Origin of the sequence: Streptococcus sp. Marseille-Q6488 (assembly GCF_946902925.1) — a bacterium.
Classification (GTDB): Bacteria; Bacillota; Bacilli; order Lactobacillales; family Streptococcaceae; genus Streptococcus.
The window spans coordinates 1-42,591 of sequence record NZ_CAMPPZ010000002.1 but is presented as its reverse complement, the minus strand read 5'-3'; the positions used below and the strand labels follow the sequence as shown (position 1 = coordinate 42,591).

Below are 42,591 nucleotides of genomic sequence, written 5' to 3'. Positions count from 1 at the left end.
CGAAGGAAGTTCAACGAGACGGCAGCGCTTCTGAATCAGATGTTAGTGCGGCAGAAAAAGCCTTAACTAAAGCCAAGACTGACCTTGAAAATGCCAAGACTGGCTTGAGAAATGTTGATAAGAGCGACAGTCAAACACCAACTTCTCCTTCGGATACAGCTCAGTCTGGGACAAGTCCTGTGACTCCGCCATCTGCTACAAGAAATCGCAGAACTCCTCCGCGCCGTGCTCGTAGAAGTGTAGGATTTGTAGGGAATTCCCAAACAGGTACAAACCCAACGACTGTGGACAAGTCAGAACTTCGTACTCTAGTAGAGGATCTGGAACGTCGCTTGCAAGACTTGGCAGGTCTATCTCCTGAAGTACTTGAAGAAGCACAGCGTATTTTGGGAGAGGCGCAAGCAGCTCTTGATAATGAAAACTTAACAGCTCAAGAATTGGCAGACCTCCTTGCTAAAGTTAGACAGGTTCTCAATTCTCTACAAACTGGCACATCAGCTGATAAGAGTCAGTCTGCGTCAAACTTAAATAAAGAAGCAGAAAGTACCAAGGGAGCTAAAAATGAGACAGAAGTCCCTCTATATGGTGTCTTAGGAGCTGCAGTTCTTTCTCTTCTAGGAGCTCTCCTCTTTGCAGTAGCTCGTAAAAAATCCTCTCAACTAGATAAGCTTTCAAGAGAATTGCACCAGCTTGTAGTTGAGCTAGAGGCTAGCGACAAGGATAAAAAAGTTCTAAACAAGGCTAAGAAATTAGCTGATGAAGCACGACTCTTTGTAGATAGCCATCAAAAAGATTCTCAAAAAGAAGCAGAACTAATTTCTGAAATCAAGACTGTTCTCAGTCAACTCAAAGAAGAATTCTAGTTTTGAAGAAAACACTACTTTCAGGAACTGAGTGAGTAGCTTTGTAGCTATGATGAGGAAATAATAAAATCTCCAGATTAGGAACCGTCAATGAGTTCTCTAGTCTGGAGATTTTTCAATATACTTCATTATTGGGGGATTACAAATAGTCGGATGTTTTTTTGATTTTTTACGAATAAATAGATGAGTAGAAAAAGAAATGGAGTTATTTATGAAAATTACAAACTATGAAATCTATAAGTTAAAAAAATCAGGTTTGACCAATCAACAGATTTTGAAAGTCCTAGAATACGGTGAAAATGTTGATCAAGAATTGTTGTTGGGTGATATTGCAGATATATCAGGTTGCCGTAATCCAGCCGTTTTTATGGAACGTTATTTTCAGATAGACGATGCGCATTTGGAGAAGGAGTTTCAAAAATTTCCATCTTTCTCTATTTTAGATGACTGTTACCCTTGGGATTTAAGTGAAATATACGATGCTCCTGTACTTTTATTTTACAAGGGAAATCTTGACCTCTTGAAATTTCCAAAAGTAGCTGTCGTGGGGAGTCGTGCTTGTAGCAAACAGGGAGCTAAGTCAGTTGAAAAAGTCATTCAGGGCTTGGAAAATGAACTGGTTATTGTCAGTGGATTAGCCAAGGGCATTGACACAGCAGCTCATATGGCAGCTCTTCAGAATGGCGGAAAAACCATTGCAGTGATTGGAACAGGACTAGATGTGTTTTATCCTAAAGCCAATAAACGCTTGCAAGACTATATTGGCAATGATCATCTGATTCTCAGTGAGTATGGACCTGGCGAACAACCTCTGAAATTTCATTTTCCTGCCCGTAATCGCATCATTGCTGGACTTTGTCGTGGTGTGATTGTAGCAGAGGCTAAGATGCGTTCAGGTAGTCTCATTACCTGTGAGCGAGCAATGGAGGAAGGGCGCGATGTTTTTGCTATACCTGGTAGCATTTTAGATGGACTATCAGACGGTTGCCATCATTTGATTCAAGAAGGGGCAAAATTGGTTACAAGTGGGAAGGATGTTCTTGCGGAATTTGAATTTTAAAAATGACCTAAGCTAGAATTCTGAGAAAAAATCAATTTTTAATAGAAAATGAAGTAAATATCCCCACAATAAAACGCATAGTATCAGGTTTTTCATCACTTGATCTTATGCGTTTTTTCTAAGTGAATAAGTAGAGTGGAGGACTTTTCCCATAGGAAGGAAAGCAATTTAGTGTAATTGAGAAAGGAGAGTTGCTTGTGACTAATCTTGGTCGGCTTACTGTTAGGGGGGCTTATCATCTAAAATCTTGTCGCTAAGGAAAAATAAAGCCTTCAAGAGTAGAGGTTATAAGCGGTTTGTTAAGAAAGAATTCAAAGACCTTGACAGATAAAAATAAAATGGTTATTATAAAAAATGGTCTGAAATTGATGATGATACTTTTCGAAAATCTTTTTCAATCAGCTCAGCTTTGCCTTGCTGTGTTTCGAGCAAGCTACGGTGAGCTTCCGAGTTTGATTTTCATTTACTAGAAATGAAGTTGATGAGAGATAGCAGTAGATATTTGCGTCAGGATGTGATGGAAAATGATAAAAAGACCTCATGAGATTGGCATATTAGGCTACTAAAGCATTGAGTTTGTTAGGATTTTATACTCAATGAAAATCAAAGAGCAAACTAGGAAGCTAGCCGCAGGTTGCTTAAAGCACTGCTTTGAGGTTGTAGATAAGACTGACGAAGTCAGCTCAAAACACTGTTTTGAGGTTGCAGATAGAACTGACGAAGTCAGTAACATCTATACGGCAAGGTGAAGCTGACGTGGTTTGAAGAGATTTTCGAAGAGTATTAGCGACTAGTTAGCTAGGAAAGGAAGATATTTGTGACAAATAATAAACTGTATTCGTTGGTAGAATTTAGAAATAAAATATACGAAGAATTAGAACTCTCCAGAAGTGATTTAGCGATTTTACTATGTGCCATGCTTATCGCCTCTATCGGATTAAATATGGATTCGACTCCCGTGATTATTGGAGCCATGTTAATCTCTCCTTTGATGACACCTATTCTGGGGGTGGGGCTCTCTCTAGCTATATTTGATTTTAAATTGTTAAGAAAATCTTTTAAAATATTAGCTATTCAAATTCTTGCCAGTTTAATAGCTTCAACACTTTATTTTTATCTTTCTCCTATTTCGTATGCTAGTTCGGAGATTGTTGCTAGAACCTCTCCGACTATTTGGGATGTTCTCATTGCTTTTGTAGGAGGGATAGCAGGTATTATTGGTGCTAGGAAAAAAGAGACCAATAATATTGTCCCTGGTGTCGCGATTGCAACCGCCTTGATGCCTCCTCTTTGTACGGTAGGTTACGCTATTGCTTCTGCTAATCTAAAATTTATCATAGGCTCTTCTTACCTATTCCTCATCAATTGTAGCTTCATTGTCATTGCGACTTATATAGGTGTCAGGTTGATGATGGTTAAGAAGCACTATTTTAGAGATAATGAAGAAGACTCTAAAATGCGCAGGATTTTGCTTCTAGTTGCTGTTTTGCTGATGATTCCGAGTTTCATCTCTGCAACGACTTTAGTCAGAGAAACGTTGAAAAAAGAGTCCCTTAAGAAATTTATATCAGAGCAGTTTCAGGGGCATAATATTTTGAAAAAAACCTATTCTAAAAAGAATCATACCCTAAAGCTAACCATTTCAGGAAATTATTTGACAGAAGAAGAGCTTGATATGATTTCCAGTAAGAGGGGGGACTATGGTTTAAGTGATGTTTCTGTTCAAGTTTCCCAATTGTCTGATTCAGAACAACTTAGCAAGGAAGAACTGGTAGAGTATTTCTTCCAGTATATCAAGGATAAGGAAGCAAAAGAAAAGGAAAAGGCCAATAAATTTGATACAGAGTCTGAGGAACAATAATTTCTTGAGAATAGCTGGTTTTTCTCGTAAGTCTTCTATGTATCTCAAAGGAAGACTGAGGTCTTAAGCATAAAACTTTTCTTCTATTATAGTAGCTAAGTCTTGACAGGGTTCAAAAAATGGTTTACACTTTATAAAGTTTATTACTTTGAAAAGGTGTGATACTGTGGCTACGGCAACAAAAAAGAAAAAATCAACAGTTAAAAAAAATCTAGTAATCGTGGAGTCACCTGCTAAGGCCAAGACGATTGAAAAATACCTAGGCAGAAACTACAAGGTTTTAGCCAGTGTCGGGCATATCCGTGATTTGAAGAAATCCAGTATGTCAGTCGATATTGAAAATAATTACGAACCACAATATATCAATATCCGAGGAAAAGGTCCTCTTATCAATGACTTGAAAAAAGAAGCCAAAAAAGCTAATAAAGTCTTTCTGGCGAGTGACCCGGACCGTGAAGGAGAAGCGATTTCTTGGCATTTGGCCCACATTCTCAACTTGGATGAAAATGATGCCAACCGTGTGGTCTTCAATGAAATCACCAAGGATGCGGTCAAAAATGCTTTTAAAGAACCTCGCAAGATTGATATGGACTTGGTCGATGCTCAACAGGCACGCCGTGTTTTGGACCGCTTGGTAGGCTATTCGATTTCGCCTATTTTGTGGAAAAAGGTCAAGAAGGGCTTGTCAGCAGGTCGCGTACAGTCCATTGCCCTTAAACTCATCATTGACCGTGAAAATGAAATCAATGCTTTTCAGCCAGAGGAATACTGGACAATTGATGGCGTCTTTAAAAAGGGAACCAAGCAATTTCAGGCTTCCTTCTATGGAGTAGATGGCAAAAAGTTGAAACTGACTAGCAATGATGAGGTTAAGGAAGTTCTGTCTCGTCTGACTAGCAAAGATTTTTCAGTGGATCAGGTGGATAAGAAAGAGCGCAAACGCAATGCTCCATTACCCTATACCACTTCATCTATGCAGATGGATGCGGCCAATAAAATCAATTTCCGTACTCGAAAGACCATGATGGTTGCCCAACAGCTCTATGAGGGGATCAATATCGGTTCTGGTGTGCAAGGTTTGATTACCTATATGCGTACCGATTCGACTCGTATCAGTCCAGTGGCACAGAACGAAGCAGCAAGTTTCATTACGGACCGTTTTGGTAGCAAGTATTCTAAGCATGGTAGCAAGGTAAAAAATGCATCAGGTGCTCAGGATGCCCACGAGGCTATTCGCCCGTCTAGTGTCTTTAACACACCGGAAAGCATCGCTAAGTATCTGGACAAGGATCAGCTCAAGCTTTATACTCTTATTTGGAATCGTTTTGTAGCGAGCCAGATGACAGCTGCTGTCTTTGATACCATGGCTGTTAAATTATCTCAAAATGGGGTTCAATTTGCTGCCAATGGTAGTCAGGTTAAGTTTGATGGTTATCTTGCCATTTATAATGATTCTGATAAGAATAAGATGTTACCAGATATGGCTGTTGGAGATGTGGTTAAGCAGGTTAATAGCAAACCAGAGCAACATTTCACTCAACCGCCTGCTCGCTATTCTGAAGCGACCCTTATCAAGACCTTGGAGGAAAATGGGGTTGGACGTCCATCCACCTACGCACCAACCATTGAAACTATTCAGAAACGTTACTATGTTCGCCTTGTAGCCAAACGTTTTGAACCGACAGAGTTGGGAGAAATTGTTAACAAGCTCATCGTTGAATATTTCCCAGATATCGTAAACGTGACCTTCACAGCTGAAATGGAAGGCAAATTGGATGATGTCGAAGTCGGAAAAGAGCAGTGGCAACGTGTCATTGATGCCTTTTACAAACCATTCTCTAAAGAAGTCGCCAAGGCTGAAGAAGAGATGGAGAAAATCCAAATCAAGGATGAACCAGCTGGATTTGACTGTGAAGTGTGTGGCAGTCCAATGGTTATTAAACTTGGTCGATTTGGTAAGTTCTACGCTTGTAGTAATTTCCCAGATTGCCGTCATACCCAAGCAATCGTGAAAGAGATTGGTGTTGAGTGTCCAAGTTGTCATCAGGGACAAATCATTGAGCGTAAAACAAAACGTAACCGTCTCTTCTATGGTTGCAATCGCTATCCAGAATGTGAATTTACCTCTTGGGATAAGCCTGTTGGTCGTGACTGTCCAAAATGTGGCAACTTCCTCATGGAGAAAAAAGTCCGTGGTGGTGGCAAGCAGGTTGTTTGTAGTAATGGCGACTACGAAGAAGAAAAGATTAAATAAGAAGAGAGTCCTGAAAGTGAATTTCAGGCTCTTTTGGTTGGAACTTGACAAAATTCATCATTGTGTGCGAAACTAGAAGAAGATTATTTTATACTCTTCGAAAATCAAATTCAAACCACGTCAGCTTCGCCTTGCCGTACTCCAGTACAACCTGCGGCTAGCTTCCTAATTTGCTCTTCGATTTTCATTGAGTATTAACTAGGAGAAGTTATGCGTCTTATCTATCTAATTATTGGTTTTTTATCACTGGCCTTGGCCATTGTTGGGGTTGTTTTACCCTTGTTGCCGACAACGCCTTTCCTTTTGTTGTCTATTGCTTGTTTCTCCAGAAGTTCCAAGCGCTTCGAAGATTGGCTTTATCATACCAAGCTCTATCAGAGCTATGTAGCTGATTTTCGAGAAACAAAGTCTATTGCGCGTGAACGTAAGAAAAAAATCATCGTATCCATCTACATCTTGATGGGAATTTCCATTTATTTTGCCCCTCTTTTACCGGTCAAAATCGGTCTAGGAGCCTTGACCATCTTTATCACCTATTATCTCTTCAAGGTCATTCCAGACAAAGAATAGTTAAAATAGTAGTTATTTGCCTTGATAAAAATGAAAGCATATTCACAACAATATGATATAATGAATTTAAAGTAATCTTCAAGGAGAATAAAATGATTTACGAATTTTGTGCTGAAAATGTGACCTTGCTTGAAAAAGCGATGCAGGCTGGAGCTCGTCGAATCGAACTCTGTGATAATCTTGCAGTTGGTGGGACAACACCCAGCTATGGAGTGACTAAGGCAGCAGTTGAACTGGCATCTAACTACGATACGACCATCATGACCATGATTCGTCCACGTGGTGGCGACTTTGTTTATAATGATATGGAAATTGCTATTATGCTAGAGGACATTCGGTTAACTGCTCAGGCTGGAAGTCAAGGGGTTGTATTTGGGGCTTTAACTGGTGAGAAGAAGTTGGATAAGCCTAATCTGGAGAAGCTAATTGAGGCTTCAAAAGGAATGGAAATTGTCTTCCACATGGCCTTTGATGAACTAGGTGATGAAGACCAGTTAGAAGCTATTGACTGGCTCAGCCAAGCCGGTGTCACTCGTATCTTAACTCGTGCCGGTGTGTCTGGAGACTCGCTAGAAGAACGTTTTGCTCACTATCACAGAATTTTAGAGCACGCTAAAGGTAAAATTGAAATTCTACCAGGTGGAGGGATTGACCTTGACAACCGTCAAACCTTTATCGATCAGCTAGCTGTGACACAATTGCATGGAACCAAGGTTGTCTTTTAAAAAATAGAAAGGAACTGCTAGCTTTTGATAGCAGTTTTCACTTATGTTTGAAATTTTTAAATCCTATCAATTTAATAAAGAAAAGGCTCATGCTTTTGGTTTTGTAGAAAATAGTGGAGTCTGGACCTATAGTTGCCAGATTTTGCAGGGTGACTTTGTCATGACTGTGTCCATTACTGCTGATAATGTGAACTTTCAGGTCTTTGACCAGGAAACCGGTGACCTCTATCCTCAAGTTCATATGGAAAGTATGAGGGGAAGTTTTGTAGGAAGTGTCCGTGAGGCTTGTCTGGAGATTCTCTACCAGATTCGGAAGGCTTGTTTTGAGGTACAGGATTTTATCTGTCCTCAGACTAAGCGTATCATGGCTCAGATTCAGGAAAAGTATGGTAATCAGTTGGAGTATCTGTGGGAAAAATCACCTGATACGGCAGTGTTAAGACATGAAGGCAATAAAAAATGGTATGCTGTTTTGATGAAAATCTCTTGGGATAGGCTAGATAAGGGGAGAGAAGGTCTAGTCGAAGCAGTCAACCTCAAACATGATCAAGTAGTGGACCTGCTTTTACAAAAGGGCATTTATCCAGCCTTTCATATGAATAAACGCTACTGGATTAGTGTGGCTTTTGATGATACTTTGTCAGATGAAATGGTACTGGAATTGATAGAAAAAAGTTGGAACTTAACTTCTAAAAAATGAAATATTTCAAGGATTTTCAAGAACTTTCAATTAGCTAAATATTCTCTACTGAAGAAATTTTCAGAAAATATTTGATTTTTTCTTGACAAGAGCTTTTGCCTATGCTAAAATACTAAACAAGATATCAAACGAAGGAGAAAGTCAAGCATGAAAACAGCTAAGTTTAATCAATTTGCTTTGTTGTTGAGGTACTCGGGCTAGTGCAAAAAGCATTAGTCCTGTTTGGCTTACCAAGCGGGAGTAAATCAACATCTCGCTTGGGTTTCTGAGCGAGATGTTTTTTTAAAATCACATTTGGAAAAGGGGAAATCTTATGAGAACAGTTGAATTTCTAGATACCAGCCTTCGGGATGGAGAGCAGACACCCGGTGTTAACTTTTCAATCAAAGAAAAAATTGCCATAGCAAGACAGCTGGAGAAATGGGGTATTTCAGCCATTGAAGCTGGTTTTCCGGCGGCGAGTCCTGATTCATTCACAGCAGTGCAGGAGATTGCTAAGGTCTTGAAGAAAACAGCAGTGACTGGTTTGGCTCGCTCTGTCAAGTCTGATATTGATGCTTGTTACGAGGCACTCAAGGACGCCAAGTATCCACAGGTTCACGTCTTTATCGCTACCAGTCCCATTCACCGAAAGTATAAGCTAAATAAGAGCAAGGAAGAGATTTTGGAAGCTATTAAGGAACATGTTTCTTATGCACGTTCTAAGTTTGAAGTGGTCGAATTCTCTCCTGAGGATGCGACTAGAACGGAGTTGGACTTTCTCCTACAAGTCGTTCAAACAGCGGTAGACGCAGGTGCATCTTATATCAATATCCCTGATACGGTTGGATTCACCACTCCAGAAGAGTACGGAGCTATCTTCAAACACTTGATTGAGAATGTCAAGACAGATCGTCAGATTATCTATTCGCCTCACTGCCACGATGACCTCGGAATGGCAGTAGCTAATAGCCTTGCTGCTGTTAAGAATGGTGCAGGACGTGTTGAAGGAACTATCAACGGTATTGGTGAGAGAGCTGGAAATGCTGCTTTGGAAGAAATAGCAGTTGCTCTCAATATTCGCCAAGATTACTACCAAGCAGAAACCAGTATTGTCCTAAATGAGACCATCAATACGTCAGAAATGATTTCTCGCTTCTCAGGTATTCCAGTTCCTAAAAACAAGGCTGTGGTTGGTGGCAATGCCTTCTCTCACGAATCTGGTATTCACCAAGATGGAGTTCTTAAAAATCCTCTTACTTATGAGATTATCACCCCTGAATTGGTTGGTGTTAAGAGTAATAGTCTTCCGCTTGGAAAATTGTCAGGTCGCCATGCCTTTGTCGAGAAACTAAGAGAATTGGCCCTAGACTTTACAGAAGAGGACATCAAACCACTCTTCGCTAAGTTCAAGGCACTGGCCGACAAGAAACAAGAAATCACTGATGCAGATATTCGTGCTCTGGTAGCTGGAACCATGGTTGAAAATCCAGAAGGATTCCACTTTGATGATTTACAACTGCAAACCCATGCGAATAATGACATCGAAGCGCTCGTAAGCCTGGCTAATATGGATGGTGAGAAAGTTGAATTTAATGCAACAGGACAAGGTTCTGTTGAGGCTATTTTCAACGCTATTGACAAGTTCTTCAATCAATCTGTTCGCTTGGTGTCCTATACCATTGATGCGGTGACAGATGGAATTGATGCCCAAGCTAGGGTCTTGGTAACTGTTGAAAACAGAGATACAGAAACTATCTTTAATGCAGCAGGGCTTGATTTCGATGTGTTGAAGGCTTCAGCTATTGCCTATATAAACGCTAATACCTTTGTTCAAAAAGAGAATGCTGGTGAGATGGGACGCAGTGTTTCTTATCGCGACATGCCGAGTGTGTAAAGGAGAATGCTATGACAAAGAAAATAGTAGCTCTAGCAGGGGACGGAATTGGCCCAGAAATCATGGAGGCTGGTTTAGAAGTTCTGGAGGCTCTAGCTGAAAAAACAGATTTTGACTATGAGGTTGACAGACGACCCTTCGGAGGTGCAGGTATTGATGCAGCAGGGCATCCCTTACCTGATGAAACCCTCAAGGCATGTAGAGAAGCAGATGCCATTCTCCTAGCGGCTATCGGTAGTCCTCAGTATGATGGGGCAGCGATTCGGCCTGAACAAGGCTTGCTGGCTCTCCGTAAGAAACTCAATCTCTATGCTAATATTCGCCCTGTAAAAATCTTTGACAGTCTTAAGCATTTGTCACCACTCAAACCGGAACGAATTGCTGGTGTAGACTTTGTCGTGGTACGTGAGTTGACAGGTGGGATTTACTTTGGGAATCATATCCTTGAAGAAAGAAAAGCGCGTGATATCAACGACTATAGTTATGAGGAAGTGGAGCGGATTATTCGTAAGGCCTTTGAAATTGCAAGAAATCGCAGAAAAATCGTTACTAGCATCGATAAGCAAAATGTATTAGCTACATCAAAACTCTGGCGTAGAGTGGCTGAGGAGGTCGCACAGGATTTTCCAGATGTAACATTGGAACACCAATTGGTCGACTCAGCTGCTATGCTTATGATTACCAATCCTGCCAAGTTTGATGTTATCGTGACAGAGAATCTTTTCGGAGATATTCTCTCTGATGAATCAAGCGTTCTATCTGGCACACTTGGGGTTATGCCATCAGCCAGTCATTCTGAAAATGGACCAAGTCTATATGAGCCCATTCACGGTTCAGCTCCTGATATTGCAGGTCAAGGAATTGCTAATCCTATCTCCATGATTTTATCAGTGGCCATGATGTTGAGAGATAGTTTTGGTCGTTATGAGGATGCAGAGCGTATTGAGCGTGCTGTTGAAGCTAGTTTAGCGGCTGGCATTTTAACAAGAGATATAGGTGGACAGGCTTCGACTAAGGAAATGACAGAAGCTATTATTGCAAGGTTATGAAGTTAGACGAAAAAATTACTCTAGTCCTTTTGATTTGGAATGTCATTGTTTTCTTGATTTATGGTATTGACAAATCTAAGGCAAGGAGAAGAGCTTGGCGCATCCCAGAGAAAATCTTACTCATTTTAGCCTTTGCTTGTGGTGGTTTTGGTGCCTGGCTAGCAGGAATCATTTTTCACCACAAGACTCGAAAATGGCACTTTAAAACGGTTTGGTTTCTTGGGATGGTGACTACACTAGTAGCTTTATATGTTATTTGGAGGTAATGGATGGCAGGAAAATCGATTTTTGATAAATTATGGGACCGTCATGTCATCACAGGAGAAGAGGGGCAGCCCCAACTCATGTATGTGGATCAGCACTATATTCATGAAGTGACCAGTCCTCAAGCCTTTCAAGGTTTGCGAGATGCAGGTCGCAGATTGAGACGACCAGACTTGACATTTGGAACTTTTGACCACAATGTCCCGACGGTCAATATCTACGATATTCGAGATGTGATTTCTAAGGCTCAAATTGATAAGCTGGCTGAAAATGTTGAGGAGTTTGGGATTGAACATGCGGCCCACGGTTCCGAAAAGCAAGGAATCGTTCATATGGTTGGTCCAGAGACAGGACGGACCCAACCAGGAAAATTCATCGTCTGTGGAGACAGTCATACGGCAACCCACGGAGCTTTCGGAGCTATCGCCTTTGGGATTGGGACCAGTGAGGTTGAGCATGTCTTCGCTACCCAAACACTCTGGCAGGTTAAACCAAAGAAAATGTTGGTAGAATTCACTGGTGTTCCTCAAAAAGGAGTTTATTCCAAGGATTACATTCTCGCCCTGATTGCCAAGTACGGCGTTGCTTGTGGTGTTGGCTACGTGGTGGAATATCGAGGTCAGGCTATTGATGCACTGAGCATGGAAGAGCGAATGACCATCTGCAATATGTCCATCGAGTTTGGCTCTAAGATGGGAATCATGAATCCGGATCAAACTACCTATGATTATCTCAAGGGACGAGAATGCGTTCCAGAGGACTTTGAAGAGGCTGTGGCGGATTGGAAAACAATTGTCAGTGATGAGGATGCCGTTTATGATAAGGTTATTCAGATGGATGTCTCAGACCTTGCTCCTATGGTGACCTGGGGAACCAATCCTGCTATGGGCGTTGACTTTGACAGTAGTTTCCCAGAAATTAAGGATATGAATGATGAACGAGCCTACAATTATATGGATTTGGAACCAGGTCAAAAGCCAGCGGATATTGAACTAGGTTATATCTTTATAGGTTCATGTACCAATGCTCGTCTCAGCGACTTGCAACTGGCTGCGCGATTTGTTAAAGGGAAGAAAATTGCTCCCAACTTAACGGCTATCGTAGTCCCAGGTTCTCGTCCTGTCAAACGAGCTGCTGAGAAGTTGGGCTTGGACAAGGTATTTCTAGATGCTGGCTTTGAGTGGAGAGACCCTGGTTGCTCCATGTGTCTGGGGATGAATCCTGACAAGGTTCCAGATGGCGTTCACTGTGCCTCAACCAGCAACCGCAACTTTGAAGACAGACAGGGATTTGGTGCTAAGACCCACCTCTGCAGTCCAGCCATGGCAGCTGCAGCAGCTATCGCAGGGCGCTTCGTAGATGTTCGGCAAATGCCAGAAGCCCAGTAAGGAGAGGATATGGAGAAATTTACAGTTTATACGGGAACGACCGTTCCTCTCATGAATGATAATATCGATACCGATCAAATCCTACCTAAGCAGTTTCTCAAGTTAATAGATAAGAAAGGCTTTGGTAAGTACCTCATGTATGCTTGGCGTTATCTGGACGATCTCTATACTGAGGACCCAGACTTTGTCTTTAACCGACCTGAATATCGGAAAGCCAGTATCCTCATCTCAGGTGATAACTTTGGGGCAGGTTCTTCGAGGGAACACGCGGCTTGGGCTCTAGCAGACTATGGTTTTAAAGTCGTGATTGCAGGATCTTTCGGTGATATTCATTACAATAATGAACTCAATAATGGCATGTTGCCCATTGTCCAGCCTAGAGAGGTTAGAGAGAAACTAGCTCAGCTACAACCAAGTGACCAGGTAACTGTGGACTTGGAACAACAGAAAATCATCTCACCAGTTGGAGAATTCACTTTCGAAATCGATAGCGAGTGGAAACACAAGCTCTTAAATGGTTTGGATGATATCGGAATTACCTTGCAGTACGAAGATTTGATTGCTGCTTATGAAAAACAACGACCAGCCTACTGGCAGGATTAGAAGAAAAATAGAAAAGGAAATAGAACTATGACAAAACACATTCAATGGAACGGAACACTTTCACAAGAAGGCTATGACATTTTAAAAGGTGAGGGCGGATGTATCGTTTGCCCTACAAAAGTTGGTTACATTATTATGACTAGTGACAAGGCAGGTCTTGAACGCAAGTTCGCAGCCAAAGAGCGTAATCGTAACAAACCAGGTGTTGTTCTCTGCGGTAGCATGGATGAGCTTCGTGCTTTAGCACAACTCAATCCAGAAATTGAAGCCTTCTACCAAAAACATTGGGATGAAGATATTCTTCTTGGTTGTATCCTTCCTTGGAAACCAGAAGCCTTTGAGAAATTGAAAGCTTATGGGGATGGCCGTGAAGAACTGATGACTGACGTTCGTGGTACTAGCTGTTTCGTTATCAAGTTTGGGAAAGCTGGTGAACAATTGGCTGCCAAACTTTGGGAAGAAGGCAAGATGGTCTATGCCTCATCTGCAAACCCATCTGGAAAAGGAAACCGTGGTAAGGTAGAAGGTATCGGAGAACGCATCGAAGGAGCAGTGGACCTTGTCATTGAAGCAGATGACTATGTGGCATCTATCCAACCTGACAAAACGATTGAAACACGCTACGAGCAAGGTGTGATGGTCTCTATGGTCGATAAAGACGGCAAACTCATTCCAGAACAAGGAGGAGCTCGCTCAACTTCACCAGCTCCAGTTGTAATCCGCAAAGGGCTTGACATTGATAAAATCATGATGCACCTGTCAGATACCTTTAACTCATGGGACTACCGCCAGGGAGAGTATTATTAGGATAGAGAAGAAGTCTAGCGTTAAGAGACATTAAAGCTCCTAACACTGGGCTTTTTGTTTAGAAATTCTTTTCATTTTTTGATAGATATGATATGCTAGAGGTGAACTATATATTAATAGAACTTACTTGTAAAAGTTAATTAAAGGAGTATTCAAATGAACAGTAAACAAAATAATTACTTTTTTGTTGGTACAAGATTTGGTGATGATGATTATCTTGAATATTTCAGGAAAGAAGGAAAGTGGGAATTAGGATGGCATAACAACGAGGAAAATAAACAGTATCAAAAAATGTTAAAGTTGTTTAATAAAATTAAACCAGGTGACATTTTATTTGCTAAATCCACATATGTCAAAAAGAAGAATTTACCTTGTGTAAAGAAAGATGATTTAAAGGTTTCTGTGATGAAAATTCGTGGAATGGCGACTGTTAAAGAGATTTTAGATGATGGGCATACCATTATTGTTGATTGGAATAAAGAGTATATAGAGAGGGAGTGGTTTTTCTTTACGGGGCAAGAAACAATATGGTTTCCATCAGATATTAAGTATCGAACTAAAGAGACTAACCAGTTAATAAAATTTGCTGCAAGTGATGAAATTATAATTCAAGACTATGACTATTTTTTGAATCATCCTAATTGGAAAAAGTATAAAAAATTAGAAAGCGAAACTATGTTAAGGAATGATTTTTTATTTGATTATAGTGGTATATTAAAAAAATCCAAAAACCTCATCCTTCGAGGTGCACCAGGTACGGGAAAAACTTATCTTGCTAAAGAAATTGCTAAAGAGTTAACGGAAGGCAACGAAGATCAAATCGGCTTTGTACAGTTTCATCCATCTTATGATTATACGGATTTTGTTGAGGGTTTAAGACCGGATTCAAATGAGGATGGCAGTATATTTTTTAAATTAAAAGAAGGTATTTTTAAGAAGTTTTGTCAGAATGCTATAGATTCTAAGAAGATTGGAGGTCAAGATAATTTTGAAGAAACGTGGGCTAAGCTAACGGATGCTATCAATGAAAAGCAAGGACAATACTTCTTCCCTCGTAGTTCGGTTCCAGCCAGTTTAAATAGTCAAGGGAATGTGAAGTTTGATTCTCCTGTTGCTACCAAAGAAAAAGTGTATCTTTTGTACAAGGGTGAGGAGACTAAGTTAAAGTACGAAACTTATCAAAAAATCGTTTTAGATCACATGAAAGAAAGTTATGGCTTATGTGATTATGTTTCTCCAACAGAGGTTGACACTGACAAAAAATTCGTCTTCATCATCGATGAAATTAACCGTGGGGAGATTTCTAAGATTTTTGGGGAACTCTTTTTCTCTATCGACCCTGGTTATCGTGGTGAAAAGGGGAGTGTTTCTACTCAGTATGCTAATTTACATGAGACTGATGAGAAATTTTATATCCCTGAGAATGTCTACATCATCGGAACCATGAATGATATTGACCGTTCAGTGGACACCTTTGATTTTGCTATGCGTCGTCGTTTCCGTTTTATTGAAGTTACTGCTGAAAGCCAATTAGGTATGCTCGATACTGCTCTTGGTGATAAAGCTGAAGAAGCGAAAAAACGTTTAAGAAACTTGAATGTTGCTATCGAAAACGTTCAGGAATTAAATAGTCATTATCATATCGGACCAAGTTATTTCCTTAAGTTGCAGGATGTAGACTTTGACTATGAATTACTCTGGTCTGATTATCTCAAACCACTTTTGGAAGATTATCTACGTGGTTCCTATGAGGAAGTTGAAAAACTAAAAATATTGAAAAAAGCGTTTGATTTAAAAGAAAATGAGCAAACTATTCAGAAACATACAGGTGACGAAGAAAACGATGAAAATAAAGATGAGGATAACTGATAATCATCATGAAATTGCTAAAGAAGACTTTGTCGCAGAATATCCCAAACTAAGTCAAGCACTTCTTGATAGAACACTGGATAACCTTTCTAAAGAGGACAATATCTTTATTTTTCCAAATGACCTACAATATTCTCCAGATTTGGATAAGAAACAAAAGATTTTGGAAACGGTCAATCAGGAAATCAAGACAGGAAATGTGATTGGTTTTCTGGGCTATGGTCAGGAGAGATTAACAATCTCCTCTCGTTTTTCGATTAAAGGTAATGACCATTTTTTGCATTATCTTTTACAAAAGGTTCTTCATATCAATCTCACTAGTTTAGATGTAGCTTTGTCACGTGAAGATAAGCTCTATCAACTTTTGATGTATCTCTTCCCCAAGTATCTACAAGCTGCTATTCGAAAAGGTCTTTATAAGGAATACCATCGATTTTCTCATAACGACAGTAATGTTAAGGGAGTGATTGATGTAAGAAAGCATCTCAAGAAAAACCTTCCTTTCACGGGAAATATTGCCTACACAACGAGAGAGTTCACCTATGATAATCCCCTCATGCAGTTGGTCCGTCACACTATTGAATACATTAAGAACCAGAAAAGCATTGGTCAAGGGGTACTAGATAATCTCTCAACTAGTCGTGAAAACGTAGCTGAAATCGTGCGTGTAACGCCTTCTTATAAACTAGCTGATCGTGCTAAGATTATTCGGGTAAATCAATCTAAACCTATACGTCATGCATACTTTCACGAGTACAGAAAGTTACAAGAACTTTGTCTGATGATCCTAAACCAAGAAAAGCACGGTTTGGGGTATCAAGATCAAAAAATTCATGGTATTCTTTTTGATGTTGCCTGGCTTTGGGAAGAGTATGTTCATACTTTGTTGCCAAAAGATTTCATCCATCCACGAAATAAAGATAAGACGGACGGAATTTCAGTATTTTCTAGTCGAGAACGAAAAGTTTATCCAGATTTTTATCATCAAGAGTTAAAAATCGTTTTAGATGCTAAGTATAAAAAACTGGAATTGACTGAAAAAGGAATAAACCGTGAGGACTTGTTCCAACTGATTTCCTATTCTTATATTTTAAAAGCTGAGAAGGCTGGTCTTGTTTTTCCGAGCGAGGACAAGGTTGTTGATAATGAGATAGGAAAGCTAGCAGGTTATGGAGCTTTGTTGAAGAAATGGTCTATCCAAATTCCTCAGAAGTCTTCATCCTATAGTGAATTTTGTGAAATGATGGAAAACTCCGAAGAAACTTTTAAAAGTAATATTACTAAAAAAGTGGGGAGAAAATAATTTCCCCTCTTTCTTTTATTTTTAACATAACTAAAACCCGAACGATATGTTTTTATTTATAAAAATATTTGACAAAAACTGTACTTTGGTTTATAATTAATTAAGGAAACGTCGGAAAAGGCGTAGTGATGCGAGAGCATAGGTAGGTCATTACAAAAGAAACGAGACATCGATATGTTAAATGAATTTCCAATTTTTGATTACGAAGATATTCAATTGATTCCAAATAAATGTGTGATTAAAAGCCGAGCAGAAGCGGATACAAGTGTCACTTTAGGAAATCACACCTTTAAACTACCTGTTGTGCCAGCTAATATGCAGACGATTTTGGATGAAAGTGTAGCAGAGCAATTGGCTAAAGGTGGGTACTTCTACATTATGCACCGTTTTGATGAGGCAGGACGTATTCCTTTTATTAAGCGCATGCATGAGCAAGGGCTCATTGCTTCTATCTCTGTCGGTGTTAAGGATTATGAGTATGATTTTGTCAGACAGCTCAAGGCTGATGCTCCTGAGTACATCACGATTGATATTGCCCATGGTCATGCGGATAGCGTGATTTCTATGATTCAACACATCAAGAAAGAATTGCCAGATACTTTTGTTATTGCTGGGAATGTGGGAACACCAGAAGCTGTGCGTGAATTGGAAAATGCTGGTGCGGATGCTACTAAGGTCGGAATTGGTCCTGGTAAGGTTTGTATCACCAAGGTTAAGACTGGTTTTGGTACAGGTGGTTGGCAGTTGGCTGCTCTACGCTGGTGTGCTAAGGCTGCACGTAAACCGATTATTGCTGATGGCGGAATTCGTACTCACGGCGATATTGCCAAGTCTATCCGATTCGGTGCCAGCATGGTTATGATTGGTTCCCTCTTTGCAGGACATATTGAAAGTCCAGGGAAAACGATTGAAGTCGATGGTGAACAGTTCAAAGAATATTATGGTTCAGCCTCACAATATCAAAAAGGTGCTTACAAAAATGTGGAAGGCAAACGCATCTTGCTTCCTGCCAAAGGTCATCTGCAAGACACTTTAACTGAGATGGAACAAGACCTTCAAAGTGCTATTTCATATGCAGGTGGACGTCAGGTTGCTGACCTTAAACACGTTGATTATGTTATCGTGAAAAACTCCATCTGGAATGGGGATGCTTCCCACTAAGACGGGCTATCCGGCTAGAAAAAAACTTGTTATTAGAGCAAATTTCTGTTATAATAAAACAAGTTTCCACCCTTAGTGTAATGGATATCACGTAAGATTCCGGTTCTTGAGATGGGGGTTCGATTCCCTCAGGGTGGATGTAAACATCCTAAGAAAGCCTTTAGTAGGGCTTTTTGTTTATCCTGCCTCAAATTTGCCCCTAATACTCTTCGAAAATCTCTTCAAACCACGTCAACGTCGCCTTGTCGTACTCAAGTACAGCCTGCGGCTAGTTTCCTAGTTTGCTCTTTGATTTTCATTGAGTATAAAACTGAAAATCTTATTTTAAAGAATGCCCAAATGCTTTCCAGTCCCGTTTTAGAGTGACTCAGGGGGCTTTTTTTGATATAATAAAAAGGACTGTTATCAGTTAGAAAGAGGTTGGTATGAAAGAATTACAAACTGTACTAAAGAACTATTTTGCAATCGAATTTGCAGACAGAAATTTATTGGAAACTGCCTTTACTCATACAAGTTATGCCAATGAGCACCGCCTCTTAAAAATTTCACACAATGAACGCTTGGAATTTTTAGGAGACGCTGTTCTACAGTTATTGATTTCAGAATATCTGTATAAAAAATATCCTAAAAAGCCTGAGGGTGACTTGTCTAAACTCCGTGCCATGATTGTCCGTGAGGAGAGTTTGGCTGGTTTTGCGCGTGATTGCCAGTTTGATCAATTTATCAAGTTGGGTAAAGGGGAAGAAAAATCTGGTGGTCGCAATCGTGATACCATTCTTGGTGATGCCTTTGAAGCCTTTCTTGGTGCCCTTCTTTTGGACAAGGATGTGGCCAAGGTTAAGGAATTCATCTATCAAGTCATGATTCCTAAGGTCGAAGCAGGCGAGTTTGAGATGATTACAGACTACAAAACCCATCTCCAAGAGTTACTTCAGGTCAATGGCGATGTGGCTATTCGTTATCAGGTGATTTCTGAAACGGGACCTGCCCATGATAAGGTCTTTGATGTAGAAGTTCTTGTTGAAGGCAAGAGCATTGGTCAAGGTCAAGGTCGTTCGAAAAAATTAGCAGAGCAGGAAGCTGCCAAAAATGCCGTTGAGAAAGGGCTGGATTCATGTATTTAAAGGAAATCGAAATTCAGGGATTCAAGTCTTTTGCTGATAAGACCAAGGTTGTCTTTGACCAAGGTGTGACGGCAGTTGTTGGACCCAATGGATCTGGAAAGTCCAATATTACAGAAAGTCTGCGTTGGGCCTTGGGGGAGTCAAGTGTTAAGAGTCTCCGTGGCGGCAAGATGCCGGATGTCATCTTTGCTGGAACTGAAAGTCGGAAACCGCTCAATTATGCTTCTGTAGTTGTGACTCTGGATAATCATGACGGATTTATCAAGGATGCAGGACAAGAAATCAGGGTAGAACGCCATATCTATCGTAGTGGAGATAGCGAATACAAGATTGACGGCAAGAAAGTTCGTCTGCGTGATATTCATGATCTTTTCTTGGATACAGGTTTGGGACGAGATTCCTTCTCTATCATTTCCCAAGGGAAGGTTGAGGAGATTTTCAACTCCAAGCCTGAAGAACGCAGAGCTATTTTTGAAGAAGCTGCTGGAGTTTTGAAATACAAGACTCGTAGAAAAGAGACTGAGAGCAAATTGCAACAAACTCAGGATAATCTGGATCGTCTTGAAGACATTATCTACGAGTTGGATAATCAAATCAAGCCTCTTGAGAAGCAAGCTGAAAATGCTCGTAAGTTTTTAGATTTGGAAGGTCAACGCAAGGCCATTTATTTAGACGTGCTGGTTGCTCAAATCAAGGAAAATAAGGCTGAACTAGAGTCGACAGAAGAAGAGTTAGCACAGGTTCAGGAACTCTTGACGAGCTACTACCAAAAGCGTGAAAAATTAGAAGAAGAAAATCAAACTCTTAAAAAGCAACGCCAAGATTTACAGGCTGAAATGGCCAAAGATCAAGGCAGTTTGATGGATTTGACCAGTCTGATTAGTGATTTAGAGAGAAAATTAGCCCTATCGAAATTAGAATCTGAGCAAGTAGCCCTGAATCAACAGGAAGCACAAGCTCGTTTGGCTACTTTGGAGGATAAGAAAAATTCACTCAGCCAAGAAAAATCTGATAAAGAAAGATCTTTAGCTCTCTTAGAAGAAAATCTAGTCCAAAATAATCAAAAACTCAATCGTTTAGAAGCTGAATTGCTAGCTTTTTCAGATGATCCTGATCAGATGATTGAGCTTCTACGTGAACGATTTGTGGCGCTTTTACAGGAAGAAGCCGATGTCTCAAACCAACTGACCCGCATCGAAAACGAGTTGGAAAATAGTCGTCAGCTTTCTCAAAAACAAGCAGATCAACTAGAAAAGCTGAAAGAACAGCTGGCTACAGCTAAAGAGAAGGCTAGTCAGCAAAAAGAAGAGCTTGAAACTGCCAAGGATCAGGTTCAGAGATTATTAGCTGACTATCAAGCTATTGCCAAGAAGCAAGAGGAACAGAAAACTTCCTATCAAGCTCAACAAAGTCAACTCTTTGACCGTCTGGACAGTCTTAAAAACAAGCAGGCCAGAGCTCAAAGTTTGGAAAATATCCTGAGAAATCATAGCAACTTTTATGCAGGTGTTAAGAGTGTTCTCCAAGAAAAAGATCGTCTTGGTGGAATTATTGGTGCAGTCAGTGAGCATCTGATCTTTGATGTGCATTATCAAACTGCCCTAGAGATTGCGCTTGGAGCCAGCAGTCAGCATATCATCGTAGAAGATGAAAACGCGGCAACCAAAGCTATTGATTTTCTCAAACGAAACAGAGCTGGTCGTGCTACCTTTCTTCCTTTGACGACTATCAAGGCTCGTACGATTTCTAGTCAGAATCAAGATGCTATCGCAGCAAGTCCAGGCTTCCTTGGCATGGCAGATGAGTTGGTGTCATTTGATAAGAGACTAGAAGCCATTTTCAAGAACTTGCTAGCCACGACAGCGATTTTTGATACCGTGGAACACGCGCGTGTAGCAGCTCGCCAGGTTCGTTATCAGGTTCGTATGGTGACTGTGGACGGCACAGAGTTGCGCACAGGTGGTTCCTATGCAGGTGGAGCTAATCGCCAGAACAACAGTATTTTTATCAAGCCAGAACTGGAGCAATTACAAAAAGAAATTGCTGAAGAAGAAGCAAGCTTGCGTTCAGAAGAGGCGACTTTGAAGACCTTGCAAGATGAGATGACTAGATTGACAGAAAGATTAGAAGCAATCAAATCTCTAGGAGAGCAGGCTCGTATTCAGGAGCAGGGCTTATCCCTCTCTTATCAGCAAACCAGTCAGCAAGTTGAAGAGTTAGAAACTCTTTGGAAACTTCAAGAAGAGGAATTAGATCGTCTTTCTGACGGAGATTGGCAAGCGGATAAGGAAAAATGTCAAGAGCGCCTTGCTACAATCGCAAGTGACAAGCAAAATATGGAAGCTGAGATTGAAGAGATTAAGTCTAACAAAAATGCCATTCAAGAACGCTATCAAAACTTGCAGGAAGAGCTAGCGCAAGCTCGCCTGCTTAAGACAGAACTGCAAGGACAAAAACGTTACGAAGTTGCAGATATTGAACGTTTAGGCAAGGAATTGGACAATTTAGATATCGAGCAAGAGGAAATCCAGCGCCTTCTTCAAGAAAAGGTTGACAATCTTGAGAAGGTTGATACAGAATTGCTCAGTCAGCAGGCCGAAGAAGCTAAAATTCAGAAAACAAATCTCCAACAAGGTTTGATTCGCAAGCAGTTTGAGTTGGATAATATTGAAGGGCAACTGGATGATATTGCTAGTCATTTGGACCAGGCTCGCCAACAGAATGAAGAGTGGATTCGCAAGCAAACACGTGCTGAAGCTAAGAAAGAAAAGGTCAGCGAGCGCTTACGCCATTTACAAAGCCAATTAACAGACCAGTATCAGATTAGCTATACTGAAGCACTAGAAAAGGCACATGAATTGGAAAATCTCAATCTGGCAGAGCAAGAGGTGCAGGATTTAGAGAAGGCTATTCGCTCACTGGGTCCTGTCAATATAGAAGCTATTGACCAGTACGAAGAAGTTCACAACCGTCTTGATTTCCTAAATAGCCAGCGTGATGACATTTTGTCGGCGAAAAACCTGCTTCTTGAGACTATTACTGTGATGAATGATGAGGTCAAGGAACGCTTTAAATCAACCTTTGAAGCTATTCGTGAGTCCTTTAAAGTGACCTTCAAACAGATGTTTGGCGGAGGTCAGGCAGACTTGATATTGACTGAGGGCGACCTTTTAACATCTGGAGTTGAGATTTCTGTTCAACCTCCAGGTAAGAAAATCCAGTCTCTTAACCTCATGAGTGGTGGTGAAAAAGCCTTATCGGCTCTAGCTTTGCTTTTCTCTATCATTCGAGTTAAGACTATCCCATTTGTCATCTTGGATGAGGTGGAAGCTGCGCTGGATGAAGCCAATGTAAAACGTTTTGGGGATTACCTCAATCGATTTGACAAGGACAGCCAGTTTATCGTCGTAACCCACCGTAAGGGAACCATGGCAGCGGCTGATTCTATCTATGGAGTGACCATGCAAGAATCAGGTGTTTCAAAAATTGTTTCAGTTAAGTTAAAAGATTTAGAAAGTATTGAAGGATGACAATTAAACTAGTAGCAACGGATATGGACGGAACCTTCCTAGATGGGAATGGACGCTTTGATATGGACCGCCTCAAGTCTCTCTTGGTTTCCTACAAGGAAAAAGGGATCTACTTTGCGGTGGCTTCAGGGCGCGGATTTCTATCTCTGGAAAAATTATTTGCTGATGTTCGTGATGATATTATTTTTATCGCGGAAAATGGTAGTTTGGTAGAGTATCAAGGTCAGGACTTGTATGAAGCGACTATGTCTCGTGACTTTTATCTGGCAACTTTTGAAAAGCTGAAAACGTCACCTTATGTAGATATCAATAAACTGCTCTTGACGGGCAAGAAGGGTTCTTATGTGCTAGATACGGTTGATGAGACCTATTTGAAAGTGAGTCAGCACTATAATGAAAATATCCAAAAAGTAGCGAGTTTGGAAGATATCACAGATGACATTTTCAAATTTACAACCAACTTCACAGAAGAAACTCTTGAAGCTGGGGAAGCTTGGGTAAACGAACATGTTCCTGGTGTTAAGGCCATGACAACTGGCTTTGAATCCATTGATATTGTTCTGGACTATGTTGATAAGGGTGTGGCTATTGTTGAATTAGCTAAAAAACTTGGTATCACAATGGATCAGGTTATGGCTTTTGGAGACAATCTAAATGACTTGCATATGTTGCAGGTTGTGGGACATCCTGTTGCTCCTGAAAATGCACGACCAGAGATTTTAGAATTAGCAGAGACTGTGATTGGTCACCATAAGGACCAGTCGGTTATAGCTTATATGGAGGGCTTATAATGGCAGATATAAAATTGATTGCATTGGACTTGGATGGGACCTTGCTGACTACTGATAAAAGGTTGACGGATCGCACCAAGGCAACCTTAAAAGCTGCGCGTGATCGTGGTATCAAGGTCGTATTAACAACTGGTCGTCCCTTAAAAGCTATGGATTTCTTTCTCCATGAGCTAGGGACTGACGGTCAGGAAGATGAGTATACGATTACTTTTAATGGTGGTTTGGTTCAGAAGAATACAGGTGAAATCCTTGATAAAACAGTCTTTTCATATGATGATGTGGCACGCTTGTATGAGGAGACAGAGAAATTATCACTGCCTCTTGATGCTATCTCAGAAGGAACTGTTTATCAAATCCAATCGGACCAAGAAAGTCTTTATGCCAAATTCAATCCAGCATTGACCTTTATTCCAGTGGACTTTGAAGACTTGTCTAGTCAGATGACTTACAATAAGTGTGTGACTGCCTTTGCTCAAGAACCCTTGGATGCAGCTATTCAGAAGATTTCTCCAGAATTGTTTGACCAATATGAAATCTTTAAATCACGTGAAATGTTGCTAGAGTGGTCACCAAAGAATGTTCATAAAGCAACAGGTTTGGCAAAACTAATCAGCCATCTTGGAATTGACCAAAGCCAAGTCATGGCCTGTGGTGACGAGGCCAATGACCTCTCTATGATTGAGTGGGCGGGACTCGGTGTTGCCATGCAAAACGCTGTTCCTGAAGTAAAGGCAGCCGCAAATGTAGTAACGCCGATGACCAACGATGAGGAAGCTGTCGCCTGGGCTATCGAAGAATATGTGCTAAAGGAGAACTAAGATATGGGATTATTTGACCGTCTATTCGGAAAAAAAGAAGAACCTAAAATCGAAGAAGTTGTAAAAGAAGCTCTGGAAAATCTTGATTTGTCTGAAGATGTTGAGCCTGTCTTAACAGAAGCTGAGGAAGTTTCTCAGGAAGAAGCAGAGGTGGAAATTGTTGAACAAGCTGTGTTCCAAGAAGAGGAAATCCAAGACACAGTTGAAGAAAGTCTGGATTTAGAGCCAGTTGTAGAAGTTTCTCAAAAAGAAGTCGCAGAATTTCCACACTCAGAAGAAGGGAATACTGAGTTTCTAGAGACTGTAGAAGAAAATAATTCTGAAGTGCTTGAAGCACAAACGCCTCAAGCAGAAGAAACTGTTCAGGAAAAATATGACCGCAGTCTCAAGAAGACTCGTACAGGCTTCGGTGCTCGTTTGAATGCCTTCCTTGCCAACTTCCGCTCTGTTGACGAAGAATTTTTCGAGGAACTGGAAGAACTGCTCATCATGAGTGACGTTGGTGTCCAGGTTGCTTCTAACTTAACAGAGGAGTTACGCTACGAAGCCAAGCTTGAAAACGCCAAGAAACCTGATGCACTGCGCCGTGTCATCATTGAAAAATTGGTTGAGCTTTATGAAAAGGATGGCAACTACGATGAAAGAATCTACTTCCAAGATGGATTGACAGTCATGCTCTTCGTCGGTGTGAATGGTGTTGGGAAAACAACTTCTATCGGGAAACTAGCCCACCGCTACAAACAAGCTGGTAAGAAGGTCATGTTGGTTGCAGCAGATACCTTCCGTGCAGGGGCAGTAGCCCAGCTTGCCGAATGGGGCCGTCGTGTGGACGTTCCTGTTGTGACTGGACCTGAAAAAGCTGATCCAGCCAGTGTAGTCTTTGATGGCATGGAACGTGCCGTGGCTGAAGGTATTGATATTCTCATGATTGATACCGCTGGTCGTCTGCAAAACAAGGACAACCTCATGGCTGAGCTAGAAAAGATTGGTCGTATTATCAAACGTGTTGTGCCCGAAGCTCCGCATGAAACCTTCTTGGCACTTGATGCATCAACAGGTCAAAATGCCTTGGTACAGGCCAAAGAATTTTCAAAAATTACCCCTTTGACAGGAATTGTCTTGACTAAGATTGATGGAACTGCTCGAGGTGGTGTTGTTCTAGCCATCCGTGAAGAACTCAATATTCCTGTAAAATTGATTGGTTTTGGTGAAAAAATCGATGATATTGGAGAGTTTAACTCAGAAAACTTTATGAAGGGTCTCTTGGAAGGTTTAATCTAATCAGAAGCAAAAATCCTGCAAGGTACAAACTTGCAGGAAATTTTTTTATTCTAAACGACCATCTTGACGATAGGCGATATCTGGCTGCCAAGTCCATTTGGCACCGAATTTTTCAAGTAAGTCAAAGCTAGCTTGAGGTCCCATGCTTCCAGCTTTATAGTCATGAAGTGGGGCACCATTTTCAGCCCAGAGCTCTTCGATACGATCAATCAATTTCCATGACGCACCAACTTCATCCCAGTGGCTAAAGTTAGTTGAGTTATTATTTAGGACATCATAAATCAATTTCTCGTATGGTTCTGGAGAGGCACCAGTTGCGGTCGCATCTGTACGGTAATCAAGTGAGTTAGGAGCCAAGTTGAATTCTTCTCCTACCTGCTTACCATTTAGACTAAGAGAGAAGCCTTCTGTTGGTTGGATATAGATGGTCAAAATGTTTGGAGCAAGAGGTTCTCCAAAGATAGAATCCATTTGTTTAAAGACGATGTTGACATGAGTTCCTTTTTCAGTCAGACGTTTACCAGTACGGAAGAAGAAAGGAACACCACGGAAGCGATCGCTATTTACAAAGAAGGCACCAGATGCAAAGGTTTCAGTTGTTGATTCTGGATTTACATTTGGCTCGCTACGGTAAGAGATGTATTTCATGCCATCAATCTTACCAGAACGGTATTGACCACGGATAAAGTGTTCTTTAAGTTCTTCATCTGTTGGATGATAGAGGTTTTTAAAGACCTTAATCTTTTCAGCACGGATCTCATCTTTTGTGAAGCTGGCTGGTTTGTCCATAGCAAGGAGAGAAAGAAGTTGCAAAGTATGGTTCTGTACCATGTCGCGGAGGGCACCAGATTGGTCATAATAGCCACCACGTTCTTCCACACCTAAGCGCTCAGCAAAGGTAATTTGAACATTGTCGATAAAGTCCTTGTTCCAAACGTTTTCAAAAATCAGGTTGGCAAAGCGAACTGCAAAGATACTTTGGATCATTTCCTTACCAAGATAATGGTCGATACGGAAAATTTGTTCTTCGTCAAATGTTGCTAGGAGCTCGTCATTTAACTTGCTTGCAGTTGCGTAATCTGTACCAAATGGTTTTTCAACGATTAAACGTTCAAAACCTTTTCCATCTACGATATTTTCAGACTTAAGGTGTTTGGCAATGGTTCCAAAGAATTGAGGCGCCATAGATAAGAAGAAGAGCTTGTTGTGTTCAGCTTGGTACTTGTCATTTAGTTCAGCCTGCAATTGACGTAGAGCAATATAGTGTTCTGTATCATTGACATCATGACTTTGATAGTAGAAGTGGCTAGCGAACTCTTGAGCCTGTTCGGTACTATCTGCCAAATCAAGGATCGATTCGACGACAACAGATTCAAAATATTCCTTGCTCCAAGGACGACGGGCAGTTCCAATAACGGCAAAATGTTTGGAAAGATTGCCGGATTTATATAGTCTAAATAGGGAAGGGTAGAGCTTGCGTTTAGCCAGGTCTCCACTCGCACCGAAAATTGTAACAATAACCTTAGATGACATCTAGCTACCTAATTTCTATTTTTATTCCTAGTCTTGCTAGGTATGAGGAAACCTCATTTCATAAACTTAATTCTAACATAATTTTCCGAAAAATCAAAAATTCCAATACGAGGTAGAAAAAAACTGCAAGGAAATCCTTACAGTTTGCGTTTAGACGTTTAAGACCTTGTCCAAGAACTCTTTCAGACGAGGGTGTTGAGGGGTGTCAAAGATTTGATCTGGTGTTCCGTCTTCTAGGAATTCACCGTCTGCAGTAAAGATAACGCGGTTGGCAACCTGACGGGCAAATCCCATCTCATGGGTTACGATAATCATGGTCATACCTTGCTCAGCTAATTCCTTCATAACGTTTAGTACGTCTCCAACCATTTCAGGATCAAGGGCAGAAGTTGGTTCATCAAAGAGCATGATGTCTGGGTTCATTGCTAGTCCACGAGCGATGGCTACACGTTGTTTTTGACCACCTGATAGGCTATCTGGGTTGGCATTAGCTTTATCTGCTAGTCCAACCTTTTCAAGCAACTCCATTCCCAATTTCTCAGCTTCTTCCTTAGTCATTAACTTGTGCTCAGTAGGAGCAAAAGTAATGTTGTCCAATACAGACATATGTGGGAAGAGGTTGAAGTGTTGGAACACCATTCCGATATTTTCACGGACGTGGTCAACATTGGTTGTTTTTTCAGTTAAGTCATAGCCGTTCACAGTGATGTGACCGCTCGTAACTTCTTCAAGAAGATTAAGGCTACGGAGGAAAGTTGACTTACCAGAACCCGAAGGACCGATGATACAAACAACATCTCCTTCATAGAACTTAGTCGTAATTCCTTTTAAAACTTCATTTTTTCCATAGTGCTTGTGTAAATCATTTACATCAATTTTTAATTTTGCCATTAACGAATCCTCTTTTCTAAGCGTTTCGCTAGTCTAGTCAAAAGTGTGATAATTACAAGATAGAAGATAGCAAGGATTGCATACATCTTGAAACTTTGGTAGTTACGGGCGATGATAATCTTACCAGTTTGGAAGAGTTCAACCAAACCGATAGCAGATACGATGGTTGTATCTTTAAGAGCGATAACGAATTGGTTAACAAAGTTTGGCAACATCAATTTAGTTGCTTGTGGCAAGATAATCTTACGCATGGTTTTTCCATAAGAGATACCCAAGCTTCGGCTGGCTTCCATTTGTCCAACTGGAACGGCTTGAATACCACCACGAACGATTTCAGCGATATAAGCGGCTGCATTGAGAGATAGGGCAATAGTACCAGCTACAAAGTCGTTAATTGGACTTTGTTGACCTGTGATCGACTCGATGAAGTTTGGAATTCCCCAGAAGATGAAGGCTGCAAGAATCATCAATGGAATACCTCGAATAACGTCAACGAAAATCTCAGAAATCACACGAAGAGATTTATACGGGCTGACACTAAACATACCAAAGATAATCCCGATAACAATAGCAATAGCAAATGAGATAAGAGCTAGAGCAAGAGTGATACCAAGCCCGCTAAGGAGTTGTTTGTAGTTGTTTTGAAGCAAGCCCCAGATTGTGGTTTCATCAACAGTGCTTGTTGAAGTAGTTGAAGATTCGCTAGCTAGGTATTTGTCAAGAATCTTTTGGAATTCACCGTTTGCTTTAAGGTTTGCAAGTCCATTGTTGAACATTTCAATCAATTCTGGATTTGTGCCTTTTTTAACGGCAAAGGCTGTTTCTCCGATTGGAGTTCCAGCGATTGGTGTTTTCAATTTTTGTCCTTGGCTGATAGAATATTTGAGAACAGGTTCATCATCCATAACAGCATCAATGGCACCAGTGTTTAAACTGTCATACATTGAAGAACCATCAGCGAAGGTTTTAATTTGATAACCGTATTTGCTTTGATTTTCTGTTAGGAAGGTTTGAGAAGCAGTTCCGTTTTTAACACCGACTGTCTTCCCTTTCAAATCTTCATAAGAAGCAATGGTACTTGATTCTTTGACACCAAGGATAGTATTGGCAGTGTAGTATGATTCTGAGAAGTCAAAAGTTGCCTTACGAGCATCTGTGACAGACATACCAGCAATGATACCATCTGCTTGACCAGCTTGGACAGCACTGATAGCAGCATCGAAACCAGGGTTGGTGATTTCAATTTCAAAACCTTGGTCTTTAGCGATTGCCTTAATCAATTCCATATCAATACCAGTAAATTGGTTACTTGAGTTTTGGAAAACAAAAGGTGCAAAAGAAGAATCGCTGGCAATGATATATTTAGCTTTAACAGGAATAGCTTTTAAGCCTGCTAGAGTAGTTGTGGTTGGCACTGCTGAAGATGATGAAGCAGTCCATTTCTTGATGATTTTATCAAGACTACCATCTTTTTTCATTTCAGCCAAGGCTTGGTTAAATTCAGTAACTAGGTGCTCGTATTTGCTTCCTTTTTTCACACCGAAAGCAAAACTCCCTACAGCTTCCCCATCCATTTCAATATGAAGGTCTTGACCTTGGTTAATGGCATATTCGATAACAGGTTTGTCATCCATCATGGCATCGATGGCACCAGCACTCAAGCTGTTGTTCATCAAATCACTAGTGTCAAATGTTTTAATAGTAAAGCCGTATTTATCTTTGATTGTTTCAAGAAAACGTTGAGCAGCAGTTCCGTTTTTAACACCAACGGTTTTGCCAGTTAATTGGTCGTACTTGCTAATCTTGTGTGCCTTTGTAGTCGCAATGACAACTTTTGTATCATAGTAAGTATCAGACATGGTGAAGACTTTTTCACGTTCTTTAGTTTTTGTCATTCCTGCCATGATAGCGTCAGCTTGACCAGCTTGAACCGCATTGACCGCTGCGTCAAATCCGGGATAAGACATCTGAATGTTCCATCCTTTAATCTCAGCGACTTTGTTGATAATGTCAACATCAATTCCTTTATAAGTTTGATCTGAATCTTTAAACTCAAAAGGTGCATAGGCGGTATCAGACACAATCTTAATCGTCTCAGCTTTGGCAATACCTAATGAGAAAATTGGGAATAAAATTAGCAAAAATGCTAGAAATTTTTTCTTCATTTTTAGTCTCCTTTTCCGAATATTTTCCCATTATATCAGAAAAAGTAAAAAAAGGCAAATCTAGGGGTTTTATGTCAGAAGATATAACATGTATAATTCTGGTTTTGTCTTGAATCACACAACAGAAGTGCTATAATAAAGGTATATCATATAGTAAAAGAGGATAAAGTTATGAAAGATAAAAGAATCTTAAAAGACTTTGAAACTTCTAAAATGAGTTTAAACATTTACACAAGCCCCTTGTTAGCTCTATTTTTCGTCTATGTATCTGAATTCATATCTTCTCTATTTTTTGGTCTTAGTTTTTTAGCATTGATCGGGCTATTTAGCAGTCTTGGTGTAGGTGGTCAAAGAATTGCAGATCTCCTTCAATCTATATTTCAAAGTATCTCTGATAAAACAAGTGATATTCATTTAATATTTGAATTACTGTCCTTTGGTTTTATCATCTTAACTGTGTTTAGATGGACTAGAAAAGTAGAGAAAAGACCTATTCGAACCTTGGGATTCTATAAAGAAAATTTTTTAAGTGCCTTATTTAAAGGATACGGTCTTGGTCTATCCCTCTTTATACTTGCTTTGGCTGGACTAGTAGTGTTGGGGCAGTATCAATTTGACTCCATTCACTTGGATACTTATTCGCTAGCTTTTACTTTATTTACAATACCTTTTTGGATTTTACAAGGAACGGCAGAAGAATTGGTTACTCGTGCTTGGCTGATTCCACAATTGGCTAAGAGAACTAATCTTAAAGTCGCTATTATCATATCTAGTAGTCTCTTTACCTTACTTCATTTAGGAAATCCAGGCATAACTTTCTTATCTGCAATTGATCTCTTTTTATTTGGGGTTGCCATGTCCCTATATCTTCTTAAAACAGATACTATATGGGGTATAGGTGGTATTCATGGAGCTTGGAATTTCGCACAGGGCAACTTCTTTGGAGTATTAGTTAGTGGTCAGTCTTCAGGAACATCAATCATGAAATTTATTCCACAAGGCAATCAAGACTGGCTATCTGGTGGGTCTTTTGGTATTGAGGGTTCCATCGTGTCCAGTATTATTTTGTTTCTGCTGATTCTTTATCTCGCTTATCAATTAAAGAAAGAAAATGAAAGGATGTGACTTGGGTCCGTCCTTTTCTTCGTGAAAATGATACAAGTATGCTAAAATAGGAATAGCACATGGAGAGAGGATTCTTATGATCAATCGTATTACAGATAATCAATTTAAACTAGTATCAAAATATCAACCCTCAGGAGACCAACCCCAAGCTATCGAGCAGTTGGTTGATAATATCGAGGGTGGAGAAAAAGCTCAGATTCTGATGGGGGCGACTGGAACAGGGAAGACCTATACCATGAGTCAGGTTATTTCCAAAGTCAATAAACCAACTCTGGTCATCGCCCACAATAAAACTCTAGCAGGACAGCTCTATGGGGAGTTTAAGGAATTTTTCCCTGAAAATGCAGTTGAGTACTTCGTATCCTACTATGACTATTACCAGCCAGAAGCCTATGTCCCTTCTAGCGATACCTATATTGAAAAGGACAGCTCTGTCAATGACGAGATTGACAAGCTCCGACACTCAGCGACTTCGGCTCTTTTGGAGCGTAATGATGTTATTGTCGTTGCCTCAGTCTCTTGTATCTATGGTTTGGGTTCGCCCAAGGAATACGCTGATAGTGTCGTGAGTCTCCGTCCAGGTCTTGAAATTTCTCGTGATAAACTCTTGAATGACTTGGTTGATATCCAGTTTGAACGTAATGATATTGATTTCCAACGGGGAAGATTTCGTGTGCGTGGGGATGTAGTGGAGATTTTCCCAGCCTCTCGTGATGAACACGCCTTTCGAGTAGAATTTTTTGGAGACGAAATTGACCGTATCCGTGAGGTTGAGGCTCTGACAGGTCAGGTCTTAGGAGAAGTGGATCATTTGGCTATTTTCCCAGCTACTCACTTTGTGACCAATGACGACCACATGGAAGTTGCCATTGCAAAGATTCAAGCAGAATTAGAAGAGCAACTAGCTGTCTTTGAGAAGGAAGGCAAATTGCTAGAAGCTCAACGTTTGAAACAGCGGACAGAGTATGATATCGAAATGTTGCGTGAGATGGGCTATACCAACGGGGTTGAGAACTATTCACGTCACATGGATGGACGGAGTGAGGGTGAGCCTCCTTATACGCTTCTCGACTTCTTCCCAGATGATTTTTTAATTATGATTGACGAGAGTCACATGACTATGGGACAAATCAAAGGCATGTACAATGGAGACCGTTCTCGTAAGGAAATGTTAGTAAATTACGGTTTCCGTTTGCCGTCTGCTCTGGACAATCGTCCTCTCCGTCGGGAGGAGTTTGAAAGCCATGTGCATCAGATTGTTTACGTTTCAGCGACACCTGGTGACTATGAAAATGAACAGACCGAGACAGTGATTGAGCAAATCATTCGTCCGACAGGTCTTTTGGATCCTGAGGTGGAAGTCCGTCCGACTATGGGACAGATTGATGATCTCTTAGGTGAAATCAATGCCCGTGTAGAAAAGAATGAGCGTACCTTTATTACCACTTTAACCAAGAAAATGGCAGAGGATTTAACCGACTACTTTAAAGAAATGGGCATTAAGGTCAAGTACATGCACTCAGACATCAAGACCTTGGAACGGACGGAGATTATCCGTGACCTGCGCTTGGGTGTCTTTGATGTCTTGGTCGGAATCAACTTGCTCCGTGAAGGGATTGACGTTCCTGAAGTAAGCTTGGTAGCCATTCTCGATGCTGACAAGGAAGGTTTCCTTCGTAACGAACGTGGCCTCATCCAAACTATTGGTCGTGCTGCTCGTAATAGTGAGGGACATGTCATTATGTATGCGGACACTGTGACCCAGTCTATGCAACGTGCTATCGATGAAACTGCCCGTCGTCGCAAAATCCAGATGGTTTATAATGAAGAACACGGTATTGTGCCTCAGACAATCAAGAAAGAAATCCGTGACCTGATTGCTGTGACCAAGGCAGTTGCCAAGGAAGAAGAAAAAGAAGTCGACATCAATAGCCTCAACAAACAAGAGCGCAAAGAACTTGTTAAGAAACTCGAAAAACAAATGCAAGAAGCCGTCGAAGTGCTTGACTTTGAACTAGCAGCTCAGATACGTGATATGATGTTGGAAGTGAAGGCTTTGGATTAGAATAGTACCTAAAGGAGAAAATATGGCTCGTTCCCAATTAACGATTTTAACAAATATTTGTCTGATTGAAGACATCGAAACTCAGCGCGTGGTTATGCAGTATCGCTCTCCTGAAACCAATCGCTGGTCTGGTTATGCCTTTCCTGGAGGTCATGTTGAAAATGGTGAGGCTTTTGCGGAGTCTGTCATTCGTGAAATCTACGAAGAAACAGGATTGACTATCCAAAATCCTCAACTTGTCGGCATTAAAAATTGGCCACTAGATACAGGTGGGCGCTATATTGTCATTTGTTATAAGGCGACTGAGTTCTCTGGTAGACTGCGCTCTTCAGATGAAGGAGAAGTTTCTTGGGTTCAAAAAGACCAGATTCCAAACTTGGATCTGGCCTATGATATGCTACCCTTGATGGAAATGATGGAAGCTCCTGACAAGTCAGAGTTTTTCTACCCTCGCCGTACAGAAGATGGATGGGAAAAGAAAATTTTCTAGTCTTTTACTAAATAACCAAGCTGATCCAAGGCCTCCTCGATATAGTGGAGGTCTTGTTGTGTTTCTTGTGTAATAGTAATAATATATTTGGAAAAATATATGTACTATGAAATAAATTTAAAATATTTTTAGAAAAGTATTGACAAATCAAAAGAAAACGTTTACTATAGAATAAGGGAACGGTTCCACAACATAAGAAGGAGGAGTGATGACTACAATAAAACAGGTTGCTGAAGAAGCTGGAGTATCAAAATCAACGGTTTCAAGATATATATCAAAAAAAGGTTATGTTGGAGATGATGCGAGAGAGAAAATAAAAAATGCGATTAAAAAATTAAATTACACACCAAATGTATTAGCGCAATCTTTGAAAACCAAAAAAAACCAAATGGTAGGACTTTTATTGCCAGATATTTCAAATCCCTTCTTCCCAAGATTGGTTCGAGGCGCTGAATCATATTTGAAAGATAAAGGTTATAGAATTATGGTTGGTACGATTTCAGACCAAGAATCTTTGAGTGAATATGTTAACTTGCTGTTGAAAACAAATGCTGCTGGCATTATTACTACACATGACTTCACAAAAGAATATCCAGATTTATCATTACCTGTTGTTGTGGTTGACCGAATTAGTAAAGATACAGGTTACGGTGTTTTTTCTGATAATCAGTCAGGTGGTCGTTTGGCTGCTGAAGCAATCTGTAATGCAGGTGCTAAACAAGTTCTGATTATTAAAGTTTTAGATGATAAAGCCGAGAATATCGCGGAACGGTTTGAAGCAAGTTTAAACTATTTGAGGAATAAATCTTTAGAAATTTGTATTGAAGAAAGTGAAACGTTTGACTTTGAAAAAATTCAAAAAGAAGCTAAAGAGAATCTAAAAAGAAATCCAAATATCGATAGTATTATAGCACCTTCTGATATTCATGCGATAGCTTATATTCATGAAATTTTAGCAATTGGTAAAAAAATTCCAGATGATATTCAAATCATTGGTTATGATGATATTGTACTTAGTCAATTTATTTACCCTTCTTTATCAACTATTCACCAATCCTCATATAAAATGGGAGAACAGGCTGCAAAACTAATCTATAATATGGCAAATAAGTTCTCTATAGATGAAGCTAAAATTAAACTACCTGTTAGATACGTAGAAAGAAATACATTAAGGAGAAAGTAATGAGTAAAATTGTTGTTGTTGGAAGTATTTCAATGGACTTAGTTATGAGAACAAAAAGGATTCCAGAAGGAGGTGAAACGATTTTTGGGGATTCATTTAATATAGTTCCAGGTGGAAAAGGTGCAAATCAAGCTGTAGCTATTGGTAGATTATCCAGTGTAGAAGATAATATTTACATATTTGGAAACGTCGGAGAAGATATTTTTTCAGCAGATTTACTAAGTAATCTGCAAAATAATAATATTTTTACAGAACATGTGGGAACGGTACCACAATCTACAGGAGTTGCACAAATTACTTTATATGGAGGTGATAATAGGATTATTTATTATCCCGGAGCGAATAATTTAGTTAAAACAAATGATTGGAAAAATGAGTGGGAATTGATTAGTGATGCAAGTATTGTTGTATTACAGAATGAAATACCACATGAAGCCAACCTATCTATAGCTAAATTTTGTCAAGAAAATAAAGTTAAGGTGCTTTACAATCCTGCACCAGCTAGAGAAACAGATATAGAGATGATTCCTTTTTGTGATTTTATTACTCCTAATGAGCATGAATGTTCAGAGCTTTTTCCAGATAAGAAACTAGAAGAAATTATTAAAATTTATCCTAATAAAATGATTGTGACATTAGGAGTTGAAGGTTCTATTTATTATGATGGGACAGCAGTTCAGAAAATTCCTGCTATAAAAGCAGAAGTAGTTGATACCACAGGAGCAGGAGATACGTTTAATGGTGCTTTTGCTTATGCTATCTCAAAAGGAAAAGAGATGGATGTTGCATTGTCCTTTGCAACGATTGCTTCACATCTTTCTGTTCAAAGATTTGGAGCGCAAGGAGGTATGCCGAGTTTGAAAGAAATAAAGGAGCATTCAGGATATGAAGAAATATGGGATTTTAAATAGTAATATAGCGAAACTAGCTGATGATTTAGGTCATATGGATTTGGTTTGTATCGGAGATTTAGGATTGCCAGTTCCAAAAGGTGTTGATAAAATTGATTTAGCATTAAGAAAAGGTAGTCCAAGTTTTTTAGAAGTTTTAAAAGAATATTCAGATCATGTACTTATCGAAAAAATTTTCTTAGCAGAAGAAATTAAGGAAAAAAACAAAGAACAGTGGCAAGCAGTTCTAGATCTTTTAGGATCGAATATAATTATTGAATATATTAGTCATGAAGAATTGAAAGCTATGAATACTAAAGTTAAGGCAGTTATTCGCACTGGGGAAGATACACCATATTCGAATATAATCTTGCAATCAGGAGTTATTATTTAGAAGGGGGTTGCCTATGAAAATTGAAATGAAGAACATTTCAAAATCTTTTGGGAATAATCGTGTTTTAGAAAGTATTGATTTGGTTCTTAATTCAGGAGAAGTTCATGCTTTAATGGGGGAGAATGGCGCAGGCAAATCAACCTTAATGAATATTTTAACTGGACTTTTTCCAGCTACTTCAGGAACTATTTTTATTGATGGAAAAGAAAAAACATTTTCTAATCCTCAAGAGGCAGAACGGTTTGGACTGAGTTTTATTCATCAGGAAATGAATACTTGGCCAGATATGACTGTACTTGATAATCTTTTTTTAGGAAGAGAAATTAAAAATTCGATTGGGTTTCTAGATAAAGTTAGTATGGAAAGGAAAGCTAAAGAAGCATTTAAACGTCTTAATATCTCTATTCCTCTCGATGCAATCATTGGTCAATTATCAGTCGGACAACAACAAATGATAGAAATAGCAAAATGTTTATTATCAGAAGTTTCCTTGTTAATTATGGATGAACCCACAGCAGCTTTAACTGATCGTGAAACTGAAACACTTTTTAAAGTGATAGAAGGATTAAAATCTGATGGTGTAGGTATTGTGTATATTTCACATCGGATGGAAGAAATCTTTAAGATCACAGATCTTATAACTGTTATGAGGGATGGGTTTGTAATTGATACCAAGAAAACGAAGTTAACTAATGCGGATGAATTAGTTCAGAAGATGGTAGGCCGTGAATTAGAAGATTATTATCCAGAAAAAAAGGCTGAGATTGGGAATATTGTTTTTCAAGCTAAGAATCTTTCTGGTGATGCTTTTACGGATATTTCTTTCTATGTACGTCAAGGGGAAATTCTTGGTTTTTCTGGTTTGATGGGTGCTGGTCGTACTGAAATAATGCGAGCAATTTTTGGAATTGATTCTTTAAAATCTGGTCAAATTATAATAAACGGAGAACAACTGATAATTAAAAATCCTTTTGAAGCAATTAAGCATGGAATTGGTTTCTTAACAGAAGATCGTAAAGATGAGGGATTGATTTTAGATTTTTCTATTAAAGATAATATGACTTTACCTAGTACTCGTGATTTTGTTAAAAATGGCATTTTCGATAATAAAACAAGTGATATATTTGTACAACGTTTAATAGATAGGCTACGAATTAAATCAGGTTATCCAGATAAGGAAGTTGGAACACTTTCTGGTGGTAATCAACAGAAAGTAGTTTTAGCAAAATGGATAGGTATTGCTCCAAAAGTACTGATTCTAGATGAGCCAACTCGTGGGGTAGATGTTGGTGCTAAGCGTGAAATTTACCAATTAATGAATGAATTGGCTGAACGAGGTGTGCCGATTATTATGGTATCTTCAGATTTACCAGAAGTGATCGGAGTCAGTGATCGTATTATGGTCATGCATGAAGGAAGAATTAGTGGAGAATTAACACGTCAAGAAGCTACACAAGAAAAAGTTATGCAACTAGCTACAGGAGGACAATAGTGTGAAAAATACTGTGAAGTACATGTCAGAATTGACAACGGTAATAGCATTGATAATTTTAATGGCTGTCATCACTATTATCAATTCAAATTTTTTAACAGCAAATAATCTGTTAAATTTACTATTGCAAGTAACATCAAATGCACTGATCGCTTTTGGAATGACCTTTGTTATTCTAACAGGTGGAATTGATTTATCAGTTGGATCAATTTTAGCCTTATCCAGTGCGCTAACCGCTGGCCTATTAGGATCTGGAATGCCTGTTACGTTAGCAATTCTCATCTCTTTAATTTTGGGTTGCATTCTGGGGATGATGAATGGTTTATTGATTTCCTACGGGAAATTAGCTCCATTTATCGTTACTTTAGCAACTATGACTATTTTTAGAGGTGCAACACTTGTTTATACAAATGGGAATCCTATTACAAAAGGATTAAGTGATACATTCTTATTTCAATTTTTGGGGCAAGGTTATATAGTCGGAATTCCATTTCCTGTAATTATTATGTTTATTGTATTTATTGTTTTATATGTTTTACTTCATAAAACAGCATTTGGTAAATCTGTGTATGCTATAGGGGGGAATGAAAAAGCAGCATATATATCAGGTGTGAAACTAAATAAAGTGAAAATTATCATTTATTCAATTTCAGGTATTATGGCTTCAATTTCTGGATTGATTATAACATCACGCTTAAGTTCTGCTCAACCAACAGCAGGTGCTAGTTATGAAATGGATGCTATTGCAGCTGTTGTTCTTGGGGGAACCTCATTATCAGGAGGTAAAGGTCGCATACTGGGGACCTTAATAGGTGCTTTAATTATTGGGGTTTTGAATAATGGACTTAATATTATCGGTGTTTCAGCATTTTGGCAACAAGTAGTAAAAGGAGTTGTAATCTTAATTGCTGTTCTGATTGATCGTTTTAAAGTTGTAAAACAGTAGAATAATTTTCAATTTTTTTGGAAATAGTAACAATTTATTAGATGATGTACAATAATCGGGATTGAAACTATCCCTATAGATATATATTACGAGGAGTAATAACATGAAAAATATTAAAAAAATTAGCATTTTTGCTTTGTTTGTAACATTTATTTTTGCTTTAGTAGCTTGTGGAAAAACTGGTTTAGGAAATTCATCAAATGATAATAAATCTACGATTCAAAAGTCTGCAAAAGAATTAAAATTAGGAGTTTCTATTTCGACTACTAACAATCCCTATTTTGTAGCTATGAAAGATGGTCTTGAAAAAGCCGCAAGAGAAAAAGAAGTAACTTTGAAGATAGCAGATGCACAAGATGATGCTGCTAGACAAGCAGATGATATTCAAAATTTTATTAGTCAAAATGTAGATGCTTTACTAATTAATCCAGTTGATTCTGATGCAATTGTAACATCTATTAAAGCTGCTAATAATGCAAATATTCCAGTAATCTTAATTGACCGCGGTAGTAATGGCGGTGAAGTCTTGACAACTGTTGCTTCTGATAACGTAGAAGCAGGTAAAATGGCTGCAGAATTTATTACCAAGCAATTGGGAGAAAAAGCAAAAACTTTTGAATTATCAGGAGTCCCTGGCGCTTCTGCAACTGTAGATAGAGGTAAAGGATTTGAACAAATTTCAAAGACAAATTTAGATGTTCTTTCTAGTCAATCCGCTAATTTTGATCGCGCAAAAGCTTTGAATACAGCGCAAAATATGATTCAAGGAAACAAAGAAGTACAAGCAATCTTTGCACAGAATGATGAGATGGCGTTAGGAGCTGCACAAGCAGTAAAAGCAGCTGGTCTTAGCAATGTATTAATTGTTGGTATTGATGGTCAACCAGATGCACATGATGCTATTGCAAAAGGTGATATTACTGCCACTATTGCTCAGCAACCAGCTAAGATGGGTGAAATTGCTATTCAATCAGCAATCGATCATTATCAAGGGAAAAAACTGGAAAAAGAAACAGTTTCTCCAATTTATCTTGTGACTAAGGATAATGTTGATCAACATAACTGGTGATATATTTTTAGTAAGCAAGTAGTTGTTAATTTTCATTCAATGTAGTTTTTAAATATCATTGTTACTATTTGAGCTATTGGATTCAAAAAGACCAGATTCCAAACTTGGATCTGGCCTATGATATGCTACCCTTGATGGAGATGATGGAAGCTCCGGACAAATCTGAATTTTTCTACCCTCGCCGTACAGAAGACGATTGGGAAAAGAAAATTTTCTAGTCTTTTACTAAATAACCGAGCTGATCCAAGGCCTCCTCGATATAGTGGAGGTCTTGTTTGGTTTCCTGCTTAATAGTAATAATAGATTAGTAAAAAAATATCTATACTCGCTAAAATTAAATGCTAAATTAGAAAAAAATATATGGGTTATACTGTTAATTTTTCTAAGAAAGATGTAAAATAGAAGGTGTACTATGGTTTTTTAAACAAGTGTGGTACCAAAAATTAAAGAGTGTATCCTTTCCTTAAATTCCTAAAATATTTAAGGGGGGTATTTTTTAGTACCTCAAAAATAAAAATAAGAGAGAGGCGATTAGATGAGAAAATCAAATCGTGAAGTGAACGGAGAAAAGGTATTCCGTTATTCTATTCGTAAGTACCATTTTGGTGCAGCAAGTGTTGCTGTAGCAGCATTAATGTTTTTTGCTAATGGTGCGGTTAAGGCAAATTCTTTACCTGTATCACCTGCTACGGCTAATACTGAAATGGTAAATGCTGGTGTAGAGGGAGTTCCTCCAGAGAAATCTCTAGAAGCTGGGGGGAATAAGGAAATCGTAGCTCCTGAGCCTGCAAAGAAAACATCTAACAAGGAAGATGGAGCTGGTTCTAATGCTCAAGGTGCAAATGAGATTAAAGTATCTGATAAAGATATGATTCCTGCTAATAAGACAGAGGAAATCAATAAAGCCGAAACAAATGGCAAAGAAAAGGAAGTGATTACTAATAAAGATAAATTGGAATCTCTTCTAAAAGAAATTGATCAATTAAACTTAAAGGACTATACAGAAGATACTGTTAAAGTATTACAAGAAAAAGTTGCGAAAGCAAAAGAAGTACTTGTTAATGCAAAAACTCAAAAAGAAATTGATCTTGCTTATAATGCGTTGGTTGGATATAAAAACGCTGGTTTAAAACGTGTACCTAAACCAAAAGAAAAACCCACTCCTAAACCAAAAGGAAAACTCACTCCTAAACCAGATACAACAAATGGTAAAGAAACAGTCGGAATTAGAGCTGAAAATACTGAACCAAATGGCACAAATATCGCAGGACATAATCATAGCTTGAATAGGACTTCTTTGCCTGAAGGAAGTGGGTTTAGAGCAACGCCAGAGGAAGTGACAGGTATAGAGTTTGGAATATCGAATGGTCAAAGAGATGGGAATTACAGTAGAACTGATAGATATTTTGATACATTATCATCTAACCAATATACTAGAATATTCAAATTTGTATCTAAAAGCGGAAATATTAAGAGTGTAACAGCAACGAGTAGTACAGGTCGTAGTGTGACTCTTGAAAAAATGGATAGATTTCCAAACAATGCAACGACATATTTTGTAAAGGCAAAAACAGATGTTAAAGGAGTCTCTGATGCTATCTTATCTTTCACTGTAAAAACTGCAGGTGGAGATAAGACAGCTCAAATTGGAGTTTACCGTTCACTTGGTAAACCAACGATTAAAGTTCCTACTGGGCAAAAGGAGTCTACTGTCGATGAGTATTTAAAAGGTAAACAGGAAACTAAACCGACAATTGATGTAGAAGTTCCTGTTGTTCCAAATCTTCCGTCATATGCAAAAATGAAAATATATTTGGTTCATGATAATGACCGTGATAAAGGAGTATATCCCGAAGATGAGTGGGCAGAAAATCATAATCCTAGACCAACTAGATTGACAGCAAAAGTAGATGTTCCGTATGGAAGAGTCAATCCAAAAACAAATAAAACTACTGTAACTATACAAAGCGGAGACTATTTAAAACCTCTTGCAGAAGGGAAATATTTTGTTTTATCGGTTATAGAAATTAATAATGAAATGAATACTAATCCTGGTATTCGTGCTTCAAGCTTTAGTGATGCAGCAATAGTAGCACCTAAGGAAGCAAATAAAGACGCGCTTCGAACAGCAACAAGCACAGGTGACACAGAAACTAAGGCAACTGCAGCTTACTACAATGCCGAAGCAAGTAAGAAAGATGCGTACGATCGAGCAGTAACAGCAGGTAAAGCAGTATTAGCAAGAGATAATGCGACACAAACGGAAGTCAACAATGCATTATCAGCAATTAACACAGCTAAGAATGATCTGGGAGGAGTCGCAACAAATAAAGACGCGCTTCGAACAGCAACAAGCACAGGTGACACAGAAACTAAGGCAACTGCAGCTTACTACAATGCCGAAGCAAGTAAGAAAGATGCGTACGATCGAGCAGTAACAGCAGGTAAAGC

34 protein-coding genes, 1 tRNA gene and 4 pseudogenes are annotated in these 42,591 nt (G+C 39.3%); 34 read left to right on the top strand and 5 right to left on the bottom strand.

Going from position 1 to position 42,591, the window contains the following annotated elements:
* The 23 genes and pseudogenes from OVN23_RS00705 to ftsY form a co-directional block, all read left to right on the top strand.
* A pseudogene (locus tag OVN23_RS00705) lies at nt 1-863 on the top strand (hypothetical protein); the annotation flags it as partial.
* A gap of 211 nt (nt 864-1,074) precedes the next feature.
* A complete protein-coding gene (gene dprA, locus OVN23_RS00700; RefSeq protein ID WP_173276068.1) occupies nt 1,075-1,923 on the top strand; it encodes a DNA-processing protein DprA in 849 nt (282 codons plus the stop codon).
* Between the two features lie 596 nt (nt 1,924-2,519).
* Nucleotides 2,520-2,672, top strand: a complete 153-nt coding sequence (locus OVN23_RS00695) for a hypothetical protein (RefSeq protein WP_240149563.1) — start codon at nt 2,520-2,522, stop codon at nt 2,670-2,672.
* A gap of 68 nt (nt 2,673-2,740) precedes the next feature.
* The gene (locus OVN23_RS00690; RefSeq protein ID WP_166736709.1) at nt 2,741-3,784 is read left to right on the top strand and encodes a TIGR00341 family protein; all 1,044 of its coding nucleotides are present in this window, start codon (nt 2,741-2,743) and stop codon (nt 3,782-3,784) included.
* Nucleotides 3,785-3,950: 166 nt separating this feature from the next.
* Complete coding sequence (gene topA / locus OVN23_RS00685; RefSeq protein WP_164226201.1) at nt 3,951-6,038, top strand: type I DNA topoisomerase; 2,088 nt, start codon at nt 3,951-3,953, stop codon at nt 6,036-6,038.
* Between the two features lie 210 nt (nt 6,039-6,248).
* Nucleotides 6,249-6,608, top strand: coding sequence for a YbaN family protein (locus tag OVN23_RS00680; protein ID WP_119919762.1), 360 nt, complete (start codon nt 6,249-6,251; stop codon nt 6,606-6,608).
* A gap of 92 nt (nt 6,609-6,700) precedes the next feature.
* Nucleotides 6,701-7,333 (top strand): copper homeostasis protein CutC, encoded by a 633-nt coding sequence (locus OVN23_RS00675; RefSeq protein ID WP_267240145.1) that lies wholly within the window; start codon nt 6,701-6,703, stop codon nt 7,331-7,333.
* 43 nt (nt 7,334-7,376) lie between these two features.
* A complete protein-coding gene (locus OVN23_RS00670; RefSeq protein WP_164226203.1) occupies nt 7,377-8,033 on the top strand; it encodes an MmcQ/YjbR family DNA-binding protein in 657 nt (218 codons plus the stop codon).
* 313 nt (nt 8,034-8,346) lie between these two features.
* Nucleotides 8,347-9,909 carry a 2-isopropylmalate synthase gene (locus OVN23_RS00665; protein WP_164226204.1) on the top strand — a complete coding sequence of 521 codons (1,563 nt, stop codon included), beginning with the start codon at nt 8,347-8,349 and terminating at the stop codon, nt 9,907-9,909.
* 11 nt (nt 9,910-9,920) lie between these two features.
* The gene (leuB, locus tag OVN23_RS00660; RefSeq protein WP_267240144.1) at nt 9,921-10,958 is read left to right on the top strand and encodes a 3-isopropylmalate dehydrogenase; all 1,038 of its coding nucleotides are present in this window, start codon (nt 9,921-9,923) and stop codon (nt 10,956-10,958) included.
* The gene (locus tag OVN23_RS00655; protein ID WP_267240143.1) at nt 10,955-11,224 is read left to right on the top strand and encodes a DUF1294 domain-containing protein; all 270 of its coding nucleotides are present in this window, start codon (nt 10,955-10,957) and stop codon (nt 11,222-11,224) included. The genes leuB and OVN23_RS00655 overlap by 4 nt, the downstream gene beginning before the upstream one ends.
* Nucleotides 11,225-11,227: 3 nt before the next feature.
* Nucleotides 11,228-12,610 (top strand): 3-isopropylmalate dehydratase large subunit, encoded by a 1,383-nt coding sequence (gene leuC, locus OVN23_RS00650; RefSeq protein ID WP_050208154.1) that lies wholly within the window; start codon nt 11,228-11,230, stop codon nt 12,608-12,610.
* A 9-nt stretch (nt 12,611-12,619) separates the two neighbouring features.
* Complete coding sequence (gene leuD, locus OVN23_RS00645) at nt 12,620-13,213, top strand: 3-isopropylmalate dehydratase small subunit (protein ID WP_023933062.1); 594 nt, start codon at nt 12,620-12,622, stop codon at nt 13,211-13,213.
* A 27-nt stretch (nt 13,214-13,240) separates the two neighbouring features.
* Nucleotides 13,241-14,020, top strand: coding sequence for an L-threonylcarbamoyladenylate synthase (locus OVN23_RS00640; RefSeq protein ID WP_000160498.1), 780 nt, complete (start codon nt 13,241-13,243; stop codon nt 14,018-14,020).
* 156 nt (nt 14,021-14,176) lie between these two features.
* Nucleotides 14,177-15,889: an McrB family protein gene (locus OVN23_RS00635; RefSeq protein WP_173261731.1), complete on the top strand. Its 1,713-nt coding sequence runs from the start codon at nt 14,177-14,179 to the stop codon at nt 15,887-15,889.
* A complete protein-coding gene (locus tag OVN23_RS00630) occupies nt 15,876-17,192 on the top strand; it encodes an McrC family protein (protein WP_173217808.1) in 1,317 nt (438 codons plus the stop codon). The genes OVN23_RS00635 and OVN23_RS00630 overlap by 14 nt, the downstream gene beginning before the upstream one ends.
* A gap of 174 nt (nt 17,193-17,366) precedes the next feature.
* On the top strand, nt 17,367-18,353 hold the full coding sequence (locus OVN23_RS00625; protein WP_173217810.1) for a GMP reductase: 987 nt from the start codon (nt 17,367-17,369) through the stop codon (nt 18,351-18,353).
* A gap of 66 nt (nt 18,354-18,419) precedes the next feature.
* Nucleotides 18,420-18,491 (top strand) — tRNA-Arg (locus OVN23_RS00620).
* A 287-nt stretch (nt 18,492-18,778) separates the two neighbouring features.
* Nucleotides 18,779-19,477, top strand: coding sequence for a ribonuclease III (gene rnc, locus OVN23_RS00615; protein ID WP_143952019.1), 699 nt, complete (start codon nt 18,779-18,781; stop codon nt 19,475-19,477).
* Nucleotides 19,468-23,007: a chromosome segregation protein SMC gene (gene smc, locus OVN23_RS00610; RefSeq protein WP_267240142.1), complete on the top strand. Its 3,540-nt coding sequence runs from the start codon at nt 19,468-19,470 to the stop codon at nt 23,005-23,007. The genes rnc and smc overlap by 10 nt, the downstream gene beginning before the upstream one ends.
* A complete protein-coding gene (locus tag OVN23_RS00605) occupies nt 23,004-23,798 on the top strand; it encodes a Cof-type HAD-IIB family hydrolase (protein ID WP_173235090.1) in 795 nt (264 codons plus the stop codon). Before smc ends, OVN23_RS00605 begins: the two co-directional genes overlap by 4 nt.
* Nucleotides 23,798-24,616 (top strand): Cof-type HAD-IIB family hydrolase, encoded by an 819-nt coding sequence (locus OVN23_RS00600; RefSeq protein ID WP_119946646.1) that lies wholly within the window; start codon nt 23,798-23,800, stop codon nt 24,614-24,616. Before OVN23_RS00605 ends, OVN23_RS00600 begins: the two co-directional genes overlap by 1 nt.
* Before the next feature lie 3 nt (nt 24,617-24,619).
* The gene (ftsY, locus tag OVN23_RS00595; protein ID WP_173235091.1) at nt 24,620-25,897 is read left to right on the top strand and encodes a signal recognition particle-docking protein FtsY; all 1,278 of its coding nucleotides are present in this window, start codon (nt 24,620-24,622) and stop codon (nt 25,895-25,897) included.
* A 45-nt stretch (nt 25,898-25,942) separates the two neighbouring features.
* Here the strand turns inward: ftsY and zwf are convergent, their stop codons facing one another.
* The 3 genes from zwf to OVN23_RS00580 all read right to left on the bottom strand — a co-directional run bounded on the left by zwf (nt 25,943) and on the right by OVN23_RS00580 (nt 30,486).
* Nucleotides 25,943-27,430 (bottom strand): glucose-6-phosphate dehydrogenase, encoded by a 1,488-nt coding sequence (zwf, locus tag OVN23_RS00590; RefSeq protein WP_261012693.1) that lies wholly within the window; start codon nt 27,428-27,430, stop codon nt 25,943-25,945.
* Nucleotides 27,431-27,580: 150 nt separating this feature from the next.
* Nucleotides 27,581-28,321, bottom strand: coding sequence for an amino acid ABC transporter ATP-binding protein (locus OVN23_RS00585; protein ID WP_173235095.1), 741 nt, complete (start codon nt 28,319-28,321; stop codon nt 27,581-27,583).
* The gene (locus OVN23_RS00580) at nt 28,321-30,486 is read right to left on the bottom strand and encodes an ABC transporter substrate-binding protein/permease (protein ID WP_173235097.1); all 2,166 of its coding nucleotides are present in this window, start codon (nt 30,484-30,486) and stop codon (nt 28,321-28,323) included. The genes OVN23_RS00585 and OVN23_RS00580 overlap by 1 nt, the downstream gene beginning before the upstream one ends.
* A 171-nt stretch (nt 30,487-30,657) precedes the next feature.
* Here OVN23_RS00580 and OVN23_RS00575 point away from each other — a divergent pair, with 171 nt between their 5' ends.
* The 3 genes from OVN23_RS00575 to OVN23_RS00565 all read left to right on the top strand — a co-directional run bounded on the left by OVN23_RS00575 (nt 30,658) and on the right by OVN23_RS00565 (nt 34,166).
* Nucleotides 30,658-31,611 (top strand): CPBP family intramembrane glutamic endopeptidase, encoded by a 954-nt coding sequence (locus OVN23_RS00575; protein WP_267240140.1) that lies wholly within the window; start codon nt 30,658-30,660, stop codon nt 31,609-31,611.
* Nucleotides 31,612-31,687: 76 nt separating this feature from the next.
* Nucleotides 31,688-33,676: an excinuclease ABC subunit UvrB gene (uvrB, locus tag OVN23_RS00570; RefSeq protein WP_173235099.1), complete on the top strand. Its 1,989-nt coding sequence runs from the start codon at nt 31,688-31,690 to the stop codon at nt 33,674-33,676.
* Between the two features lie 22 nt (nt 33,677-33,698).
* Nucleotides 33,699-34,166 carry an 8-oxo-dGTP diphosphatase gene (locus OVN23_RS00565; protein ID WP_173235101.1) on the top strand — a complete coding sequence of 156 codons (468 nt, stop codon included), beginning with the start codon at nt 33,699-33,701 and terminating at the stop codon, nt 34,164-34,166.
* Here OVN23_RS00565 and OVN23_RS00560 read toward each other — a convergent pair.
* A pseudogene (locus OVN23_RS00560) lies at nt 34,163-34,240 on the bottom strand (DNA-binding transcriptional regulator); the annotation flags it as partial. The gene OVN23_RS00565 and the pseudogene OVN23_RS00560 sit on opposite strands and share 4 nt — an antisense overlap.
* A 134-nt stretch (nt 34,241-34,374) precedes the next feature.
* On the opposite strand from OVN23_RS00560, the gene OVN23_RS00555 reads away from it, so the two are divergent.
* From OVN23_RS00555 to OVN23_RS00525, 7 genes and pseudogenes are all read left to right on the top strand, one after another.
* Nucleotides 34,375-35,349 carry a LacI family DNA-binding transcriptional regulator gene (locus tag OVN23_RS00555; protein ID WP_000207600.1) on the top strand — a complete coding sequence of 325 codons (975 nt, stop codon included), beginning with the start codon at nt 34,375-34,377 and terminating at the stop codon, nt 35,347-35,349.
* On the top strand, nt 35,349-36,260 hold the full coding sequence (rbsK, locus tag OVN23_RS00550) for a ribokinase (protein ID WP_173235103.1): 912 nt from the start codon (nt 35,349-35,351) through the stop codon (nt 36,258-36,260). Before OVN23_RS00555 ends, rbsK begins: the two co-directional genes overlap by 1 nt.
* A complete protein-coding gene (rbsD, locus tag OVN23_RS00545) occupies nt 36,235-36,633 on the top strand; it encodes a D-ribose pyranase (RefSeq protein ID WP_000759835.1) in 399 nt (132 codons plus the stop codon). The genes rbsK and rbsD overlap by 26 nt, the downstream gene beginning before the upstream one ends.
* 13 nt (nt 36,634-36,646) lie before the next feature.
* On the top strand, nt 36,647-38,125 hold the full coding sequence (locus OVN23_RS00540; protein WP_173235105.1) for a sugar ABC transporter ATP-binding protein: 1,479 nt from the start codon (nt 36,647-36,649) through the stop codon (nt 38,123-38,125).
* A gap of 1 nt (nt 38,126) precedes the next feature.
* The gene (locus OVN23_RS00535) at nt 38,127-39,071 is read left to right on the top strand and encodes an ABC transporter permease subunit (RefSeq protein ID WP_173235107.1); all 945 of its coding nucleotides are present in this window, start codon (nt 38,127-38,129) and stop codon (nt 39,069-39,071) included.
* A 103-nt stretch (nt 39,072-39,174) separates the two neighbouring features.
* Nucleotides 39,175-40,140 carry a substrate-binding domain-containing protein gene (locus OVN23_RS00530; RefSeq protein ID WP_000789621.1) on the top strand — a complete coding sequence of 322 codons (966 nt, stop codon included), beginning with the start codon at nt 39,175-39,177 and terminating at the stop codon, nt 40,138-40,140.
* Nucleotides 40,141-40,217: 77 nt separating this feature from the next.
* Nucleotides 40,218-40,358, top strand: a pseudogene (locus OVN23_RS00525) (NUDIX hydrolase); the annotation flags it as partial.
* Here the strand turns inward: OVN23_RS00525 and OVN23_RS00520 are convergent.
* Nucleotides 40,355-40,432: pseudogene (locus OVN23_RS00520) on the bottom strand (DNA-binding transcriptional regulator); the annotation flags it as partial. The pseudogenes OVN23_RS00525 and OVN23_RS00520 sit on opposite strands and share 4 nt — an antisense overlap.
* 243 nt (nt 40,433-40,675) lie before the next feature.
* Between OVN23_RS00520 and OVN23_RS00515 the strand changes: the two are divergent.
* Nucleotides 40,676-42,591: YSIRK-type signal peptide-containing protein (locus OVN23_RS00515; RefSeq protein WP_267240139.1), on the top strand; the 1,916-nt coding region annotated here is incomplete at its 3' end.

What these genes read in the sequence shown, in the direction of transcription:
- OVN23_RS00540 (WP_173235105.1), top strand. Translation starts at nt 36,647, where the DNA reads ATGAAAATTGAAATGAAGAACATTTCAAAATCTTTTGGGAATAATCGT.
- OVN23_RS00695 (WP_240149563.1), top strand. Translation starts at nt 2,520, where the DNA reads ATGAAAATCAAAGAGCAAACTAGGAAGCTAGCCGCAGGTTGCTTAAAG.
- OVN23_RS00635 (WP_173261731.1), top strand. Translation starts at nt 14,177, where the DNA reads ATGAACAGTAAACAAAATAATTACTTTTTTGTTGGTACAAGATTTGGT.
- dprA (WP_173276068.1), top strand. Translation starts at nt 1,075, where the DNA reads ATGAAAATTACAAACTATGAAATCTATAAGTTAAAAAAATCAGGTTTG.
- OVN23_RS00530 (WP_000789621.1), top strand. Translation starts at nt 39,175, where the DNA reads ATGAAAAATATTAAAAAAATTAGCATTTTTGCTTTGTTTGTAACATTT.
- rnc (WP_143952019.1), top strand. Translation starts at nt 18,779, where the DNA reads ATGAAAGAATTACAAACTGTACTAAAGAACTATTTTGCAATCGAATTT.
- OVN23_RS00640 (WP_000160498.1), top strand. Translation starts at nt 13,241, where the DNA reads ATGACAAAACACATTCAATGGAACGGAACACTTTCACAAGAAGGCTAT.
- uvrB (WP_173235099.1), top strand. Translation starts at nt 31,688, where the DNA reads ATGATCAATCGTATTACAGATAATCAATTTAAACTAGTATCAAAATAT.
- OVN23_RS00670 (WP_164226203.1), top strand. Translation starts at nt 7,377, where the DNA reads ATGTTTGAAATTTTTAAATCCTATCAATTTAATAAAGAAAAGGCTCAT.
- OVN23_RS00585 (WP_173235095.1), bottom strand. Translation starts at nt 28,321, where the DNA reads ATGGCAAAATTAAAAATTGATGTAAATGATTTACACAAGCACTATGGA.
- OVN23_RS00575 (WP_267240140.1), top strand. Translation starts at nt 30,658, where the DNA reads ATGAAAGATAAAAGAATCTTAAAAGACTTTGAAACTTCTAAAATGAGT.
- OVN23_RS00680 (WP_119919762.1), top strand. Translation starts at nt 6,249, where the DNA reads ATGCGTCTTATCTATCTAATTATTGGTTTTTTATCACTGGCCTTGGCC.
- OVN23_RS00600 (WP_119946646.1), top strand. Translation starts at nt 23,798, where the DNA reads ATGGCAGATATAAAATTGATTGCATTGGACTTGGATGGGACCTTGCTG.
- smc (WP_267240142.1), top strand. Translation starts at nt 19,468, where the DNA reads ATGTATTTAAAGGAAATCGAAATTCAGGGATTCAAGTCTTTTGCTGAT.
- OVN23_RS00565 (WP_173235101.1), top strand. Translation starts at nt 33,699, where the DNA reads ATGGCTCGTTCCCAATTAACGATTTTAACAAATATTTGTCTGATTGAA.
- OVN23_RS00605 (WP_173235090.1), top strand. Translation starts at nt 23,004, where the DNA reads ATGACAATTAAACTAGTAGCAACGGATATGGACGGAACCTTCCTAGAT.
- leuC (WP_050208154.1), top strand. Translation starts at nt 11,228, where the DNA reads ATGGCAGGAAAATCGATTTTTGATAAATTATGGGACCGTCATGTCATC.
- OVN23_RS00580 (WP_173235097.1), bottom strand. Translation starts at nt 30,486, where the DNA reads ATGAAGAAAAAATTTCTAGCATTTTTGCTAATTTTATTCCCAATTTTC.
- OVN23_RS00625 (WP_173217810.1), top strand. Translation starts at nt 17,367, where the DNA reads ATGTTAAATGAATTTCCAATTTTTGATTACGAAGATATTCAATTGATT.
- OVN23_RS00675 (WP_267240145.1), top strand. Translation starts at nt 6,701, where the DNA reads ATGATTTACGAATTTTGTGCTGAAAATGTGACCTTGCTTGAAAAAGCG.
- rbsK (WP_173235103.1), top strand. Translation starts at nt 35,349, where the DNA reads ATGAGTAAAATTGTTGTTGTTGGAAGTATTTCAATGGACTTAGTTATG.
- OVN23_RS00665 (WP_164226204.1), top strand. Translation starts at nt 8,347, where the DNA reads ATGAGAACAGTTGAATTTCTAGATACCAGCCTTCGGGATGGAGAGCAG.
- OVN23_RS00630 (WP_173217808.1), top strand. Translation starts at nt 15,876, where the DNA reads ATGAGGATAACTGATAATCATCATGAAATTGCTAAAGAAGACTTTGTC.
- rbsD (WP_000759835.1), top strand. Translation starts at nt 36,235, where the DNA reads ATGAAGAAATATGGGATTTTAAATAGTAATATAGCGAAACTAGCTGAT.
- zwf (WP_261012693.1), bottom strand. Translation starts at nt 27,430, where the DNA reads ATGTCATCTAAGGTTATTGTTACAATTTTCGGTGCGAGTGGAGACCTG.
- OVN23_RS00555 (WP_000207600.1), top strand. Translation starts at nt 34,375, where the DNA reads ATGACTACAATAAAACAGGTTGCTGAAGAAGCTGGAGTATCAAAATCA.
- leuB (WP_267240144.1), top strand. Translation starts at nt 9,921, where the DNA reads ATGACAAAGAAAATAGTAGCTCTAGCAGGGGACGGAATTGGCCCAGAA.
- OVN23_RS00655 (WP_267240143.1), top strand. Translation starts at nt 10,955, where the DNA reads ATGAAGTTAGACGAAAAAATTACTCTAGTCCTTTTGATTTGGAATGTC.
- leuD (WP_023933062.1), top strand. Translation starts at nt 12,620, where the DNA reads ATGGAGAAATTTACAGTTTATACGGGAACGACCGTTCCTCTCATGAAT.
- ftsY (WP_173235091.1), top strand. Translation starts at nt 24,620, where the DNA reads ATGGGATTATTTGACCGTCTATTCGGAAAAAAAGAAGAACCTAAAATC.